This is a genomic window from Candidatus Uabimicrobium helgolandensis, assembly GCF_041508025.1.
Taxonomy (GTDB): Bacteria; Planctomycetota; Uabimicrobiia; order Uabimicrobiales; family Uabimicrobiaceae; genus Uabimicrobium; species Uabimicrobium helgolandensis.
Window position 1 is genome coordinate 3,512,790 of sequence record NZ_CP165719.1, and the last position, 57,671, is coordinate 3,570,460.

Below are 57,671 nucleotides of genomic sequence, written 5' to 3' on the forward strand. Positions count from 1 at the left end.
CAACTCAATGATCGCAAAATTTGAAGCATCGCAGTTCTTAAAAAACAAAGTAATTATCATTGCAAAAGAACTAAACAATCGAAAAGATCAAATTGAACTAGAGAAAAAAGCTTTTTCGCAAATTCAAGTTCAATTGTCTTTACCACAAGCGACAACCTTACAAGAATATAGTAACACTCTACAAAAACTGAAAACTGCTATCGCTAATTATCAAATGGAATTAAAGGCCCAAAAAATTAGTGACTATCACAGAGCAGAAGTTGCTGCCCTTGCAACAAAAAATGAAGCACAGATAAAAAAACTCAACAATGTTGTTAAAAGTTTTAAAACTGTAAAAGCGAGTTATAATAGCTGGAAAATAAAATCGCGATGGCAAAGTTGGGAACAAGAAAATAAAAAACTACAAGAAATCAAAGATGCTGCACAAAAATACAAAACAAGTCTTGGTGATATACAAGATTCAAATGCTGGCGATGTAAAAACTTGGTTAGTTGCTGTTGCAAGTGAACAGAATAAATTAAATGCCGAGAAAAAACTTTTTGATAACCTCAAAGCTCTTTCGGATACAGTAATCGAAGGTGGATACTCATCTGGTGAAGATGAACTTGCTGAAATTGAAAAACTCCTAGAACTTTGTGATAATTATGTAAAACAAACTCGTGCTAAAGCAATTACTAATCATTACCAAAGAGTTGTTCGTCAACGTAAACGCAAGGCACAAGATGCAAGCAAAAAAATTAAAAGAGAAATCTATGTATTTGGTCAAATAGAATCTTCTTATAATTTTTGGAAAAACAACTCGCCTTGGCAAAACAAAGCTGACGAGGAACGTGCACTTACCAAAACACTTGCAAAAGTTCAAGAATATAATGACGAGCTGCAATTCCGAAAAATCACCACTTACAGAAAAAGCGATGTCTCTGATTGGAAAAATGAATTGCAAAAACGTCAAGACACTCTTCGTAGCGGCGGTTAGTAAAGAAACGTTGTTGGCTCAAGAACTAAAATAGTGCAGGTGCATATCCTCCACATTTAGATTTCTCAAATCAACAATATTCAGATCGGAACAGGATCGTTTTTCTATCCTAAATATCAACACAAGCTCAATAATTCAAATGTTTTTGACTTGTATAAAAATTTAAGCACGGTAATATCAATATTTGGTTATAATGTACCTAAGTCAAAATATTGATATTACCGTGCTTTATTTTTTATGAAGGGAAAAAAATGAATTACCAAGAAACAATTGACGACCATCTCAAAATTTTAAGTCTTTGTCGCACACAAATAGTTGAATTTTGCCAACAAGCTGTAGATATGTGCACAGAGGTATATCGCAATCAAAAACATCTCTATCTTTGCGGAAATGGTGGTAGTGCTGCTGATGCTACGCATATTGTAGGCGAACTTGTAGGAAGACTCCGTCAAGATCGCATTCCTTTTCCTGCAACATGCATGGGAGCTGATTTTGCAACAATGACAGCTATTTCGAATGACTATGGCTATGATAAAATTTTTGCACGAGAAGTAACAGCAAAGATGCGACCTAAAGATGTACTGTGGTGTTTGAGTACATCAGGAAATTCGGCAAATATTATTGCTGCAATCAATGAAGCCCGTAAAATCAATGAAGTAAAAATAATTGGGATGTCCGGGCAAAACGGTGGCAAGATGAAAGATTTATGTGATATTTGCTTATGCGTTCCCAATACATTTTCTGACCGCATACAAGAAATTCATCAACTATCTTACCACTTGATTTGCCAAGGAGTAGAAGAGTATTTGTTGAAGAAAGATTGTTAAATGAAGACTGTAGTATTTTGTATACTGTTCCTTGTGATAGCATGTGACTCGTCAACAACACCCGTTGCTAAAAAAAAGACTCCTGCATCATCGCCCATTTCACTGCAAGAAATTATTATCAAACCACGTAAAATCATAAAAAAATACGAAACAACAGGAGAGTTGGTATCTGTTAATGAAGTGACCTTAAGTTCAGAGATAAACGCTCGTATAATTTCGCGACCAGTCTATGTTGGAGACGAAGTAAAAAAAGGGCAAATTCTTTTTCATTTAGATAGTGAGTTACTTGCAATAGAAGAAGAGAGACTAAAACAAAATATTCTTTTAGAACAAGCGCGCGCTTTTGAAGCCAAGAATAACCTAATTCGCCAACAAAAGTTAGGAACCGCAACAACTCCGCAGCAACGAGAAAGAGCTTCAACAAATTACACAATTATCCAACAAAATTTAGCAATATTACAGCAAAATTTGCGCAAAATAAAAGTCAACATTTCTAAAACAATTATTAGAGCTCCTTTCTCAGGAGAGATAAGTAAATTATTTCTAAATAGTAATGAATTTGCACAAATCTCTCACCCTTTAGTTACAATCACCGATCGCTCTAAATTAAAAGTAGTTACAGGAATACCAGAGCACATCATTGTCAAATTATCGAAAAAAAACAAAGTATTAATTCACGTTTCTTCCATAAATAAACGATACCACAGTAATATTTTTTGCACTTACCCATCTATGAACAATAATACAAAAAAAATCCCGATAGAAGTGCGTATCCATAACAAAAATAAACTTTTATTCAGTGGAATGTTTTGTCGTTTGTCTCTAACATTAGCAATAAAAAAAGGTATTATAGTACCCTTTGAGTTTATTAAAGTTGCCTACGACATGCACTTTGTCAAAGTTGCAGATAAAAAACGTTTTATCGAAAAAAGAGTATCTGTGGCTTTACATAAAGACGGTTGGCTTGTGACTAGTGGACTCAAAGCTGGACAAAAACTTCAGGAGTATTAAAACATGATACGCTTTTTTGCTGAACGTTCTGTTCCCGCAAACTTACTATTTATTATTTTGCTTGTTGCAGGAATATTTTTTTCTCTTGCTCTTCCTGTCGAATCTATACCAAATATTTCATTAGGAGTAGTGGCAGTATATACTCCGTGGCCAGGCGCATCCGCAGAAGATGTAGAAAAACTCTTAACCACAAAAATAGAAGAACAACTCGAAAACCTTGATCATGTTTTATGGATAAAGTCCTTTTCGACACAAGGGCTATCGCGTATTCACATAAAATTTAGTGAAGACTTACACGAAAGTGTGTACGATGAATTATATTTAAAAACACAAAGCGAAGTGGAAAAGATAACTTCTGAATTACCAGAAGACGCAGAAACATCTGTTGTTGAGCTAGTCGATTTTAGTATGATCCGTCCCACCATCGTAATTGCCCTAGGCGGAAATATGCCTGAAAAATCGCGCAATGAAATTGCAAACGAGCTCAAAGAAAATCTTCTACAAATACCAGGCATGAGCAAAGTACGAATTCGCGGGGAACGCGAGCAAAGAATTATCGTGAAAGTCAATAGAGAGCAAACGGAAAAATACAAACTATCTATTCTAGATATTATGGATAGTATTCGGAAAGAAAGTAGTACATTCCCTGGAGGAATTCTACGCCTAGAAAATAGCGAAATAGTTATCCGTACATTATCTGATCGACGAAACCTACAAGAGCTACGTACAACGGTAATTCGTTCTTACGCAGACGGTTCGTTACTAAGACTTGAAGATGTGGCAGATTTATCATGGGCGTATGAAAAATGGAAAACTATTTATCGCGTACAAGGTACACCTGCAACCTTTTTATATTGCGTAAAAGAAGATACTGAAAATGCACTAACAATTATACCTATTATAAAAGAAGAGGTAGCTAAATTCCGTTCAAAGTTACCGATTGAAATATATTGTGAATTTTTCAAAGACAATGTACTTTATGTGAATCGCGTATTGTCTGTTTTAAAAAGCAACTTATCTCTTGGTTTAGTCTTAGTATTTCTTCTGCTGTGGATTTGTATTGGAACAAGTAACGCTATTCTCGCAGTAATTGGCATTCCATTTGCTTTTTTATGCGCCATGATTTTTCTATCGTGGACAGGAAATACCTTGAATGAAATGGTTCTTGTTTCATTAGTTCTTGTTTCAGGTATGGTTGTTGATGACGCGATTATTATTTTAGAAAACATGTATAGACACTATCAAGAAACAGGACAACTTTTATCTTCTGCAATTTGCGGAGCCAGTGAAGTTTTTTGGCCTGTAATTTCAGCGACAGCAACTACAATTGCAGCCTTCTTACCCATGTTACTCATGACAGGTCTCCTGGGAAAAATAATGTCTATTGTTCCCAAAACAGTGTCCATTACTCTCGCAGCATCTCTCATCGAAGCTTTTCTAATTCTACCTAATCACTTCACTGACCTAGGAAAAGTTTTTTCTTTAGCAAACAAACCACAGGTAACTTATCAACCAGGTTTTTTTGTGAAATTTTATCTATCGAGTTTACGTGTATTCCTTAACCATCGCTACATAATGACTTTGTCTTTTTTGATCACTTTTGTTTGTGGATTTGTAGTTCTTATATATATGTTTCCAATATCAATAATTTTATTCCCTTCAGATCACCACGATTTTTGGGTTACAGCAAAAGTCCATGAAGGTGCCCACATTGAATATACAGAGAAAAAAATTAAAGATATCGAAAAAATTCTCGAAACAATCCCCAAAGATGAAATAATGAATTACGTTGTGCAAGTAGGTCGCTCTATGGATGAAAACTACCAACTGGTTCTTGACAAAAGCGTCGCCCAGTTTACTGTTACTTTAAATCCAGACCGTAAAACGCAACGAACCACGAATGAAATTATCCGTAGTGTACGTACAAAAATGCAAAAAGCCCAACTCCAAGGATTTACATCTATAGACGTAAATCATACTCCCAATGGGCCTCAACAGGGCAAACCTGTTGCCGTTATTATTCGCGGAAACAGTTTAAAGGTAATAGGTGAGATACGAGATATCATTAAAAGTAAGCTATCTCAAATATCAGGTGTCACTGACATAAAAGACGACATGCAAGCATTAAAATATCAATTATCTATTCACTTCAAAGACGAAGAGTTAAAACGCTACAAAATAGACCGTTCATTTATAGCTCAAACCATCACTGCTGCTGTCGAAGGCAGCGAAATATCAGAAATGAACTATCACGGAAAACAATATAAAATATATGTTCAATATAATGAAAAAGACATACACAGTATTCGCAGTATTCGAGAAATTCGCTTGCGTATTCCGTCAGGACAACTAATACGTGTTGATGATGTAGCTTATTTATCTTATAAAAAAACTTTGGCTCAAATTCCCCACCACAATAGCAAACGCGCGGTTACAGTTACAGCAAATATAGAAAAACCAAATACCTCTCTTAGCGTAAATAACGAACTACAACAGTACCTAACTTCAAAACTAAAGAAATATCCTGGTTATATTTGTGAATTTGGTGGAGAATATGAAGAAACAAATCGTTCTTTTCGCGCTTTAAAAATATCATTTATTATAGCAATGCTTCTGGTATACATGATCCTTGGAACGCAGTTTAATTCATTTGCGCAACCGTTAATCATCATGAGTATTATTCCTTTTACAATGATTGGTGTAGGCTACGGATTAGCTCTTTTTAACCTTCCGTTTACCATGCTAACATTTATGAGTACAATAGGTATGATTGGAATAGTGGTAAACGACTCGTTGGTATTAATTGACTTTATTAATCGCGAAGTAAAACACAATCAAGATACAATGTCCGCTGTTTTAGTCGCATGCCGAAAAAGACTACGCCCAATTATTCTCACAACATTAACAACAGTACTAGGTTTACTTCCTCTAGCTTTAGGAATTGGAGGTTCTTCTATCACCTGGTCACCTATGGCAACCGCTTTTTCTTGGGGACTTACTTTAGCAACAATTTTAACTTTATATGTAATACCTGCTCTTTACCTAATACTTGTTGATATGAAAATTTTTTTCCGTTTCAATCCACAACTTAGTAACAAGTAAAGCACATCATCATTATAGAAAAAAAAGTAACCAAAACAACCTTGATAAACATACTGAAAAGCTAATTATATTGAAAGGTTAAACTCTATTCTCCGACAAAGAGTTAGTTGTATAGTTTGTAAAATTCTTTCTTTTCTAAAAAACTAGCTCATCATACTGGACTATTCTGTATTTTGTAAACAATTACAACAAAATCTTCCTTACATAGGACTACTAAATAAGTTACTAAAAATATATTTATTTGGAATATAAAAACTTTTGCAACTCACTTAAAAAATAGATTGTATATATTTTCTCATATCTTTAAGATATATAATATCGTCTCTTGTTACGCATCAAATTGCTAAAAATAAGTGACCAACTAGCCATTTAGCGATGTGACCTTTTTACAGCGGAAAAAAACTATGACAAATGACAAATCGAATAACGAAAATAGTCCCGAAGAAAAAAGCCCTAAAAAGAAAAAAACCACTGATATCTTTGGTACATTACGCAATGTTCCTGTACCAATATCACAATCTGTTGAAGAAAAAAAACTACAAGACACTGTTATTGTCTCAAAAAAAGAGAAAAAAGAAGAACCGAAAAAGGTGGATAAGCAATTAGAACTAAATACTGACAGATATCTCATTGTCGATGAAATTGGTAGCGGTGGATTTGGGACAGTTTATAAAGCTTTCGACAATTTGCTGCGTAGAGAAGTAGCCATCAAAACAATTCATTTTGACAAAGAGTATTCACAAACCATAGAATACTTTGAAAAAGAAACGCACATGTTGGCTCAATGCAATCATCCAAATATAGTACAAATATACGATGTTGGTAAAGATGGAGAGAACCCCTGTATTGTAATGGAATTTGTTAATGGATTAAATATTTGTGATTATATAAAACTTCAAAGAACACTCCAAGATCCAAAGCAAATTCAAAGAACTATTTGTTCTTACATGATAGATTTTATTGATGCGTTAAACTATATGCACAAACGCGATATCTACCATCAAGATATAAAACCGGAGAATATGCTCGTCTCACTCGGAAATGGCTGTGCAAAACTAGTAGATTTTGGCCTAGCAGATAGACCACGGCGCGAGAACTCAGAAAGTTTTTATGGTACATACGGATATACTCCTCCGGAAAAGTTTGAAGGAAAAGGTATACCAAGACTACACGACATATATGCCTTAGGTGCTGTTTTTTATGAAATATTGACGGATCGTCCTCTGCACATTGGTAGAAAAGCAGAAGAAATTATGTTTAGTGTTTTCCACGGAAAAGTACAGTTTTTTCCAGAAGACATGATAGATAGAAGATTGGAAGAGATTTGTATAAAGTGCTTAAAAAAGAAACCGCAAGAACGCTATCGTAACTTAAATGATCTTTATAATGATTTAATAAACTACTCAGGTAATACCGCAAATGTAAATGATTATCCTTACCTATCACTAATAATGGGGACTAAAAAGCTCATTTTTCCTCTCACTCACAATAAAAACTTTATTGGTCGCACGTTTAGTAATCATATTGTCATTCCCGACCCATCTATTTCGCGCTCACAGGCCATTATAGAAGTAGACAAAGGTGTGCAAATCAAAAATCTAAGTGAAGTAAATAAAATTAAAATCGGAGAAATAGAACTAGACTACGAAGAAGAAACCAAGCTTACCGGTCACGAAAAAATCACTATTTGCGATTATACTTTTCATTATGTTCCGCAGTCAGAAACACCTGACTTAAGACAAATAGTTGTAGATGTGGGAGCAAATACCCCTATTATTGGACATGCTATTAGTCCTATATCAAAAAACAAACAAGAAGCCCAAGAGTTAGGAATTACTCAAGCACAAATTAATGACAGTATGTGGGAATCTACTCTTGTCCAAAACAGCACTGATAAAAATAGTAAAAAAATTGAAATTCAACAAATAGGAAAAAATAAACTCTTTCATTCTGATGACGATGTAAAAGAAATAAAATCATCTATTCAGCAAATTAAAGAAGCGCTAGCTGCTGTCGAACAAAAATTTTCAAGCCAAAAGCAAGATAAAATTGATCCGCCTCTTTCTTGAAAAGAGAATATATGTCGATTCAAAGCCTTATTTATTTGAAAGTGCATAGCAACATAATGTGCTTTCAAACAGCCTCACTATTCTAAAATAATTGCAAAGTCTAACATCAAGAATCCTCGTAACTATGACAAACATCTATAAATCGCATCATTTGGTTGAATATTTTTTTGAGAATTAAAACAGTACCAGGCTATTGCAACCAGATATGACAAAAGAACTATCAATTTTTTAGGCACTATTTTTCTAGCTTCTTGCGTTATTTTGTAAGACAAAATCAAAAACTTTAAATGTTGACATGCCTACTTACCAATATGCTTTTATTGTTGATATCTAGATGTTTAAAACTCGTAGAAAAGATATTCTGGCCAACGAACGCGAACTTCTTTACAAGTTGTGGTAATGCTTATTCGTTTGATCACTCCGACTCGAAAAACAGACAATACTTTAAACAATCGCAAGTCTAATTTACAAACTTCTAATTATTTTATTTGAAACTCATCGCTAAACATATTAACATCTTACCTCATTTAAACCACATCAAGTTTTGATAAACGATTATTTACTGCTAAATGTGGTCTTACTTTTAACAAAAGACTTAAGGAATTCATATGTTAAACGCTATATGGTTAATTACACTAGGTGTACTAGGTGCTTCTAATTTAATTATTGCTAAAAAACCAAATGCAAAAGAAGTTATTGAGAAAATACAACCTATCCAAGGATGGTTAGGCGTTGTTTCAGCATTTTATGGCGCTTGGGCATTAGTTCAAGTTATTTTAAATATCTCGCTATATTCTGGAATATCACTCATTCTAGCACTTGCCTCAACAGGCTCCCTACTGGTACTAGGTTTTCTTTTAGGTCTTGGCATTTTAAAGACTTTTGTAAAAGACTCTACAAAACTAGACGAATTAGCTATTAAATTAAGCCCTTATCAAGGGACTTTAGGGCTTGTTTCTATTGGTTTAGGTGTATGGGTTCTTCTTCAAGTGCTAAAGGTACTCTAGTAAACGTGTCATCATTCAAAGAATAAAAAATGTCGTTAAAATATCATTGTCTTTATGCATAACTTGCGACTTGTAGCAAACGCTTCTTTATTTGATGAAAAAATTTGAAATCGAGCTCGGCTCAGAAATGGGTTCGGGCTCGAAAAAACATTTTGTTTGTATTTCCACCATCAATTTATAATGTCATACTTAAAATTCGAAAATAGAATAATTATCGAGGGCCTATCTTCATTCAATGAAGTAAGATAACACAAGAAGCCAGGTAAATAGCTCCTAAAAAGTTCTGATTTAAAAGATAGAAAGTATTTTCTTTCACAACTCTATTCATTTTATTTGTAAGTTTCGAGTAATCAAACTATCAACAGAGTACTCGCGCTCATCAGGCCAGAAATTCAAATATTCTGGTGTACACTCTACCTTTTTAGCAATATGTGTTACATCTTCAATACGGAGAATCCATTTTCTAGCATAATTGCGCAACGTTTCACCTTCTAAACCAAGTTGAATTGCTTTTCGCGAAATCTTGTCTAATCTACCATTGCGATCAGGATCCCACTGATAGCGAACATCAGATTGCTGTAATTTCTTACGCCATTCTTTTCCAGAAGAAAACAGATTATTATTTTGTGTTGTAGGAATGGCTTGCGCCAACATTTGATAAAAATGTGTGTGGGAAATAAAAATGCGTAATATTCGTTCTTGTCCAGGTTTACTAGCATAAGCTGAACGATATAACATCCATGCAAAAGAAGGCTTAATCCAACTAAGACGATCTAGAAAAAATCGCTCTCCTAAAAATTGTTTTTTCATCGCTTCTTCAGCAATTTCTTTACCAAAAGCTTGATAAACACAAACGCTACTTTTATCATAAAGCGCTATTATTTTTTGCGATACCGGCATAAAATTCCCATTTCTGTATAGTGATTTTTATCTCAATGAAATGTCATGATATCCTAATTACTTAGCATATGATATTACAATAATAGTACTTTGCTGTATTACTAAATGAACCTATTTACATTTACTAAATTCTCTAAAGGTTGACTTTGTTACTATTTTGGTAACAGAAGGATATATCAAATGCCAAAAAATCATAAAAAAAAATCCATAAAAATTGCATACTATTTATTGACAATAATAATGACATTAATAATCATTATTCTCAACTTCCGATTATACTCAACTACTTCAAATAATAATACGACGAAACAAGTATTACGGCAGTTAAATTTTATCAAAAAAAAATTGCAAAACAAAACACCAGAAAAAATGCAAACTCTGTTTCCAGAAGGATATTTTTTTTCTTATCTTCTTTATAGTTTAACATGGGTAGAAGTTGGCTTAAATGAAAGTGCCCATTTACGAAAACAAGCAGAACAAGAAGTATCTTGGGGATTATCTTTTTTAGATTCTGAGAAAGGCCGCAAACCTTTTACTGAAGGTCAGAAACCTTCTTGGGGGATTTTTTACAGAGGATGGCTCAATTGGCTACGAGGCGGTTTACTAAAACTTAATTTACAGAGCCGTCACCGCAGAAAATTTATAGACGAATGTCATGAAATAGCTACTGCATTTAAAAATAGTGAAACACCGTTTTTAACTTCTTATCCTAATTCTTCGTGGCCAGTAGACAGTGTTGTTGGTATTGCAGTTTTATGTTTACACGATCATCTGTTTTCTCCAAAGTTTCAAAATATTATTAATAATTGGCTAAAAAAAGTTAAACAAAAACTAGATACAAACACCAGTCTATTACCTCATTACGTCAATGATGTATCGGGAGAAATGCTCATTGGTGCACGTGGTACTTCACAAAGTATAATAAATCGTTTTTTACCAGAAATATCAGTAGAATGGAGCAAACAGCAATATAGTTTATTTCGTAAACAATATATAAAAACTATTTTAGGATTACCTGCAGTAAAAGAATATCCTCAAGGAAAATATGGAAGCGGCGATGTAGATTCAGGGCCACTTATTCTAGGTTTTAGCGCTTCTTCATCTGCAGTAACAATAGGAGCCGCTAAAGTTCACAAAGATCCGCTATACATCAAACTTTCAAATACAGCAGAGATGGTCGGTTTGCCGTTCACTTTTGGTAACGAAAAATTTTACCTTGGCGGCATATTACCAATCGCAGATGCTTTTATTGTTTGGAGTAGAACAGCAACATTATGGACAACAAGAATAGGTAAAGTCAAACATTCGCCTATATTAAGTGATTATTGGCGATTTCCATTTCATATTTTGTCGTTCACATTTCTACTGCTTATATTTTTACCTATCTATTTCAAATACAAAATACAAAAAAGGATACATGATGAAAGCTAAATTTTCAGACTACACAGTTGTGTTAATTCTGTTTATTTTCACCGCCTTAGGTATAATAATTTTTATTGTTGATAAGCAAAAAGATTCCCCAGCCTTAGCAATCACCACAATATTTGGTTTAGGGCACACTGCAGTAACGATTTAACTTGTAAAAATCTAAAGTAAGCAGCCATGCAAAAGTTTTCGGATATCATCCGAAAAAGTAATAGAATAGGTGGAAACGGTATTCTTTATCATAAGTTTTATTTTTATACCCGAAAATTTATACTGGAGTACTTAGTAATGCTGAAAACCTAACTTACGGAAAACATACTTTTTTTTATTTGAACTTTGTTTTATTATACGTTATCATAGTGTAAAACAAGTGAAATTACTGTGTCAGGAAGAAATAAAATGACATGGATAAGTATTGGGAAAGTAGCAGAGTTTTTTGGTGTAACAACACAGTCAATTCGCGATTGGACAAAACAGGGGAGATTAGAAGCAATACGGACATTAGGTGGACATAGAAGATACAACCTGGAAGGCATAGAAAAAAAGCTTGGTATTGAAAACGAAAATAAAAAAACAATACTATATTCAAGAGTAAGTGCGCATGATCAAAAAGAAGACTTAGTGAGGCAAAAACAAGAGCTAAAGAATTATAGTGAAAAACACAAAACATCAAATGTAGTAGAAATATCAGAAATAGGATCTGGATTAAATTACGAAAACGAGGTCTAAAAAAGTTACTAAGTTTAATACTAAATGATAATGTAAAGCAAGTGGTGGTATCTTATAAAGATAGGTTAATGCGCTTTGCAACACAAATATTAGAACAAGTTTGTACAGCGAAAAATGTAGAACTAGTAGTGCTAAATGAAAGACCAGAGAAAAAATTTGAAGAAGTAGTTGTAGAAGATGTTTTGTCAGTGTTAACGGTATATTGCGCAAAAATCTATGGACGGCGTTCGCATGAGCGAAGAAAAAAAAGACAAAATAAAAAACGGACAAGTACTGGCGTTTCCAATTCCAATAAAGAATAAGGAAGTAGCCGAAAAATTACGCGAAACATTGGCTTATGTACAAGAAAAAGCGAATGAGTACTTGGAGTTTGCGCACAAAAACAAGTTGTATAGTGTATTTGATGGAAATAACAGCAAGTATTCATACAAGGTGTTAGAGCCGATATTTGTAAAGTTATACAAAAAAAGTAAAATGCCAAGTCGAATCAATCGTGGGGTGCTGGAGATTGTTGGTCGAACGATGCGCCAAGTACGAGATCGCATGCGAGTATTTAATCTGCTGATGAAGGAAACAAATGATCCGAAGAAGTGGACAAACAAACTACTCATTAAAAACGAAATATTCGAAAAAGCAGATTATGTCAAAAACATCAGAGAGCAAGTAATCAATTATAAACGTAAACATCGAGATGTTCCTGAAGATTTTTACGCTTTACAGAAACCACCGAAAGTAAAGAAGAAAATACTGACTTACGCGCCTGATGATGGACAAGCGATAAAACTAACGAAAGATAAAGACAAAATAAAACTCAGTTTCAAAGTGATAGATCGCTGTGGTAAACAAATAAAATGGCGTTGGTTAGAAACAAATATAAAACTTCCCTCTTTTCTCGAAGAGAAACAAATAACATCTCCTGATCTTCGCTTTGATTGTGTTCATGGTGATTATTTGCCAATTCTTGACTTTAAAATCACTGTCGAAAAACCTAAAAAACAAAAAAGCGAAAATTTTATTACCATTGATTGGGGAGTACGTAAACTTCTTACTCTTTGTGTTTTTAATAACAAAGGCGAACAACTTTCGCAGCCATATTTTGCTAATTTTTGTGGGATACAAAGTAAATTACAACGAATTTACAAAGATATTGATCACTGGAAAAGCAAGCGCGATAAGCTTCTCCACAAAGATTCGTTATTCAAAAAATGTAATAGAGAAATTGCCAAAAGATGGAATAAAATTTCATTGATTAACAAAGAAATCTCACACACAGCCGCGAACATCATTGTCTTTTTTGCCAAACACTACAATTGCTCAAAAATCTATTATGAAAACCTAAAATCACTTAAATCTCGTGGTTACTCTCGTAATAAAAATCATCAAATAAACACCACTGTCCGCCAAAAAATTATTGCTCTGACTGATTATAAAGCCAGTCTGTGTGGTTATTCTTTACAAAAGCCTATTCATCCAGCAGGTACCAGCTCCATTTGCCCAAAATGTTCGCACAAAGGGCAACACTTTTCATCTTCTGATAACCACAAAAAACAACACAAATCTCTTCCTTGGTTTTATTGTCCAAATTGCACATTCTCCGCTGATCGTGATTATGTCGCGTGCTTGAATATTGCTCGGAAAGCCATTTTTAAAAAGAATCTCAAAAAATGTACAAAAACAGTCGTCTATAAGAAGACTCGTTTACCTGATTCACTGTTCCGTCAGGACGCCTTTGCTACAACCCATTGCAAAGGTCACATTTATTGTTTGTTGGGCTGGATACATTCTGTTTCCCTCTCTTCCAAAGTCGTACAAAAGAGTTTTAATTCTTTTAAAGGTACTATCTTTGGAATCCTTCGCGTATGAATGTTATCCACTACTTTGGATTTTTTAGTTTAAAGAGGAACGGTTTGTGTTTATGTTTATGTTAGGTAATTTAGGGCGTGCCATCATTCAATACAGATAAAAATATAACGGATTCATTTAATGATACGCCAGTAGTATTGAGCCCGAGCCCGTTTGCGAGCCCGCGCCCGAAAACTTTTTGAGAGCGACAGAAAGTGATTTATTGGTTCAATACTAGTTTTTTGCGATGGAAAAAGAAACTTTGCTTCTTTGATAAATTGTTAGTGAAAGTTTCGAAAACGGGCTCGGGCTCGAAAAAACACACAATATTTTGAATGATGACACGCCCTAATTAATAAACGTAAACAAGCAAAGTTATTTGAAAAAGAAAACGCTGCGATACTTATTCCTGTAGAAAAACCAATTAGAATAAATAAACTTAAATCGGTACTATTATCTGTAGGAATTATTGCTGTAGGAACTGCGACAATTCAACTATCTTTTTATAAAAGTACAAGCGACAAGGATATTCTATTTGCCTGCGGACTTATATTGATTTCTTTTGGTGTGCTTTTATCAACAGCAGTATTACTTGAATTCACTGCAACCAACTACTTTATTCTGCAACCACAAGGAATTTTTATTGGAAAGAAAGGTAGTGATTTTTCAATTCACTGGAATAATATTGATTCTTTTTTTTCTTCTGAATATTGCGACAATCCCATTTTCTGTATTAATGTTCTAGATATTGAAGCTGTTATAAAAACAACAAATGAGCGCAAGCAAAAAAAATTAAGAAAAGAGGCACAATGGACACTCTTTGGAAGATACACTTTATCTTAATAACAGCAATTCGTCAACAGTACCTAATCACGACATGATATGGACTACCAAAAATTTTTTTCTAGAGAAATTATCTTCAGAAGAGTTATAGCAATTGGAAGAAAAATACGATATTCTTATAGGTAACAACTTTACAAAGAAAAGTTTACCAGTAAATTGGAAAGAAAATATAAATAAAACGATTTCGGTTGTCTTCTGCTTAGCATAATGACAGATTAGTAAGAAAATATGCACAAAAGTTAACAAAAACCTGAGTTTGCTAAAGCAAAGAATTATTTGCGAGAATATTTTGATTAAAGTTACAGTTACACGCACAATAGAAATACCTGACACTGTTAAACTAGAACGCTACCGACGCAGTCCGGAATTAGGACCTAAGATTTTATTTTTTAGCGGTGGAAGTGCATTAAAAAAACTAAGCCAACAGCTAATTCGCTACACACACAACTCCATTCACTTAATCACTCCTTTCGATTCAGGTGGAAGCTCTGCGACATTGCGTCAGGCTTTTGAAATGATTGCAGTAGGAGATCTACGTAATAGGCTAATGGCTTTAGCTGACCAATCGGTACGCGGCGCACCCGAGATATATGAACTTTTCGGTACGCGATTTTCGCAAGATCCTAACGAAATTTTAATAAAAGAGTTACACTCTTTAGTGGATGGTAGCCATTATTTAGTGAAAAATATTTCTAATCCTATGCGCAAAATTATTCGCTACAATTTACAGTTCTTTGCTCAAAAAATGACAAAGAATTTTCCATTGCAGGGAGCAAATATTGGTAATCTTATTCTCGTAGGAGGTTACTTGAATTATAATCGCAATATTGATTCGGTAATCTTTTTATTTTCAAAGCTAGTTGAAGTACGTGGAGTGGTTCGCCCCATTATCGGTGGAAATTATCATCTTGCCACGGAATTAGAGAATGGACAATTTTTTGTAGGACAGCATCTTATTACTGGAAAAGAAACACCAGAAATTACATCCCCTATCAAACGAATATATTTAACAAAATCCTTAGATAGCAAAAAAGAAGTACAACCAACTATCCACGAAAAAATAAAAAACACCATAAAAAAAGCTGAGTTAATATGCTATCCTATGGGAAGTTTTTATAGTAGTCTAATAGCCCATTTTATCCCACAACATACAGCCACAGCTATTGCACAAAATAGTTGCCCCAAAATCTTGATACTTAACTATGGCAAAGATCCAGAGCAATTAGGAATGACACCTTCCTCTACAGTCAAAATGCTCCTCTCTTATCTACAACGCGATTTTTCAAAAGAAGTTCCTACGCATAAATTGCTCAACTTTGTACTATTAGATTCGAGTAGTCACCAATCTCCTGATATAAAAAAACATATACAAATAATTCAGGAAATGGGTCTACAAGTCATTGACATTTCATTAATTAGTGAAAGCAGTAAACCATTATTGGATGCAAATAAACTTATCGATATTTTGTTATCTTTTATTTAGGTTTGTCATCATTCAAAATATTGTCTATTCTTTCCAGCCCAATCTCGTATAAGAGCGTGATTCTTAAATTTCTACTTGAACTTTGATCAAACAGAAACATCATCGGTAAGAATCTGTTAATAACCAATAATCTTTCTCTTTATTATCTTGCTTTAATACTCCAAAATCAAGTGGGCAATCTAATCTAAACGAAAACTCATAATCTTTAAGCCACCGGTGCATTTCTTTTCCAATTTCATTCATCGAAAAAAAACGATTCTCTGGTTTAAAACTTAAACATTTTGATATCAAAGAACGTACCACTGAAATTGATTTCGTTGGTAAAGCGCAAGTAGTAGGATCTAAAAACACACCAGGATTTTTTAACATCGTCGTGCGCGCACTGTTTTTTCCACCTGTCGGAATAACAAAATTTACTTCTTCTCCGTAAATCACTCCTCCGAACAATTCACTGAGTATAACTCCAAAAGCATATTGATCAGTCTGAACAGAAACAGTTTCTCTCATAATTTGTTCTGGAGCAGCATATTTAATAGTTATACCTTTGGAATTTTTTCCAACAGCTGTATCCATGCTATCAATAGCAACCATTCCATTTTCAGTAATAAGAATATTATCTGGTTTTAAATCTGAATGCACGACACCTTTGTCATGAAGAATATTTAAAGAAAATGCCAAATTTGCTAAAAGACCAATTAACTCGCTTATTTCAATTTTACATTTCCATTCAAAATTCCGGTCTAATTTTCGTAATTGAAGATATTTTTTATTTAAAACATCCTCAGCAATAACATTGTCAGCTTTGTAAGCAGAATACCTCACCGTTTTCAGGTGCGTTAAATCTTCGCAAATAAAATAGCGATCCCAAAGGACACTCCGGTCTTGCCGTAAGCGTACAATTCCTAATTCTTCACCGTCCGTTTGGATAGCTAATTTGGGAGAAGAAGCATGAAGTTTTTCATTAATTTGTTTTTTCTTTTCTATACTAGTCAATTCATCAACATCATACGACCTAGAGTCATCAAATTCTGACTCCAAACGATCAGAAGAGACAATGGTATTACAATTGTTAAATGTATTGATAATTTTCCGTAATATTGTTTGGCCAAAAAGATACTTCATATCACTACTCGATATATAAAATTCGCGACATGTATTCTCTTCATGCTTTAAAGAAAAAAATTGGCGGTTATCGATAATTTCTTGGAGTGAATTTGTCACAGCATTAAATTTACTTCCCCATTTTTCGGAAGTGGTTTCATAACCTAGTGCTGCTGCAACGGGCTTTAAGTATTCTTGTGGAGAAGTTCCTCGGAACACAGCCATTGCCCACGGGATTCCATCTGGCGCTTTTATTAAAAAAACTAAACTTTTCTTTTGTGATTTTAAAGACATACGAGGTAAAAACATTTTTTATCCTTAACGAAAGAATATGTCAAGTTTCGAATCGAAACTGAATTCTATTTATTAAAATATTCGGAAGGAATCTCTTGTTCTAAGTATTGAGTTATTTTTTCAGCCGCTAACTGATAGCCTTGCACTGTAGGGTGCCAAAAGTCTAGATAATAAGTTGAAATTTGTTGCTGTAAGGTCGCTTGAAAAAAAACATGTTGTAAATCTAGATATTGAAATTCTTTTTGTAGTTTTTTTTGTGGAGAAATCGCTAGTGTATTTTTTGTTAACTGATATCTACACGGAAAAAAGACAAACAGCGTTTTAATACTGCGTTTTTTACAAAATAGATCTATTTTCTGAAGTTCTTCAAATGTTTTTTCTAAGTATTGTGCAAATTTTTGATGCTGAGGAAAATCACAAAGCTCTCTATTGACTGAAAAATAGTTTCTACGCTTTGTTTTGTTGGTATACAACATTTGCAGTAATAACTCTAGTCTACTCGATATCTTTTTTTGTGATAGCAATTCAAACCCAACAATATTATCTCCCATATTTTTGAAAAACATCTTATCGCTAACATCATTTAACACAACAGAAACTACTACTAAATTGGGGTGATATTTTATTCCTTCATTTATTAAATATTCATACTCCTGTGAAGGCGAATAACCACAAACACCTGCATTTATTGTTTCTACAGTAAGACCACGATCCCCAAGGCACTGTTCTATTTTATAAGGTAAAGTATTGGCGTCTTTCTCTATCATAAAACCAAACATTACCGAATCTCCAAGATATAATATTCTATATTTTAAATTGGGTTCATAATCAATTTCTTTCCCACGAACCCCTTTCGCATTAATAGAATATTTGGTACCTAGAATACTTCCCTTAGAATTTGCCTTTAACTTCCACCCTCTTTTTGCATCGGTAGTATATATAGGAGTAAGATCGATAAAAGGTATAAGAGCCAACTCACAAAGAGCAGCTAGAGCGAGTATGCTTAGTAAGAAGAAACAAGGGACATATATAATCTTCTTTTTCTCATTACAATATTTTTTAGCATAGAAAGACAAAAAAACAAACAATACGCACAGAGAAAAGTATGTAAACTGAATGAACAAAATACTATATTTATGTTCGGAAAGATCTATAAATGGAAAGTAACGTGCACTAAAAAACACAAGGGTAAAATAATTATAAAGCAGTGCATTAATAAAAAAAAATCCAGCGACAGTAAGTAGCATGTTGCTTGATTTCATTAAACAGCCTCAACAACAATAAGAGATAGATCATCACCATCGCAGGGAAATGTATTCAAAAAATAAGGTATTACCTGTTCAAAATCGAGTGCCGTACAATGTTTATTCATATCTTCAATATCAGCCAACGTTTGTGTTGGATTTTCAAAATCATTTCCTAAAAAGCAATCAGTCATCAATATAATACGGCGTACATTTTCTATTTCGTTATACACAAATGATCGAGGCGAATTCTTCCAAGCATTGCCATTTATCCACCCTAATTTTAAACCAAATGAATATTCCTGAGCTGGAGATTTCCAAGTAGCTAAATCTTGTTGTACAAGTAAATGAGTTCCATAGCCAAAATTGGCGAACGATAAACAATTATCACGAATAGAGCCTATAGCAATACACAATTGTGTATTACATTCTTCTTTTTTTTTGTAAAGTATTTCATTTATTGTCTGAGAAAACTCATACAATACTTCTTGTGAAAAAGGTGTATCTAAAAAATGTTGCCATTCTCTATCAAATTCATCGCGGCAACATTTCCAAAGCTCGGCAGCATAATTACCATGGCCAGTAGCATCAGCAATGTAAAAACACAAAGCTCCACTATTATTAAGTTCGATGCAAAAACGATCACCACCGGGGAATTCGTCATTGTAAGCTTTAAAAGCACTAACAACTTGCCAGCTTGCAAGTTTATCTCTTTGTATGAAATTATCGCGAAAGTTATCAGAAAGCATAAAAATTATCCTTTTCGGTTACAACCGCGTTTTCCAGCTTGTACCTGTTGAAAAACATGATAAAATTATTAAGTTGTCTCAATGAATTTTTATTATCTTTGTGTCGACACCTCTAAGCAAAAGTAATTTAGGGTGCGTCACTAGTCTAGCACAAAAAATATTTTTAATGGAGAAAAAAGTGTCAGAAGAAAAAGAAGTATGTCCGTTAGATGGACTCGCCTTTCATTCTACTTCCACTTACGAGTTAGTAAATGAAATCGGACGTGGTGGTATGGGAATTGTGTACCTTGCTGAAAAACTAAGCGAGGGGGTTTGCGATTTGATCGTACTAAAAACAATAAAAAATCTATCTCCGGCATACATTGATATGCTAAAAAAAGAAGCAAATATTTCAACGCAATTACGTCATGAAAACATAGTAAAAACTTATGGGTTAGAAGCTGTTCCTGTCGAATTGTTTCCTGAAAATTTCCAAGAGGATCTTAAAGGGTTAGAGTACAATAAACTCCGTCAACAACCCAAAAAAGTTCCCTTAGTTTTTCGTCGTTATCATGGGCGCAAAAAAGAACGGCCAGTAAAAGTACTAGAAAAGAAACATAACATTTCACAACAGAAATTGTACCTAATTGTTATGGATTATGTCGAAGGCACAGATCTAGGTAATTTATTTCGCGCACATCGCCGCCAACATATATTACTTCCACCCATTTTGACAGCATTTATCATAAGTCGTATTTGTCGCGCCTTGGAATATGCTCATAAATACATCATTCACCGGGATATTTCACCTGAAAATATACTTGTTAACAATCACGGCGTTGCAAAACTCTCAGATTTTGGTGTTGCTGTTGGTGGAAAAGACCAACTAGGAATGTTAATGGGAAAACTAGGCTACATGGCTCCGGAACAGTTATTAACTCCGGTGTATGATCATCGAGTTGATATTTTTGCTCTGGGGGTCGTTACTTATTTTTGCTTAACGGGAATTAACTTATTCGCAACTCCTTTAGGATTAAGTCTTGAAGAACAAACAGATTATATTCGCCACCGCCATCAAGAAAAAATAATTCCTCCTACAGAAGTTATGAATGATATTCCTCTAGTACTATCAAATTGCGTAATGAAAATGCTGGCAATTGACCCAAATAATCGTTACCAAAACGCTGGTGAAATTTGTGACCACTTAGAGCAACAATATATGTATGCAAAAGGATTTGGGCCTACTAACAATTCATTGCAAGCTTATATTGACATTTTCGAATCTAAATTTGAAAACTACACACAAAAACAACTACGACAGCTGCGATTCCTAGAAGGCTCGGACGGCAAACTACAATTACGCCGCTTCATTACCAAAAGCAAATACACAAATAAAGGTTTAGAGCTCATACAAAAATTCAAAGGTACACGCTTACGTAAAATACTAGACAATTAATTTATTAAAAATTTACAAACTATAAGAGGATTTTATGTTGCTAAACAATCGCTACACAATACACAAAGTCATTGGCCAAGGAGGTATGGGCAAAGTGTATTTGGCCACAGACACAAAAACACAACATAACGTCGCGATAAAAGAATGTCTAACAAATAATAATTCATCTCAAAAAGAAATTCGTCGTATCAAGCGAGAATACTACTTCATGAAAAAAATGAATCATCCTAGTATAGTCAAAGCGCTTGATTTTTTTACTCATCAAAATTACTACTTTATTGTTATGGAATATGTTACCGGCATTACTCTCAAACAGTTCATAAAAAGACACCCTCAAAGTATATCTTTGGACAAACAATTCGAAATCATGGTACAGATCTGCAATGCCATTGTTTTTTTAAATGAAAACAATATTATTCATCGCGATTTAAAACCGGCAAATATAATGCTTACAGGAAGTGATTTTAGTCCCAAAATTCTCGATTTAGGAATAGCTAAATCAACCAATAAAGAACTAACAACACTTACAAAATCAGATGAGATTATTGGTACAATATCGTACATGAGTCCAGAGCAAGTAAATGGAAAATCAAGTAAAAACACCGATGTTTTCAGCCTAGGGGTAATCTTTTATCAATTTGTTACTTGGCAACAACACTCTCCTTTTTTTGCCGGGAGTCAAATAGCAACGATGACAAATATTATTGAAAATGATTTACCGTCTTTAGCCGCAATATCAACTATTTGCGATAAGCGTACTTTACATCTATCAAATATTATAGAAAAAGCTTTGTGTAAAAATAGTCTACTGCGCTTACGTTCTACAGCCAAAATGTTATCTCTTTTGCAAAGCAACAATTTTATATGGAGTTATTTAGAGAAACCACTCATTGTATTGCGCAAAAACTTAGTGTTAATATCTATCATTCTTCCACTGCTAGTTATCATACCTCTATCGTATGTGTTTTTATCACCAACCACTGATTCTCAAAAAAATATTACTTTTTATATGAACGAAATTGTTCGTTCTATTGGAACGAATGAATACCAAAAAATTATAACCTACGCCAGTAAAATTATTTATATAGACAAAACTTTTATAAAAGCCTACTTTCATCGCGGTTTCGCTTATACACAAACACAACAATATGATCTTGCAAAACAAGACTTTGACATAGTAATACGTTTAGACGAGAAATATGTGCAAGCGTACTCAAATCGAGGAATTGCGTACAGTAAACAAGGATTAAATAAACTTGCAGAGTTAGATTATACTAAAGCCATTTCTCTAGATCCCAAATACGCTAAAGCATACATGAACAGAGGTATTTTATATTCAAATCAAAAAAAATTTAATCTAGCACTTCCAGATTTAAACGCGGCAATTAGGTTAAACATAAATGAGTCAGACGCCTATAGTAATAGAGCAAATATACATACTCTACAACAGCGTTACCGTTTAGCAGAATTGGATTACAAAAAGGCTTTAATGCTAGCTCCTCAAGATACATTTACCCTCCAAAATCAAGGTGTTATGTACGCTAGACAAGATCTTTTTGATCAAGCAGAACGGTGTTTTCATCAAATATTAAAAATAAACTCTCGCTTTATAAAAGCTTACTACTACTTAGGACTTATCTATGAACAACAACAGAAATATACTTTAGCAGAACAACATTATCAAAGAGTAATATCTCTTGATCCACAAAATGCCAATGCTTACAATTCACTTGGTCTTGTCTATTTTAGACTAAAACAATATAGTTTAGCAGAGGCTAATCTTTCTCTAGCAATTAAAATTTCACCAAGTCACACGAAAAGTTATTTCAATCGTGCAAAACTTTATAATATTCAAAAAAAATATAAGAAAGCTCTTGATGATATTTCGCAAGTAGTAAAAAACAACCTCCAAGATGGTGAAGTTTATGCTATGAAAGGAACTCTTAACATTAAACTCGGAAATCATTCTGCCGCTAGGCAGGATATAAGTAAAGCTCTTTCTTTAAAATATGAAAGCACAGATACTTACTGTAATTACGGATATTTACATGCTTTAGAGAAAAAATACACTCTTGCCATAAAATATCTAACAAGGGCAATTGAATTAGACCCTTCAAATACAGAAGCTTATGGTAATCGAGGAGTAATGTATTCACATCAAAAAAAATACAATTTAGCGGAAAAAGATTTTAATATTGTATTAAAATTCAATCCAAAAAATGTAAAAGCTTATACTAGCCGTTCAATTTTATTCATAACCCAAAAAAAGTTTAAACTCGCAGAGAAAGACTTAAGTACTGCAATAAAGTTACAACCCAATAATTTTTTACTTTATGGAAATATAGCACTGCTATACTCTGATATGCAACAATACACAAAAGCAGAACAAAACTTCAAAAAGGCAATATCTTTAGAGCCAAAGAGTAGTCTTCTTTACTTACAAAAAGGTATCATGTACAAAAATAGAAACAACACTTCACTTGCGATGGCAAACTTCCAAAAAGCTCTAGCTCTTGGCGCAACCAAAAGCGAAATACAACAATATATAGATGAATTACGCCAAGAAAAACGATAACATAATTATCAACAATTATTCCCATCAGTTTGCCAATATTTTTCAGAAATCCGAGCACAATACTCTCTTAAATTTACAAAAGATTTTGTATAATCTTGTAATGGTCCTGTAACTGGCGACTGAAGAATAGTAATTAAAAAGCTATAGAAACTACAATCTATACTACGTGGTTTATCGCCAAAAAAATACGGCTTATTTTCCAAAAATTTTGCTAACGCTTCAATATTTGACTTTCCTATGCTATATATCTCTTCGCGTGTATGCCTCCCCATTCCCTGAGCATAAGCTTGGCGTAAGAGATTCTTACGAATTATATGGATAATAGCTTTTCCTATTAGTGGTGGCAGCATGGGAGTAATTTCTTTTTTGATTTCTTGCCAACCTTGCGTATCTCCCCATCTTGAATACAATAAAACCCAATACAAACTTTCTTCTATTAAACGTTGAAAGGCAAGCATTATCACTTTTTGCGTTTCATCCATATTTAAATCAAGATTTGGCTCGTAGTTGCTCTGTAGATACTCTAGTATAAAAGAGGAATCAGCAATTACTTTTTTTTGATCTTTAATAAAGGGCATTTTGCCTTTTGGACCTCGCCCTGGATTGTTTTCCCATACTGTTTTATAAGGTATTTGTGTTATAAGTAAGTACGTTTCTACTTTTATACAAAAAGGACTAGAACTAGGTAATCCCCAAGAACCTGGGTATTGGTGTAATTCAATCACGGCTTTTCCTCAAAGAAAGAAGTATTTTCGGATTGGCAAGAGAATACATTGGTTCCGTCATGTGTAAAATTTTTAGAAAAGACTTGTGGATATTTGGTTGTAGTGTAGCACTATAAAGAACTCGATCGAGAAAGGAATGAATTAGTTTGTAAGAGAAAGACATTTTTTGTCCAGAAGAGGACAGTATTCGACTATCTTCACTATTGGCAATTAACCATGGCATAGAATTAACTTTACTCAATTTTTTGTAGAATGTTCTACTAAATTGACTGCGCGAAATAGATGTTTTATTTAGGCAAGAATCTAGTATTTGCGCTGATATAGCACTTACCGTCATTCCCTGCCCATAAACAGGATTAAACGCGCACACACTATCTCCTATACAAACTAGTCCTATTGGAATTTTTGCCATTTTGTGGAAGTGGCGTAATCTACTTTCGGTATTTCGATAACAATACACTTTACTCAGCGGCTCAGCATTGCGAATAGCTTCATAAAAATTTGGGCTGCGTAAACTTTTAGCAAAACTTAGAAATGCTTCCTCATCAGCAGGAGGATAATCCTTATTCGCTCCAATAAGTGTAGCAATCCATCTATTTCCTTCTATTGGTTGTAATACGCCACCGCGAAAGGACTGTGGTGGTTTCATTTGAATATAAAGTTGCTTCCAGTCTCTATTTCCATCAGGTATACGGTAGTGGCGGCTACCATAACCTAAGTATGAATTTATACGCGACTCTGGAGGTGCGGGAAAACCGTGTTGCTCCAATGTTTTAATTGTTTTACTATTTTTTCCCGTTGTATCTATAACCAAGTCACCATGAATTTGCTGTTCTTCTTTGTTTACTTCTACAACTACACCGCAAATTTCATTTTGCGCGTCTATTATGAAATCTTTCCACTCAGTTTGTGGACAAATAGTTATATTGCGAATTGCCATAACCCTTTCGCGAACTGTGTGTTCCAACATCCATCGCGAACAAGTATAGGCAATGAGATCTGAATCAAAGCGCGGAATCCATCCAAATGGATTCATCCACAAACTATCCTTTGCCCAATCAATTTGTACAGCACCTTTAGCAACTAGGTCATTTTCAATTCCTGAAAAAAGTTCGTTTAAAATAAAAAGACCTCTTTGCAAAAGAACATGAAGATGTACCGCTTGAGGAACGCCTTTACGTGGACACACATCTGTAGGAAAAAGATCTTTGTCAATTAAAGTAACTTTTGCAAAGTGTTGAGAAGCGACTTTGGCGCTAAGTAAACCGGCCATTCCAGCACCAAGAATGATAGCGTGATCTTTTACTAAACTCATATATCACCTCGCATACTAGCATGAAGTTCATGTAGAAGTTTAATTGCTTTTACAAAACTAGGGACGCAAAACGTTTTAATTTTAACTTTATTGATTTCTTCATAAAGTCGTTGACGTTCTACATACATTTCATCAATAATTGGCTGAAAAAGTGTTTTTAATTCTATGACACTTTTGTTGCGCAAATCATCAACATTTATTTGCATTCTTTGCAAAGCCAAACTACATATCTCATTAGTAACATCTCCCTCTTTGAGCTCACGTTCAAGAGTAATGAGAACATTACTAAGTCTTCCTAACATTTGCCCGTTGTAAAGAATATGACGCATAGCACCTAGTTCTGCAAAAAAACCATTTGGTGTTGCCATCAAATCCATCATTCCAGTAATAATCATTCCCATGTTATGAGAAAGATAAGTACGATTTTCAGTTTGATTGGCCATTTCTGGGTATGCAGAAATCATTTCACTGTACAAATTGGCGTTATAGAATTGTTGAATATCAAAAGCAAAAAAATTATAAAATTTATCATAGTAAGGGAATTTTTGAATATCAGTTAAAATATCTTTCCACATACTCTGTGCAAAATTTAGAATATATTTTTCTTCGTCATTGAAGGAACTCGAATCTACTCTGTTTTCGTGGAAAGGAACCTTATACAACTCTTGTAATAACTTCGGATTTTTACGGTCTGGATGATCAGCTAAATCATCGTAAAGAGTAATAAGCATACCAATTTTAGTTTTATTGATTAGCAAATTAAAAAACACATCTGGATTTATACAAGTCACTGTCACATAGGTATAGCCTGTAGGTAAAAAATGTAGAAATAATTCTTCTTTGCGAGTGTGAAATAATGGAAAATCTGTAAGTATTGGCTTTAAAACTTTCATAACTTGTTGCCAATCGAGTTTTACACCTATTTTTTGTAAATACTCAGGGAGTTCTATATTCTCACTCATTTTTATCTATCTCCATCATAATCCCATAACGTGGTCGAGCAGTAATCGTCGTCTCGACCTCTATTTTTTGACCAGGTACTGTTGTGCATTTATGGTTTCGCAAGAACATCGCAAGAATGATTACTCCTTCTACCATTGATAAGCGTGCACCACTACATATACGGGGACCAGCGCCAAAAGGTAAAAATGCAAATCTATGTTGTTTTTTGCTATTCTCAGAAGAGAATCGTTCAGGATCGAAGGTATTTGGATCATCCCAAAAATCTGGATGACGATGAACTTCCCATATGTTAAGAAGGATATTACAATTTTTAGGAATATTTTTACCATCTATTTCATCTTTGTCAATGGGTTGGCGCGCCAGAATCCACGCAGGAGGGTATAAGCGAAGTGCTTCTTGGTATACCATTGCAATATATTTCAGTTTAGGAAGATCTGTATACTCTGGATCGCGCTCTCCAAGAACACTATCGATTTCTTCGCGCATTTTGCGCTCTATTTCGGAATGTTGGCTTATTAAATAGAAGCACCATGTCAAAGAACAAGCGGTTGTTTCGTGCCCAGCAAATAAAAAAGTCATCATATGATCACGAAGTTGCACGTCATCCATTTGCTGCTCATCTTCTTTTCCTTTTTCCATAAGTGTCCCAAGCATATCGTTATCAAAATCTTGCTGCTTTCGCCTTTCTTTTATCATCGAATAAGCAAATTCGTCTAATTTTTTTACAGCACGTTTAAATCGAAGATTATTTGGCGAAGGAATAGGAGTAGGTAGATGAACGATCGACTTGATACGTTTTCCACAACAGCGATTTGCTTCAAGAAAAGCAGTAGTAATTTTCGAAACTTGTTCTTCAGCTTCTAAACTAAAAAGCATACGCATCGCAGTTTTCAATACTAAATCAGTCATTTCATCGCACATTTCAAATTTTTTCTGCGCAGTGAGTTTATCAATAGATTTACGAGTAATTTCTACAATCAAAGGAACAAAAGATTCCATTTGTTGTGGCTTGAAACTGACATTAGTTATTTGGCGGTGTTTTTTCCACTTTTCTCCCTCCAACTGAACAAGACCTTTCGATCCAGTCAAAGGTATGAGTTTATCGAAAATTAAGCGACTATGAAGGTAATTTTTTTGTTTAGTTTGCAAAATATGTTGGATATGCCGAGGGTGGTATACAAAAAAAAATCGTAAAGGCCCCATCCATATTTGGATAAAATCACCATATTGTTTTTGCATTTTTTTCATAAGAGAAATGGGATCGAGAGCAAAATGAATAACATTGCTTAAACCTCGAAAAATATTTGGCCCGGGGGGTTTTTTCATAGATTTCTTCCTCGTTAGCAGTGGTGTTATAGAAGTTTTAGGAATGATTTTATTAAGAAATGAGTGTATTGTAAATATAATTTGCTAAGAGATATGATCAATTGTGTTTTGTTTTGTAATGGGATATAGAATGTAATCGGATTTTATTATGTTTTGGATTTGTTTGGAGGTTTTTGTGTTTGTTTTTTTGAAGAGGAGTTGCAAGGTGGGCAGGGGCGGATTTGAACCGCCGACCCACAGATTTTCAGTCTGTTGCTCTACCAACTGAGCTACCTGCCCAAGCAATGTGGAGATTATACCTTGACTATTTTGAATGTCAAGGCATAAAATTATTTTTTTTTATTTTTTTGCAAAAAACTTTTCGACTTGCTCTATTTTCCAAGTATTTATTACTCTTTCTGCATTGAACCATGCTTTGCGAGCAATGCCAATTCCGTAATATATATCGTCAAAACCTTCGGCAATATGAGAATCAGGATTGATACTTGTCAATAGATTTTTTTCAGCGGCTAATTTTCCCCAACGCCAATCTAAATCCAAACGAAAAGGATGAGCGTTTATTTCAACAACAACATTATTTTCTGCGGCAGCATGAATTACTTCTGTCATATTTATTGCATACGGTTCTCGCTTGAGTAACAAACGTCCTGTAGGATGACCTATCATCGTCAAATATGGATTCTCTATAGCGGTGATTACTCTTTTCGTCATTTCAGCTTCACTCATTTTAAAGTTTCCATGGATAGAACCGATAATAAAATCAAACTGAGCAAGCAAATCTTCATCGTAATCAAGACTTCCGTCAGCAAGAATATCTGATTCAACACCTTTAAAAATACGGAAAGAATCGAACTCTTCATTCAAAGCATCAATTTCGGCAAATTGCTTCTTTACTTCATTAGGCTTCATTCCACCTGCTACAGTTAGTGATTGACTATGATCTGTAATACCTATGTACTTATATCCCATTTCTTGAGCTTTTTCAGCCATTTCGCGAACAGTATTCTTGCCATCACTATATTCTGTGTGCATATGGAAAATACCTTTTAAATCTTGTTGCGAAATGAGCTGTGGTAACTCATTTTTTTGGGCAAGCTCTATTTCTCCTAAGTTTTCACGAAGTTCTGGTATCACATACTGCAAACCTAGAGATAAAAAAACATCTTCTTCACTACTACACGTAGAACTTTCTTCTTTGTCATTAAACAAGCCATATTCATTAAGTTTTAATCCGCGTTTTTTTGCAATACTACGCATTTGTGTGTTGTGTTCTTTACTACCAGTAAAATACATTAACGCAAATGCAAACTGATGTTCTTCAACAACACGTAGATCAACCTGTAAACCTTTACGTAACTGAATACTTGACTTCTTTTGTCCATGACCAATAATCTTCTCGACCTGTGGATATGACACAAAATGTTGCATCACTGTTTCAGAATCAGAAGCCACAACTAGCATATCGATATCTTTAGTAATTTCTTTTCTACGTCGTAAGCTACCAGCAATCTCTAATTTATCAATGCAATTACACTCACGCATATAAGCCATAATTTTTTGGCTTTCAATATGAGCAAAACTAAACAAATATTTCCCAGCATGTTTATTTAGTGTTTCAATTCCAGAAAGAATATTTTCTTGAATTTTCTTACCAAATTTAGGTAAAACCTCGATTTTACTATCAAGACAAGCTTGCTTGAGATCTTGTAAAGTTGATATTCCAAGCTCTTTATACATAGTGCGTATTTTTTTTGATCCTAGTCCTGGAATACCTAGCATTTTTACTAAGTCTTTAGGGACTTCATTTTGTAAATCTTCCAGCCATGTACTTTTGTTATCTACCACCATTTCTACAATTTTTTTGGCAATGCCTTCGCCTATTCCTTTGATATTAGTTAAACGATTTTCTTTTACAATAATATCAAGACTTTCCGTTTCTGCTTCAAGTGCGCGACAAGCGTTGTGAAAAGCACGTATTTTAAAACTATTTTCACCTTTGAGCTCCATCAAAGTTGCAATGTGTTTTAAAGTACTAATGACTTGTTCTTTTTGCATTTTTATCTCTCCTTTAGAGTCACCATAACAGAGCGTTGTTCTTCACCACGCTTAAAAACAACTTCCACTTTGTCTCCTGGCTTATACTCTTTGAGAGCATTGGCGAAACCTCGTAAACTATTTATGTTTATAGTTCCCAGTTTAGTAATAATGTCACCTGATTTCATTTCTGCACCTGCGGCAGCAGAATTGGGAACAACACCAGAAATTCGTACACCTGGACCGCGATATGTAAAATCTGGAATACTGCCCAAACTCGCCCTTCTTTGCTTATTGTTTGTTGACTTGATTTGGGTTTTCTGGCCTAAAATTGTAAGTGGTTTTTCGCGATTAGTAAGGTAATTTAGCATTTCCTGTAAAACGAGCATAACGTTAATCATTCCTGGGAAATCAAGTTTGTCAATGGTGTCTGTAGGACTGTGATAATCTACATGGGCTCCAGAAAAAAGTTGTATTGCTGGAAAACCTTTTTCCCAAAAACTAGTGTGGTCACTGCTGTCTTCACTTTGTGGTACAGAAGTTATTTTTACATTAGTTACTGCGCCGCAACCAAAACAAATAAACGGCCATTCTCTTGTATTACCAGTACCTAAAGCTAATAGCGCTTTATTTTCTAGACGACCGACACTATCTAGATTTACTACTGCAAAAGGTTTAATATTTTTTAATTGCGATACGTAATACTTAGAACCTAGGCGACCTACTTCCTCTCCAGAAAAAGCAATAAAAATTAGAGGACGTTGTCCTGGTTTGCGCACAAATAGTTTTGCCATTTCAATCATCACAGCTATACCACTGGCGTTGTCATCCGCACCAAAATGAATTTTTCCGCTATTACCTTTGCGCACATCAGGCCAGCCTAGGCCCAAGTGATCATAGTGTGCACATAAAATAACGGGCTCATCCTTTAATTTCGGATTTGTGCCAGGAACAATTCCAATAACATTATTCACACGCATTTGTTGTTGCTGTGGATGATTTACTTTCGTGGTAAAACGTTGATAATAACTACCGCTGTTTCCTGGACGTAAACCAGATTTTTTCATTTCATTCTCTATGTATTTTCCTGCTTCATCAAGTTCCGGTGTACCTAATCCACGACCTTTCATTTGTGATGACGCTAAAAAAGCAACATGTGCCCTTAGTCCTTTATCATCTAACATTATAGGAAGATTGCACAAGGCTTTTCGAGTAGGAAGCTTTCCCATTGCCGCGTTAGTCGTCGATAGATGGTAGGTCATCTGTGATTGTAATACACTCCATTGTCCTTTAAGAACGTTGTTTGCTTCTGTGCCAGAAAAAGCCAAATAACTATATTTTCCATAATGAGGTAGTTTTCTCGCAACCGCCGGAATAGCATCTAGTTTTTCACCTAAAATCCAACCAATAGCCAATTCTTCGTTTGTAGGATGCTGGGTACAGAGTACAACAATATGATCTTTCAAAGAAATAGGCTTATTATTTCCAATAGTAATTTCATTTTTGTTTAAAGTTACATTATGTTGTTCAGCAAAAATCTCTTGTAATTTTTTGCGGTGTGAATGATTTTTTCCTAAAAACCACACACAACTATTTTCAGGTATACTCGTAAAATCTTTATTATTCAGCATACGCATATCGCGACCTCGTCCCCACTTATCCAGGGTAGCGCGATATGTATTTGGGTCCTTTGAGACAAGCACTGTTTTTGCGGCACCAAACAATTGTCCAAAAGAAGTAGGGATTTCACTACGATGCACTTTACGAAACAAATCAAATTGCGGATCAATATCTATACGTACAGCGGTTTTTTTTAAATCTAATTCAAATAATTGTTGTTTCGAAACAAGCTGAACTTTGTTGTACGAAGTGCTACCATCTTCATAAGTAATAGCTACAGGAATTTGCAAATGGTACACATTTTTTTCTTGTAGTTGTTCTAATGTAAAATGTAACTTATTTTGGTGAAGATATACATTTTTTATCCCAATATCAGGCGCACCTTTTTTCTCTACACGTTGATGAAAAAACATATGTAAATCTTGTTTTGCTACGCGCGAAAAAATATTCTCAATATCTGTAAAGCTCGCTTTTTTGAATAAAAATTTGTCATAAAATTCTCGTAGGCACTCTATAAAAAGTTTATCACCTAGTTTTTGGCGTAGTTCGTGAAATAGCATTAGACACTTACCATATCCTACAGCTTCTGTTTCAGGAGAATGGCGACTACGAAATTGCGATAGTGGAAAATCGCGGTCTTGTCGAACAAAGTTACGATATCTCTGTAGGGTACTACGTCGCGACTCGACACCCTTGCCTTCTTGTTCTTTCAGCAAATGATCTGCAAGATATGCTGTTAAACCTTCGCACCAATTTCCGCTTTGGTAATCGACAAAAACGCCATTCCCCCACCAGTTATGCAAAATTTCATGTGGATACGAAGAACGTAAAATGAAGGGAAAGCGAATAATACGTGGTCCTAAAAGAGTAAAAGAAGGCATTCCATAACCTGTTTCCCAAAAATTTTCAACAAGTGCAAATTTATCATAAGGATAATTCCCTAATAAGTCGTTGTACATTTTGAGATATTGTCCTGTTGCAGTAAGATATTTATCTGCAAGACCTTCATCGCGACTGTGGATGTACACCATTGCCGTTGTTTTGCTGTAGCGTTTTTCAAATTTATGAAGTGGACCGCCTACCAAATAAATCTCTTCCATTGGAGATGTACAGTTCCATACAACACAATCTTTATCTACGAGTTTTTGCTTACCTTGGGATATTAGTTGCCACTTTTGTGGTAGGTGAGCTTTTAATAGAAATGAAACCATTTTATTTTGTTGTTGAGGGTACCACAAACTTGTACTAGTAAGATAAACACCTTCTTCACTTATAATGCCAGGTGTTTCACTAAAACTACGTACATACTCTTCTTCTGAAGAAGTCGGAGGCAACGTAATTCTACCACTATAAGAAATAGATACTTTGTTCGAGATTGGTTCCTTTATTGGGATCAGCTTGTAATTATGAATCGGAAATAATTTATCTAGCTTTTTGTAATAAGCGTTAATACCTGTTGCATCCCACGAAGTTTTACCAACAAATTCTAGTTTCCAGTGTGCACTTTTAACTTCTACAGTAAGGTTACCATGTAAACTAAACGGAAGATAATTTTTTTCACCTGCGTTTTTGAATGTCATTGTATCAGAAACATTTAAGTGATTTGTTTTTGGATCGAGTTTGAGAATTATTTCGTGGTGCGTTATGTCTAAAGCGTACAAAATATTTAGTACCAGTATTATAAAAATAAGTCTTTTACTCATGGTGGTTACCTCTTTTAAAATGTAGGAATTATAAAAATTGTCAAGTCACTGTAAACGGTTACCAAGCTACTTATCCAGACTGTCTATTATATTTGCCATATGAATGAACTCTTCTACAGAAAAGGTTTCAGGACGCCTAGATAAATCAAAATGTTCTTCAATTTTATCTAAATTATCTTTTGATATTTCTGGTAGATTAGCTCCTTTTTTAAGCGAATTAGCTATTTTTTTACGACGTAAACAGAACGTTGATTGAACAAGTCTCTTAAATAGTTCTATGTTATTGATAGTATGCAATAATTTATTGTGAGGAACAATTTCAATAATAGCAGATGTGACTTTAGGAGCAGGGAAAAAAGCTTCTGCTGGTACATATTTCAGAATTTTAACAGAGGCATAAATTTGTGTTTGAACAGTCAATGGACCATAAAATTCAGTTTTAGGTTCAGCTATAATACGTTCTGCAATTTCTTTTTGTACCATAAATATCATTTTAGAAATAGGTAGAGAAGTCGATAGAAAATTTACAATAATTGGCGCTGAAATATTGTAAGGAAGATTGGCAATTATTTTAAAGTCAAACCCATCGATAGAATCTTTTATTTTTTGCAATACAAGAGGATTCAATTTTCTTTTTTTTTGAAGAATATCTTCAGATATGATTTCTAAATTCTCAGCAGCGACAAATGAACTTTGTAACGCTTTTACCATAAGTGGGTCAATCTCAACAATATAAAGTTTATGAACGAAAGGTTGTAAAAATTGCGTTAGGTGGCCTAGGCCAGCGCCAATTTCTAGCACAACATCATTCTCGCTCAACTCAGCAGCACTTTTAATTGCGACATGATAACTCGTATCTAATAAAAAATTCTGCCCCCATTTTTTTTGGGGGGCGGCACCTAGATAGGTCAAATATTTTTCAAGCTTTTTGGGGGATGTAGGGAACATATTTAATTTTCTTTAGCAAATTTAATCAAGGATTCAATAATGTGTTTCTTGCTCTTTTTGGCCTTGCGTCCTTCTTCGTTTATAGCAACTCGATGGTGTAAAACATAGTAAGACATTTCAACAATATCTTCCACTGTCACTTCTTTACGTTTGCTTAAAAGTGCATATGTCTGGCTTGCTTTCAAAAGAGCAAGTCCTGCCTTACGACCGCAACCATATAAAAAATAACTCTTTACTTCTTCGCACTGACTTTGATAAGGACGACTATGATGAACAATAGCAGCAATAAACTTAAGTATCTCATCGCTTACAACACTACTAGCCATTAGCATTTGAAAATAACCAAAATAGCGTGCAAAATTCATTGATTTTTTCGCTCTATTTACAGTGCTAACGTTTTGCTTCAAAATATCTGTTTCTAAATTAATATCAAGATAATCAAGAGGAATATCAAACATAAAAGCGTCTTTGTACTGCATCATTTGAGAAGATGTTTGTTTGCCAGGAAGATTCCCTGCAACAATAGAATTCACTTGTTGAAAATTACTTGTTTTTCTTTCTGTTGGCATTTTTTGATTTTGCAAAAAATCAAAAATAAGCGTCATTACGTTCTCTGACACTTGAAAATTATGATCAATAAAGTTTAAGTTACTACTAAATAAAGACTCTAAATTATAATTATCACTATTAGACATGTAGTTTTCAATGCCAAGATACGAAACTCGTTGTAACGAAAGTCCCAATAATTCGCCAATCGTACGTACTGTATATAACTTCCCGGCTCCTGGAGGACCTGTAAGTAGGCAATGCTCATTATTGATAAGAGCAATAAAAAGTAATTTTGCTATGTGGTCATACCCTACTATTTGTTGTGAAAACTGTGTGCTATAGGTTTGGTATAATTCAAATACTTGTTTTGCCGCAGTTGCGCTACGGCGACCACGCACCTCTGAAGAACGATTATCGTTCTTAGGAATATTCGGCTGCGACACAGAGTTATTACTTGACTGCGGAACAGAATCACTACTTGGCTTCGACGCAGAATTATTACTTGACTGCGGCGTAGAGCTATTACTTGACTGCGGAACAGAATCACTACTTGGTAGCGGTGTAAAACTATTATTTGGTAATGGTGTAAAACTATTGTTTGGTGGTGTGCCATTATTTAGTGGTGTAGAACTGTTCTGCAAATCACTTTTTTGAGAAGAATCTACTTCTTGCTTTTCCGATTTAGCAACATCTTTTTCAACATGTATTTTTTTTGGGCGCGTTTCAGAAGGTTGAGGCGACTCATTTATTTTTGGATCTGGATTTTTTTCCTCAGATGTTTTTTCGTCGATATCATCATCTTGTAAAGGATGTTTTTTTACCGGAGAAGACACGACCATGCTTTCTTCTGTTTGGAGAGGTTTTTCCTGGGCAATCATAAATATCATCTCTGCCGCTCCAACAGAAATTTTATCCCCATCTTCTAATTCTTGTTTTTTGATTGGTTTTTGGTTTACCAGTGTCCCATTTTGACTATCACAGTCCACAGCAAACCACGAATCTCCTACTTTTATAATATTACAATGTCTACGAGAAGCATTTCTATCTTTTATTGGTATATCATTTTTGCTACTTCTGCCTATAGTTACTACGCGACTTTCGATATTAAAAACGATCTCTTCACCGTTTTCGATAATGATCAAACGTTCCATTATGTTTTCCTTGACCAATAAATATGTTAATAATCAATTTAGATGAGTGGAAACATAACGGTATCACTTGTCTCCATTCTCCTTAGGCTTGTTTTCTTAAGCGTATTATCAATTATCTCTTCTTCAAAAATAAATCGGTCATGGTCGCAGTAACGGCGATGATCACGACAACGATTATAAAATTTTACGCGAAAATGCACTTTAAAACAATAAGCCTTAACCATTATATTCTTGATATACAAGTATAATTGTGTATTTTTCGGAATCTGCATTTTGCGGCACTACAGATAAATGTAGAACTTCTTCTGGAGAAATAAACTCTAAAAGTTCATCGAGTTTGTTACCTAACTTTTCCCTTGTCGTGTCTTCAACATTGGTAATGATACGAGGTATTCCTTGATGTCCACCACTACTTATTTGATCCTGAAGGGTAATAATAAGTGTATTCAAGTTTGCCATACGAATAGCAAATTTATCTTCAATTTCTTGTAAACTAAATGAACATGGATCATCATCTTGGTGTGTTACTAACTCATCCACCATTGTCTCTAAAAGGTTGTCTTTTACGCGTATAAGAACATTTAAAGCTGTATGAAGTGAATTATCTTCCATGTGTTATACTTTCTTCGTCATTAATTGGGGCGCACCAACATTTATCTTCCTTATCGTTTGGTTCTTTTAAAGACCAGTACGATATTACAAAGCACAACTTGTGCGCTCTCAAAGTGCCTTGCTACCTAATATAAAAACCTACATGCCGACACGCTCTGGTAAGTGCACCCTAAATTTTAACGTTATTTTATCTAGGAATCTATTGCTAAAAGTCAAAATCTTTTTTATCTAAGTATTTGTCTGTATAAAAATTTACATTATTTAATTTAATTGACTTGATAATTAGCGGATAAGGTGAAGATTTAACATTAATAACTCCTATATAAAAATCTTTTTTCATTTCAAAATCTTTGTGTTCAACTCTAATATTTTTTTGACGTACTTCTATTAGTAGAGGCTTTGTTCGAGCAGTAACAAAAATAGTTTGTGGATTAAGGTCAGATCTTGGGAATTCATCTCTTGATCGTTTTAGTGGAACAAAGCGTTTTTTCGCAATACCAATTTCTGTCTTATCGCGATTTAATAAAAACATAAGAGAAGGTTCCTCTCTACTGTAGCCTATTATTCCAAATGAATTAGGCCAACGCTTAGAGGATAAGCCTTTACGTCGCGTGCGTTTGTTAATAGGATTCCAAAATTCTACTTCCACCTGAAATTCATCTTTGACAGGAAATTTCCAAAATAAAGAATACCCTCCTCCAATGGCGGGAAATTTTGTTGAAATCTTGTTAGACGTTTTTCGTTTATCTTTAAGCCTTACTAGCTGCCAATCTTCTATAGACTCTGAGTTTTGGTCAAAACGGTAATGAAAATTGTTATTGTTACTCTTTAAAAATAATAAATCGCGTATACGCGCTTCGTTTCGTTGAGTTTGATAATATTTTTCTTCTTCTTTGAAAACTTGCGAAGCTTGCTTGCTTAGTTGTTGTACCTCTTCGTATTCTTGCTTTCTCATAAGATTCTTCAGAGTTCTTGTTTTAAGATGATCACTCAAGACTTGTTCGTTTTGTTTACGCATTTCTTCTATTTTTTCGCTAGGTACATGAATAGAGAATACCTGAGTGTGTGCCGTTAAGAGAGCTGCCATGTGATTACGAAAATGCTTTCGGGTGTATTCTGTAAATTTTTTAAACACTTGTGCAATATCGTTTTCCCAAACATTGCTTAACTCCAGTAGATCTTTTTGGTAATTACGTAAAAACTCTAGAAGCCTAACATATACAGTTAAATCGTTGTTTGCAGGATCTTCCTCAAATGATTGTTTAACAACCTCATCTACTATTTTTTTTACTTCGTCGCTAAGATACGACTGTTTTTCAAGTATATCTCTTTTTATAAACGGAATCATACTTCTATGAAAAATCAAAGCTTGTTCTACTTTTTCGATATTACTTACAGTTAAATTATCATCTTCGAATACAAAAGACTCTACTAAATATTGCTCAATCACTTCATCTATTTTTACTATCTCTAAACGAAAAAGAGCTTGCGATGAAAATAGGTCTAAATCTAAAACACTCAATTTTTCTATTGCTTGTTCCATTTCAGCCGATGATATCAATTCTCTTATTGTTCCAAGCTCTTTAACCATTTCTTGCAAAGCAGGATCAGGTTCAGGTATTTCTTCTTTTTCTTTTTTGACAGCTTTTTGTATTTGTTCTGGATTCGAAACTTGTTTTTGTTCAGAGTACTCCTTTTGAACAATCTGGTTTTCAAAGTAATCAATTTTGTTTGTTATTTTTCGCAGTATTTCTCTTTGCCTTGTTGTTTGATTACTAGATACCAATATCTCTTTTGTCTTTTGTAATAATTCTTGGAATTCTATCAATTGTTTTGCAGTAGTAAATTGCCTTTCTAATTTATCTATAACACCTTTTTCTTTCGTACTAGTTTCTGCCCCAATACCTTCAACATATGTGTTTAATACTGGTGTACTTATTTCTTCCTTAAGCTGAGCAACCAGAGCGTGCGCTTCGTTAAAATTGCCTTGGAAAGCCTTCTGTTCAATAGACAGTTCAAATTGCTTAAACAGCGACATTTGTCTCTCTAAACGCTTTAGTTTTTCATAAGAAAAATAATCATTGTACTGTTTTATTTTTCCAAAAGCGTCGTCCCATTTTTTTTGTTCAAGAAGAGTCACTACATCTTGGTGCATTGTTTCATAATCTATCTCGTTACCACTACCAAAGAAAATAACAAAAACAGTGGCTCCAAGTATGATTCCAACAATAACCATTATATATGTGTTATTGTTGTTGTTTTTTTGAGAACGCTGGTTACTTAAACGACTGGTTGATAAATTTGAAGAACTCTTATTTCGTTCTTTGGCAGTCTCTCTTGTCGATGACAAGCTATTCTTTTTTAAACGCCGTGTTTGTACTTTTTTTACGCGTTTTTTACTTATATTCACTTTGGGTACAATAATTTTACCACTAAGAATATCTTGAATACTTACAATCAGTTCTTGAGGATTTTGAAATCGATCTTTTACATCTTTTGCAGCCATTTTTTTTATTAATTCGAGTGTTGTATTAGAAATATTTTTTGTTTCGCGAGGGTCTGGAATTTCATTTGAAATATGCATCATGCATACAGCGGCGGCATGGGGTGCATCAAAAGGAACACTACCAACGAGCATATGAAAAAGAGTAATCCCTAAGTTATATATGTCACTACGCGTATCGATATCTGATTCTCCGCGGCACTGCTCAGGGGACATATAATGTGGTGTTCCCATCATACTACCACTTAACGTGGTATCATTCGAAACACTTTTTGCTAACCCTAAATCACATAAAAGTACTCGGTTATCTGGCGTAATCATTATATTATCTGGCTTTATATCCCGATGAATAATGCCATTTTTATACGCGTGATTTAGCGCTTGAGAAACTTGTAGTATTATTTCCAGTGATTTTTTTTCGTTGAGGCTATGTTTTTCTAATTTTTGTTGTAGGCTTGTTCCTTCAATAAACTCCATAACAAAATAACAGACCTCTTCGTTCCTTCCATGATCAATACCCCTAACAATATTAGGGTGATTTAGTTTTGCCACAGATTTTGCTTCTTTTTCGAATCTTTTTATATAGGAGTCGTTTTCTGTTGTGTTAGGAATTACTTTTATTGCGACATAGCGATCCATTGAAATTTGTTTAGCTTTAAATACTTGTCCCATTCCTCCTGCGCCAAGAACGCTATCAATAAAATATCCATCTATTTTGGGGTATTTAGTCACGCGATTCGCCTTTCTACTGAGTTCTAGAACATGTTCTTATCTAAATTTTTACAAAATTTCATACTTTAAAGGGACACATTGTACGTATTCTGAAAAAGAAATAGGAACATCTCCTTGTAAAAATTGGATTAAAAGCCGAAAATCTTACACCATTTAAGACATGTCCACATCCATCTTTTTTAAGTCTGCTACACAAAGTATCTAGCTTTTCAATTACAGAGCAGTACTATTACTTTCAAAGTACTTCGCTATTGACCAATATATCTTATATCGTATAAAAATTTGAATACGAACACGCCCCAGCGTATGGACAAATAAACAATTATTTGTTTGCGCATTTTGTAAATGCAACGTAAAATGCCTGCATATTTAAGAAGTAGTCTGAACAAAGTTACAAATAGGAAAAACCATGTCTTATTCTAGCAATAAATGGAAAAAATTACAAAAAATATTGCGAAGATTAATACTTTCTGTGTCTATAATTAGTATCATGTATTTGCAAAATCGTTTTTCTGTTTTACCTATCGATACAACTATAAATTTTCAAGATAAAATTCTTCCTGCAAGCTACACTCTTGTCGATTGGCATTACAATTCAGGAAGAGAACTTGATTCTCAGGACATCGTTGTTACAACAAAAAATATTTGCTATATCATAGCAACAAAAAATAATATTCTTAATCAAGAAAATGGTATGTTATCTGTTGATAATATGTCCACGAATTTTTCTGTACCAACAGATTTTGTTATTCCCAAACTTACAAATAGTGAATATTTAGTGTATACTTGGGATACAAAGAATACAAAAAAAATCTGCATTATCCGTTCTCAAGATATAAATGCAAGAATTTTGATGACGTTATTTCAAAGATAAACAAGGATAAAAATGATTCACAATAAAAAGTTTCTCATGCGGCTATTATACGCAACACTATGTCTTTCTATAGCAGCAGCTGTATTTGCGTTGGTCGAGTTCACAATCACTAATCTGACTTTAGTTTGTTATAGTCTCTCTGTTCCTTGTGTGTGGAAAATTTCTTCTATTCTAAGTTGGCAGCTCGGTTACTTAGTAGAGAAAGAACTGAAGCAACGCAAAAAATTTGCTTTTTTTCTATTTCTTTCAGCAAGTATGTATCTTTTCATCTCTATATTAAGTTTATATTCTTGTGTTATGCTATTTCCACATCCATACATACATAAATATCTTATTGGAATTATTTACAGCGTGGGAATAATAAACGTGTTTTATATCTACTACGCCGCTCTAGGTATAAGGCAAAAAAATATTTCAAGACTATTTGCAACACGCTTTAAAGTACAAAAAATATTTGATAATATTAGTAATGCTCGTCGCGATCACTATCAAAAAAATACCAAGAATTTTTTACAAGATAAATTTGAAAAGCATTGTGACCAAGATTGTTTTGAATATAATGCTAAAAAATATTTTGCAAAACGTTTTTTGAGTACGTGTGGTTATGTCGCTATATTTATGTGGATATTTGTAGTTATTCCATGGACGAGTTTACCTGAAATTTATTTTTTTTACAAAATTATATTTGCAATCGTCATTTCAGTTAGTAGCATAAATATTTTTATATCTATTGTTAGTAGCTATAAAAAATGTTTTGTGTATAATCACGGAATAAAGATAGCTGGCTTATTTTCAAAAAGCACTATTTTCTGGGAACAAATACAGCATATTGTATTGAAAGATGTTGAAATTGAAATCTTTTGCTTCGACAAGAAAAAAATAATTATTCCTTTTCAAAATGCCAAAAGAGACCACAATTTTTTAGAATATCTTTTTAAACCAGGAGAACTTCTTTTTGAAAAGAAAATATCGGACTCTTCATCTTGGACAGAGATACAAAACATTCAAAAACTATTCAAGCAAAATAATCGAAAGATTCATTCTGATGCACAATTAATCAATATAAGTGCTAACAAATTGCTTGTGATAAACAAAGACCAATTATTTTATTTAAAAAAATCGGATGCCAAGGTTAAAATATTTTTAGGAAAACTTCCTTTTGAACTTTTCTTTATCTGCGAACCAATGTGGAAACAATTGCTGAAAATTGAAAAAGCATATATAAAGAATTTTGTTCACGAATACAAAAACAAGATTGCCGCGTCTAGTTAAAATAAACACTAACGAAAAAATTTATTTTTTCTATTTTTAACTAAAGTAAGTAATCAATTTAGAAAAAAAGCCCACTTTCATTTGTACTCTATAATTAGTAATACAACATTTCGTAATTGTTGTCATGATTGTCACCGTTACCACGACTATAACCGTTTTTGCTTTCCTAAAGAGAAGCTATAAAATTTTCTCCTTAAACATAATTCGGCTACAACTACGATTACGACTAAGGTCACGCTTACAATCTAATTGATCACAGCCTCGACTTAATAAGTCGAAACATAAATACGCTTTACAGTGCAAAAAAAGTTCGTTATAATAAAATTACAAAAAATTTTACAATTCAAAACGTTTGTGTGTTGTTGATTAGCATTAGGGATTTGTAAGGAAAAATGTTCCTTACTATGACCTTTACTTCAACTTCAGTAGAGGAAATGTAATGTCTGGTGTGTATACATTTGGTGAAGTGAAAGAAAAACTTGGGATTTCGTCAAAAGAGTTAAACGACTTAATGGCGAGTAATCAATTAAATCCTGTTAGACACGAAGGTAGTTTAAAATTTCAACAAGCTGATGTTGAAAAAGTACAAAAAGAAAGAGACCACGCGCACCTGTTATGCCACAGTCAATCATCTCAAGAAAAAAAGTTTTATACGTGGGATGAAGCTTTAACAAAATTGCAAATAGAAAACGAAGAATTGCAACGTTTTATTGAAGATGGCGACATCCAGGCATACCAAGAAGGAGGGGAAGTGCAGTTCTCCTGTGTTGAGATTGATGGGTTTATTAGTAATATTATGGATGATAAAACCATTGTCATGCCAGGAAGTACTAGTGATATTGTGGTTGAAGACGACGAGGCAATGAGCCTTAGTTTACCACAAAATCTTAGTCCATCTATTTCGGTGCCGATCAAAGAAACTTATTCGCTAGATCAAACTTTACGCGAACTTCAGCTAGAGGAAGAAACTCTGCAAAAAATGGTTGAAAATGGCGAAATTGAAACGCTTAATGTTGCTGGAGACGTGTGCTATGTCAAAGACGATATAGATATGTATCGTCTGCAAAAACAAGCAGATCGAACAATTGTTATGCCATCAAACCACGAAATTGAAGTAGAAGACGACGATGATATAGCGCCAATTGTTATCCCTTCTCCTTCAGCAAATACAGGAACAAACATAAAGATAGATTTTTCAGCTACGCCGGAAATACCAGAAATACCAGAAATACCGGAAATACCAAAACAAGAAACTCCTCCCAGTTTGTATGCAGAGTCTCAACCGGCAATGGTTATTTTTCCAGAAGAAGACACTAAAAGCAATATAACTCCTATTTCAAAACCTGTAAAAGAAACAATTTCTCGTGGAAAAGAATTTACGAAATCTTTTTATACACTTGCTGAAGTGGCACAAGAATTACAAGTAGACCCTGATGAATTAATGGAAATAATTAAGTCACATGAAATAAAAACCTATCGCATGAACAAATTAAAAAATATAAAGCGTAGTGACTTACTAAAATTATGCTCTATGCAGTTTGTTCAAAATTCAATGCAGGTTTCTACTAACAATAAGCCTACCGTTCCTCGTCCTATTGCAAAACAAGTAACACCTGTAGTCGAGGTTGAAGAAGAAGATATCGATTTAGACGACGATGACGATGATTGTGCTGATGCAATTCCAATTGAAGATCTAACGTTATCTATTGAGCAAGAAAAAAAGGTAACTTCTCCGCCGCCAAAATACGATAACACTATTGTTTTGCCTCTTGTGGATGACTTTGACGAAGAAGAGCAAGCAGAAAAAATATCTAGACCAGGAGTGGAACCACAACCTCAACAAGGAGATGCTTCCCTCTACTATTCCTTCGCTGAAGCTCTCAATGTACTTCAAATGGAAAAAGAGGATCTTCATAGTCTACTCAACCAGGGTACTCTTTGTTACTCCCTAATAAAAGGTGTAAAAAGCTTACTAAAAAAAGAGGTTGCGGACTATAAAACAAATAAAATGATTGAACCCACTATCATGATGGATGATTCAGGGGATGATGTTCTCGAAGAAGAGAATGATGACGATATATTTTTTATTAGTTAGAGCCTACCACATTTGTCTTCCTTGTAATATAAACGTTCTAACAAATATATATTTCCCTAAGTTATTCTAAAGCTAAGGCAGTTTAAAGCCGCCTTAGCTTTATCACATTACTTTTTCCACTTCTCTGCAAAAATATTGTATTCATCGATTTTTTCTGCATCAATTTTTATTTTTTTACACAGTTCCCAAATACCTCTTTGTAGCATAGGGTCTTCCAAATAATCACAGGCATATTGCTTACCGCGATCATCAGAAACACGCGCACGGGTTTTTAGACGTAACCAGTAACGAGTATCATTTTTACTTGCTTTTGTTTTTAAAGATTTATGCCACTCATTAAAACCAGGATATAGATCATGATTCAATTGGTCGTTATCTGCTAACTTATGAAATAATTTTTTATTATTTTTGTAATGTTTATCAAGATAGTTTTCGAAAGCTTTGCTTTCTTCTAAGCGCGTAAACTCTTCATTCTTCCAGCTCTCAAAATCATTGTAATTTACTTCAATATCAGGAACAACTCCTTTACGTTCAACAATCTTACCTTCCGTATCCATTATATTGTGAATACAACTTCCATCAGGTAAGTAGTATAAAGCTATTGTTAATTTAAGTCTAGCTCCTGATCTTGTATCAAGAGGGATAGGCTCTTGTACGGATCCTTTGCCAAAAGTTCTTTGACCAATAATTTGTGCTCTTTTATAGTGTTTTAAAGCTCCAGAAACAACTTCAGATGCGCTTGCTGAAGACTCATCAACAAGAACAACCATTGGAAAATTAGGATGTGTATTGTTAGTACTATAGTAGTTATAACGTTTGCCTTTTTCTGGGTGCCGCCCCTCACTATAAACAACAAGCTTCTTACCAGCAACAAATTTATCAATAATATCAACAGCAACTTGTAACCACCCTCCTCCGTTGCCTCGTAAATCAAGAATAAAGGCTTCCATATTTTGCTTTTCTAGTTGTAACAAAGCTTTTTCCATGTCAGCAGTGCCTTTTCTTCCAAACTGTGTCAATTTAACGTACCCAATATTTCCAGGAAGCATTTGTGAAAACAGACTTGGTACACGTATTTTTTCTCGATTTACTTCAATATCACGTGCTTTACTCCAACCTTTACGATATACTTTCAGTTCAACCGATGTACCTTGATCACCTTTAATTTTTTTAATGATATCATCCATCGTTTTATCGCGCGTTGACCAACCATTTACTTCAAGAATCTTATCCATAGAACGAATACCAGCTTTGTATGCTGGCCCACTATAAACAGGAGAAATGATAGTAAATTGTCCATCTTGTTCGCCAACATACACACCAATACCAACATATTCTTCGTTAATCGCTGTTCTTACAAAATCATCCCATTCCTTCTTTGTCCAAAATGCAGAATGAACATCTGTTCCAGAAACAATACCATCTACAGCAGAGTTAACTAATTTTTCTTTAGAAAATTTATCTCCCTCTACATGGTATTCATTGATTTTTTTTATTACTTCGTCCACTAATGGATACTTCAATTTATCGTTTTTTACTTCTGTTTTTGGTTTTGTTGCTTGCGATGATAATAAAGTTTCGTAATGGTTTATTTGCGCATCGTGATCAAGCAAGATTTGCGCCATTCGTCCTTGTGATGTAGGTTGCTCCTTTAATTTATTCAATATAGGAAGCGCTACATTTATATTACCAACTTCTCCAAGAGCAATTGCCGCAGCTGCTTGTATTCGAAAATTATCTACTTTCAAAAAACCTTTTAAAGATTTTATTGCGTCTGGAGCACGCGAAATTTGCCAAGTTAGCTTCGCAATAGCTATTTTCACGTATGGATCAAAAGTTTTATCTAATATTTCTAGGAGATCCTCTTCTAATTCAAAATCCCCAATAACTTCAAGCATTCCTGTCGCCATTGTTTTTATATCGCGCGGGTTTCTCTCTTTGAGTATAACTAATAATTTTTGTTGTGCGTAATCTAATTCTCCAAGACTAACCAACGCTTTTAAACAGCCTAACTGCGCAACGACAGGTAATGTTCTATATTTGCGTTTGATTACAGGAGAGGCATTTGTTCCTAATGCATACAATTTTGCTGACGCTCCCCAAATATTGGGATTTTTTTTACGCGTCATCCATTTTATATATTTATCTACTTTTGTTTGAATATTGTCTGTTTGTGCGTAACCGATATTTACGCAAAATATAATTACTAATAATATACAAGCTTTGTTTTTCATATCCGAAACCCTTTCGCAATTAAGTCGGTCACAAAAAGCTCTTGAGCATTTCAAGTTAACATAAAATTTGAGTGTCAGAGCAAGGACAGACGGAGAGGCATATAACTTTAGCTATAACCGAAGATTGACACCGCTATGATACTCAAAGGTATGTATCCCAATAAACTTTTTATAACTTGCTTTTTAAATTAATCATCCCAACTCCAGGTATACCCTAGTTGTTCTAATAACTTTCTTTCTATTGCATGCATTTCTGCATATTCTTCATCGCTATGATCATCGTAACCTAGCAAGTGTAAAATACCATGAAATGTATACAATAGAATTTCACCTTGAACGTCAATATTTCTTTCTTTAGCTTCCCGCAACGCAGTTTCTGCAGAAACAATAATTTCCCCTTCTTTAGATGAAATAGGAAAACTAAGCACGTCAGTAGCACCACTATGTTTCAGATACCGTTCATTAAAAGTGCTAATTTCAGCATCATCAACATAAACAATAGACAATCGAAAGTTATTCAGCTCCGGTATTAATTCTAGTGCTTTCTTTATTTCGGAGGATTTTATTTCAACATGCGATTGCTCATTGGTTATGACTATTTTGCGATTTTTTTTCATATGCCTCTACAATTCTTTGAACTAAACGATGCCTCACAATGTCATTTTGTGTTAAATGTGCAAATTCAATTCCTCGAACACCACGTAAAATTTTTCCAGCTTCAACTAACCCAGAAATTTGGCCTGGGGGTAAATCTACTTGTGTTTGGTCTCCTGTAACAACCGTTTTAGAGTGAAGCCCCATACGCGTTAAAAACATCCGCATTTGCCCACCAGTAGTATTTTGAGCTTCATCAAGTATAATAAATGCGTTTTCTAATGTGCGACCACGCATATAAGCCAAAGGAGCAACCTCAATAATACTTTTTTCCATGTATTTCTTCACTCGATCGTAGCCTCCTAAATCGTAAAGTGAATCGTATAATGGTCGTAAATAAGGGTTTACTTTAGCTTGAAAATCTCCTGGTAGAAATCCAAGTTTTTCTCCCGCTTCTACAGCAGGACGAACTAGAATTAATTTACGTACAGTGTTTTTATGTAAAGCATCAAGTGCCATGGCTACTGCCAAATGAGTTTTTCCTGTCCCTGCTGGTCCGATAGCAAAAACAATGTCATTCTTTTTCATTGCTAAAAGATAATTTTTTTGCCCCAAAGTCCTTGGAGAAATAGGAAAATATTCCTTTTCTTCTTGGCTCTCTGTTTCTGTTTTCGTTTCTGTTTCTTTCGATAGATGCTTTTCAATGATCATATTTACTTCTTTTTGGCTAATATTTCCTTTTTTTAAGATTTTAGCCTTTACTTGTTCGACAACTCTAGTTATACACTCTATAGAGTGAGCGTCGCCCAATATTTTTAAATGATCCCGAGCTAAAATATCAACATTAAATTTTTTTTTCATTAGTTTAATGTTGCAATTTTGTGCTCCAAAAAGCAATGATATATCGGGAAAATCGTTAAGAGATATAGTGTGTTCCATGATAAATATACCACGTCTTTCTATATTATGATTTAGCATTTGATCATAATGTATTGTGTAATAATTGTAAATATTTTTATTTCCTTTAGGACGTCCTTAATATCTGTAGCAGGTTCTTATACCTGCTTAATAGTTTGGCGTTTCTGAATACTTTTCTATTACAAGTACTAGCAACATCCTAATAGTATATAACCACTTAATATTCGTTGGGTTGATAAAAAAGGATTTTTTTTATGATTACCAATATTGATATTTCAAAAACCATGAGAATAAAACTAGATGAACACTTGCCTGAATATCCAAACTTTGTAGAAAATATACGTAGAGCGCCTGATCGAGGATTTTCTTTGCGAGAAGATCAAACGCAAATAGCCCTTAAAAATGCTCTACGTTATATTCCACAGAACCTACATAAAGATCTTGCTAGCGAATTTATGGAAGAGTTAACGCAGTTAGGTCGAATTTATGCTTATCGTTATCGTCCTCAAGGGAATATAAAAGCAAAGAGTATCAATGAATATCAAGGAAAATGTCTAGAAGGTAAAGCCTTTCAATTAATGATGGATAACAATCTTGATTTTGATGTAGCACTTTATCCTTACGAACTAGTAACATACGGTGAGACTGGGCAAGTTTGCCAAAATTGGATGCAATATCGTTTAATACAAAAATATTTGCAAAATCTAACAGAAAAACAAACTTTAGTAATAGAGTCAGGACACCCTTTGGGACTGTTTGCTTCTTCTGCAGAGAACCCTCGTGTTATCATCACAAATGGTCTAATGATTGGTTCATTCAATAATTCTAAAAGTTGGCACACTGCCACGCAAATGGGTGTCGCAAACTATGGACAAATGACCGCAGGTGGTTGGATGTATATAGGTCCTCAAGGAATTGTGCACGGAACTTATAACACACTCTTGCACGCTGGTAGATTAAAACTAGGCACAGAAGATGACCTGCGTGGTCGACTTTTTGTATCTTCAGGATTGGGAGGAATGAGTGGAGCGCAAGCAAAATCTATCGAAATAGCTCAAGGCGTCGGTATTATTGCTGAAACAGATAAATCGCGAATAACAACTCGTCATGAACAAGGATGGGTTGGAAAAATTGCAAATACCATGGAAGAAACCTTTGCAATAGCAAAAGAATATCAACAAAAATGCGAATCTATTTCGATTGCATATCACGGAAACATTGTTGATTTGTTAAAATTCGCTGTAGAAAACGACATAGCAATAGATCTTCTTTCGGACCAAACATCTTGCCATGCAGTTTACGATGGAGGTTATACACCTCAAGGAATTTCGTTCGCAGAAAGAACAGAACTATTAAAAAACGATCGCCAAAAATTCAAATCATTGGTAGATGAATCCTTATGCACCCATTACAAATATATAAAGGCTCTTGTAGCAAAAGGTACTTACTTTTTCGACTACGGAAATAGTTTTATGAAAGCGATTTTTGATGCCGGAGTAAAAGAAATTGCAAAGAATGGTATTGACGAGAGTAATGGCTTTATTTTTCCCTCCTACGTTGAAGACATTTTAGGTCCAGAGCTTTTTGATTATGGATATGGACCATTTCGTTGGGTGTGTTTAACTGGTGATAAAAAAGATTTAGAAAAAACAGACCAAGCAGCAATGGAGTGTATAGACCCTAATCGACGTATTCAAGACAAAGACAACTATATATGGGTACGTGATGCTGCCAAAAACCAAATGGTCGTCGGATCTCAAGCACGTATTCTATATCAAGATGCTGCTGGCCGTGTAAAAATAGCTTTAAAATTCAACGAGATGGTAAGAAAAGGAGAAGTAGGGCCAATTATGTTAGGACGCGATCACCATGATACAGGAGGAACCGATTCGCCTTTCAGGGAAACAGCAAACATTAAAGACGGTAGTAATGTTATGGCAGATATGGCAATACAGTGTTTCGCTGGAAATGCTGCTCGCGGCATGAGCTTGGTTGTTCTCCATAATGGAGGAGGTGTAGGTATTGGTAAATCTATAAACGGTGGTTTTGGCTTAGTTCTTGATGGAAGTGAGCGTATTGATAATACTATTAAATCTGCTATTAGTTGGGATGTAATGGGTGGTGTTGCTCGAAGAGCATGGGCTCGAAATATCAACTCAGTAGAAACATGTATGAATTACAATGAAAATGGAGAAGTAAATCATATTACTCTTCCTTATTTAACAGACAATGATCTTATAAAAAGCACTGTGGAAAAAGCGTTAAGAGATAATAAAAAATAATTTAGGGCGTGTCCTCATTCAAATAAAAAGACGTGACCTTGACCGTAGTCATAGTCGTTATCGTAGCCAAATAATTATAACATTTTGGAGAGCATAGAAACAATACGAGTTAACAAAAGTTTTCCATCTTGCCATTGTTGAGAATCAAGGGCTATTTACCTAGCTTCTTGTGTTATCTTACTTCATTGAATGAGGACAGGTCCTAATTAGAGTTAAAATAAACAACCTGAATACTTTTGTTAACAGGATAGAGGGTATTGTAGTATATCCAGAGAGGTTCCTAGGTACCTAAAATATTATTTTTTTTCGTCTTATCTATATTTCATGAATGGCAACATGCCTTAACAAATAAATTTAGTATATAAAAAATCATTACGTATCCACCTGTTATACATAAAGATAAAGCAAAATGCCTTTTGGATCTTAATTTTTTTTTAAAAAAAAAGACAAATAAGTATTGACATTGTTTGAAAACGCCTTATAATTACGACGAAAAATCACTACCCCGTGGTGTAATTGGTAGCACTGCAGATTTTGGTTCTGTAAGTTAAGGTTCGAGTCCTTACGGGGTAGCCAAAAAAAAGAATCGGCGCAAACCGATTCTTTTTCTTTTTATAGTGATTTTTTTGTTGACAAAGTACTCTATTCTATACGTTAATAGAGTGATTTTTTATAAAACACTGCACCTTATATAGGATAGTTTGGTAGATTATAGATATTTTATCCGCAATTTAGCAAACCAACCAAATCTTTTCAAATGAGACGAGATCGCCTACTAATTTTTTCAGGAACAGCACATCCTCAACTAACCAACAAAATCTGTGAATACCTAAATATTTCACAAGGGAAAGTATTTATTGATCGTTTTCCTGACAAAGAGGTTGATGTGAAGGTTGAAAGCGATGTGAGAGGCGCTGATGTTTTCATTGTACAGCCAACTTGCTGTCCTGCAAATGAAAATCTAATGGAATTACTAATCCTAATAGACTGCCTTCGCCGAGCATCCGCAGATAGAATCACCGCGGTGATTCCCTACTATGGTTATGCACGTAAAGATCGTAAAGATGAGGGACGTGTTCCAATAACAGCAAAACTAGTTGCCAATCTTTTGGTAAATTCAGGTGTTAACAGAGTTTTAACTGTGGATTTACACGCAGCTCAAATTCAAGGATTTTTTGACATACCTGTAGACCATCTCTTAGCGGGCTCCGTTTTTGTACCGTATTTTGAAAGCCTAAAAATACCAGATCTTGTTGTTGTGAGTCCTGATGTAGGAAGCCTAAAACAAGCTCGCTCGTACGCAAAACGCCTAAACGGCGATTTAGCTATAGTTGACAAAAGGCGGGAGTCTGCAGAAAAAGTAAGCTCTCTAAACATAATTGGAGATGTCAACCAAAAAAACGCTTTGCTGGTAGATGACATGATAAGCACCGGAGGCTCCATTGCTGAAGCATGTCGATTTGTAAAAAAACAAGGTGCAAAGAAAATATACATATGTGCTACTCACCCCGTTTTATGTGGTGATGCGACTGAAAAATTAAGAACACTACCTGTAGAAGAAATTGTCGTTAGCGACAGCATTCCGATTACAGGATCGAAGCAATTAGATAATTTGAAAGTAATTTCGCTTGCTCCTATGTTAGGAGAATGCATCAGGCGAATCAACAACAGCGAGTCTGTGAGTTACTTATTTCAATATTTTGGAAAAAGTTAGTTGGAAAGGAAATCGTTGTGAGTGTGCCCCTTTCTGTAAAGCAAAGAAGCCTTATTGGAAGCAATGCTTGTAAAAGAATACGTCAGAGTGGTGATATCCCGGGCGTATTGTACGGAGAAAAAAAAGGATCATTACATATTCAATTTTCTAACGAAGAATTTGTAATATATCAACGGCAAAAAGATCGTATCTTAGATCTCAAAATGGACGACAAAAATCAATCTGCAATTGTACAGAAGGTACAGTACGATTCTTTTGGTGATGAAGTTATTCATGTAGACTTTCTGAGAATTTCGGCTGAAAAAGAAGTTACTGTTCCTGTAGAGATTATTTTTAGAGGAACTCCTAAAGGTGTGCAATTTGGTGGTATGACAAATATACGCCTAAAGAAACTCCAAGTAACTTGTTTGCCTGATAATGTTCCAAGTGCAATTGCTATTGATATTTCAGATCTTGATGTGTCGGAACAATTTCGCATAAAAGACCTACCTGCAGCAGAGAAGTACAAAATAAGCAATCATCCTGAAACTATGGTTGTAATTGTTAGACCTCCTCGTAAGTCTAAAGGAAAAGCAGCAGAAGAAACAGAGGAGAAATAATTTTAATTGTTTGACAAAATTTTTTCATTTTTTAGTTGTCAACCTATCCAGAGTATAGATAGAATTATACTTGGTATTGGAAATCCAGGAAAAAAATATGCTGGTACACGGCATAATCTAGGATTTGCAGTAGTTGACAGTTTGGCTAAAGACTGGAACATCTCTTTTAATCAAGAAAAATTTAAATCATTAATCGCATTTTACCAATTTGAAAATAAAAATGTTTTGTTAGTGAAACCTCTGACATATGTAAATTTATCAGGGGAAGCAGCTAAAAAAATGTTGGATTATTTTCATTTAGATAATCAGTCGCTACTTATTGTTGTAGATGATATAAGTTTGCCTGTAGGTAAAAATCGTTTGCGTTTAAAAGGAAGTAGTGGTGGACACAATGGATTAAAATCCATTATAAAACACCTTGATTCCGAATGCTTTACTAGACTGAAAATGGGGATAGGAAAAAATAAAGACCAAGATCTTATTTCTTATGTTCTATCTCGATTTTCTGAAGAAGAGGTTCCAATCGTTAACAACGCGATCATGTCTGCCAAAGAAATGTGCCAACACTGGCTTTGTCAAGAATAATACAATAAATCAAGTTATCGATTAGTAGGAAAATAGTATGGTATCTAGAACCTATGAAGGACTATTTTTGCTAGACCCCACACTGGCCAACCAAGACTGGGATGGTTTAAAAAGTAAAGTAGTAGCACTTATTGAGCGTAGAGAAGGTCAAATTGTTAGTGCTAAAAAGTGGGGTGAAAGAAGACTGGCGTACGAAATAAAAGGACGTAAAAGAGGCACGTACCTTTTAATCTATTTTCAAATGCCAGCAGAGCATATAGCTACCTTAAAACGAGATATACAACTCTCTGAAGTTGTGCTTCGCAATATGATTGTAAAACATGATCGAGCCATTGATCAAGAAACGGAAGAAACGCAAGAAGAAGTGAAAGAAGAAGTGAAAGAAGAAGCGAAAGAGGAAGTGAAAGAGGAAGCAAAAGAGGGAGCAAAAGAGGGAGCTGAGGCTTAGTTCCAAATAAACTTGCTATGGTAGGGGAATGTATGTTTTAATAGCTCCTAACTTAAACAAAGTAAATATTAAACAAAATATCATTTTGGTATCTTGCGCGAAAACATTGTCACAGAACATAACTCCTATAGGAAGGTAATAATGGCTAGTTTAAACAAGGTTTTTCTCATAGGAAATCTCACAAGAAAACCTGATTTACGTTACACTCCAAGTGGTACCCCTGTAGCTGAATTTGGTTTGGCAGTAAATCGCAACTACACTACAAGTAGTGGCGAGAAAAGACGAGACACATGTTTTGTTGAAATTACTGTGTGGAGACGTAAAGCAGAAATTTGTCATGAGCATCTCACAAAAGGTAGCCCAGTATTTATCGAAGGAAGATTAGAGTTAGATACATGGGAAACTCGTACAGGCGAAAGACGTAGCAAGCTAAGAGTAGTTGCAGACACCTTACAATTTCTGAGCCGTTCAAAGAGTAAAGACAAGGAGTTTGACGGAAAAGTCGATTCACAAAGTTACAATGAATCTAGTGGTAATGAATCAGAATAAATACTTTACAAACCCCTAACAGAGTTTCTTCAGCGCCTCCATAAGGAACTTCTAAAAACATTCATGTTGTAAGAGGAACCTACTCAATTCTCACTATTCTCTCAAAACAGGGAATTGAAAAAAAATAAGATACCAAGTTTTATGAAGAAATTTTATTTATCAGCTAGGCATTTTGGATGCATGTTATTAAAAATAATGATGCTAATAAATAAAAAATTAAATAAAATGGTACATTGCTTTTTTTCTAAACCCTAAGAACTTTCAATCGTAATAATAATGAAAGTTCTAGGGCGTGTCCCTATTTAGATTTTTGAAAAATTCGAGTTATTTTAAGAGTAGCGAGGCACTTTGAAAAGTGCATAATATTGTTGCTTAAAAGTAACAAGGCTAGTGTTTTAAAGCACCGAATTATGGGAAATATGAATAGGGATAAACCCTATAATAAAGACAAATCATAACGATGTATGGAGATAATCACCATGATAGAACTTTTACTGAAAAAAGATGTCCCTAAATTGGGAAAAACAGGTAGTTATGTAAAAGTTAAGCCTGGATATGCAAGAAATTACTTGATTCCACAAGGACTAGGTGCTATTGCTACAACTGAAAATATACGACTTGTTGAAATAGCCAAAAAACGTATATTACAACAAGAAGCACTTGAAAAAGAACAACTAGTGGAAGTATCAAAAGGTTTAGAAAAAGCTGCATGTAATATTGAAGTTAAAGCCAATGAAGATGATACATTATTTGGCTCTGTGACATATGACATGATTGCTGCCGAATACCAAAAACAAGGTTTTAACTGTGTTAAAGCAGATACATTAAAGTTAGAAGATCCCGATGCATACCCTATAAAATCTTTAGGTATTTTTCCTATTGAAATTACTCTACACGAAGATATTGTTGCAAAAAGTAAAGTATGGGTAGTTAAAGAACAGGAATCTGGTGAGTAAAACGATAAACGATCCAAATTCACCTCATAGTGTTGCTGCCGAATTTGGCGTACTTGGCTCTATGCTCATTGAAGAAGAAATTGCAGGAGAGATAATTCAACTTCTCAATAAAAGCTGTTTTTTAGTACCAGCCAATCAAGTTATATTCGAAGTAATGATTCATTTATATGATAACAATAAACCCCTAGATGTAATAGTTCTTCAAGAAGAATTGAGATCTAGGGGTTTACTTGATCAAATAGGTGGAAGTGAATATTTATTCTCACTTGTAGAAGGTGTACCTTCTGCAGGAAATGTAGAACATTACGCACATGTTGTACGCGATAAGTCTATTTTACGACAGTTAATGGCTGCTGCTGATGAGATAGGCACGTTGACACGTAGTGGTAATGTAGATACAGATGATTTACTTGATCGAGCAGAACAACTAATCTATGAAGTTACGCAAAAAAAAGCAGTAAATGAACCTGAGCACATATACAATTTACTACTAAATATTTTTGCTGATATTGAAAATAGCAATCATGAGCCCGGCTTGTCTTCTGGTTTTCCTGATTTAGACAATTTACTTTCAGGTTTAAAAGGTTCTACTTTAAATATTCTCGCGGCTCGTCCAAGTATGGGAAAAACAAGTTTTGCACTTAATATTGCAGATAACGTAGGAGTTCGTCAAAGCGAAGGTGTACTCATTTTCAGTGTTGAGATGTCAAAAGATCAATTGGCACGAAATATGGTTTGTGCACGTGCGCGTATTAGTCCTCATAAACTTAGTTATGGAGTTGACGAAAAAGAATATAAAATTCTAACAACAGATGCAAGTGTATTTGCTCAAGCTCCTATTTATATAGATGATACTCCTGCTATCTCGATTCGAGAAATTCAAGCAAAAGCTCGTCGATTTAAAAACAAAAAAGACATTAAATTAATTATTATTGATTATCTACAACTTCTTGAAGGTCCAAAAGACAAAAAAGAAAATCGTCAGCAAGAGATATCTTTTATTTCGCGAAAATTAAAAGAAGTTGCTCGCGAATTAGATGTACCAATAATAGCACTTTCTCAGCTAAATCGCGCTGTAGACGCTAGAGATGATCATCGTCCAAGAATGTCCGATCTTCGTGAATCTGGTGCACTAGAGCAAGATGCTGACAGTATACTCTTTTTATATCGAGACGAATATTACAACAAAGAAACAACAGAACCAGGTATTTCGGAAGTAATTGTAGCGAAAAACCGAACTGGTCCAACAGGAAGTGTAAAACTGAGATTTATTAAAGAGTATATGAAGTTTATGGGAATTAGTTATCAAAAACCTACATAGTTAAACATTTCTCTGCCTTACCTTCCTTTTATACAAAACGGCTCGATGTTATTTTTTGCAAACTCTTTCTTTTGATAATTGCCTAAAGGAATCAGTTTACTTTCCTATCAAAATAAATTATAATCATAATCCTATAAATATTTTGTATCAAAACGTTTAACATCGATATTTGTCATAAAATAGTGGTTGATAAATGAAGCTAAGAGACCAACAAACTACTGGTCGCTTCTTTGCCATAAAATTTTCATTAAAGAGGGTTCATATGACTCGTCTACTTTTATTCACATTGATATTTTCGACATTTTTAATTGCGCAGAACAATAAGGTAAGCGAAGTAGAAGTAAAGGGATTACTTACTGTTGGTGAAGATTTTATAAAGGCTAAATTAGAAACACAACCAGGAAAAAACTATTCGCCACAATCATTACGCAATGACATATTAAAACTACACAAACTCAAACTATTTTCAAATATAGATGTGCAATTAGATCAAGTAACTGATGGACTAAAGGTTACTTTCCTTGTAATTGAAAATCAACTGCTTGGTAGGGTTAGAATTGTTGGTAATGTCAATATCACAAAAGAGCAAATTTTTGAAACAATAGAAATCGACAATGAACGCTATTTAGCGCCATACACTTTATCTATAGATAAGATCAAGTTAAAAGAATTTTATCATAAAGAAAGTTTTCTCTTTGTTAAAATTGAAACCAAAGTCATACCTCGTAATGGTTGGGTAGATGTTGAATTTCGTATAGATGAAGGTCCCGCTGTTTATATTTCAGAAATTAATTTTTTTGGAAATAAAAACTACGGAAAAGGACAGATAATCAAGCTACTCAAGACCCAAGAAACAGGTGCTATTACTTCTGTCATTTATGATGAAGCTACTTTAAATGAAGATTTAATATTGATACGTAATTTTTACCGCTCAGAGGGTTACCTTGATGCACGTGTAGAACTACGAGACGTAATATTTTCAGACACAAGAGAAGGAATGCGTATTAATATTAGTATCACCGAAGGAACTTTATATAAAGTAAACTCTGTGAATCTTGTGGGAAATACGCTTTTCAGTGAAGATGAGATTTTTGCACGATTAAAACTCAAAAAAGACACTCCTTTTAAACAAGCAGATATGTTTCAAGATAAATCACGTATTGAACGTATCTACGGCGAAAATGGTTTTATGAATGCGAAAGCTCGACCGCGATTTACTCTTCCGAAACTAAACGCTCGAGTTGTAGATATTACATACGACGTTACTGAAGGCCAAGAAGTTTATGTACAAAGAATAAGTGTTTCTGGAAACACACTGACTAAAGATCGTGTAATTCGCGATAATATTATTATTCACCCTGGAGAACGATTTTCTCTAGGTAAAATTGAAGTTAGTCAGCAAAAATTACGTCGCCTCAACTTTTTCGAATCGCTAAA

At 34.3% G+C, this 57,671-nt stretch carries 42 protein-coding genes, 2 tRNA genes and 1 pseudogene (2 of these 45 cut by a window edge); 27 read left to right on the forward strand and 18 right to left on the reverse strand.

Annotated elements, in window-relative coordinates; translation table 11 throughout:
• The 6 genes from UABHE_RS12865 to UABHE_RS12890 all read left to right on the forward strand — a co-directional run.
• Nucleotides 1-976 carry the final stretch of a hypothetical protein gene (locus tag UABHE_RS12865; protein ID WP_372370733.1) on the forward strand. It extends 1,868 nt beyond the left edge of the window, so only the last 976 of its 2,844 coding nucleotides appear in the window; its start codon lies beyond the left edge, outside the window; it ends in the stop codon at nucleotides 974-976.
• A gap of 251 nt (nucleotides 977-1,227) precedes the next feature.
• Nucleotides 1,228-1,803 carry an SIS domain-containing protein gene (locus tag UABHE_RS12870; RefSeq protein ID WP_372370735.1) on the forward strand — a complete coding sequence of 192 codons (576 nt, stop codon included), beginning with the start codon at nucleotides 1,228-1,230 and terminating at the stop codon, nucleotides 1,801-1,803.
• On the forward strand, nucleotides 1,804-2,814 hold the full coding sequence (locus tag UABHE_RS12875) for an efflux RND transporter periplasmic adaptor subunit (protein ID WP_372370737.1): 1,011 nt from the start codon (nucleotides 1,804-1,806) through the stop codon (nucleotides 2,812-2,814).
• A 3-nt stretch (nucleotides 2,815-2,817) separates the two neighbouring features.
• Nucleotides 2,818-5,916 (forward strand): efflux RND transporter permease subunit, encoded by a 3,099-nt coding sequence (locus tag UABHE_RS12880; protein WP_372370739.1) that lies wholly within the window; start codon nucleotides 2,818-2,820, stop codon nucleotides 5,914-5,916.
• Nucleotides 5,917-6,320: 404 nt separating this feature from the next.
• A complete protein-coding gene (locus UABHE_RS12885) occupies nucleotides 6,321-7,985 on the forward strand; it encodes an FHA domain-containing serine/threonine-protein kinase (RefSeq protein WP_372370741.1) in 1,665 nt (554 codons plus the stop codon).
• 608 nt (nucleotides 7,986-8,593) lie between these two features.
• Nucleotides 8,594-8,992 carry a hypothetical protein gene (locus UABHE_RS12890; RefSeq protein WP_372370742.1) on the forward strand — a complete coding sequence of 133 codons (399 nt, stop codon included), beginning with the start codon at nucleotides 8,594-8,596 and terminating at the stop codon, nucleotides 8,990-8,992.
• Between the two features lie 324 nt (nucleotides 8,993-9,316).
• On the opposite strand, the gene UABHE_RS12895 is transcribed toward UABHE_RS12890, so the two are convergent.
• Nucleotides 9,317-9,892, reverse strand: a complete 576-nt coding sequence (locus UABHE_RS12895; RefSeq protein WP_372370743.1) for a DUF4291 family protein — start codon at nucleotides 9,890-9,892, stop codon at nucleotides 9,317-9,319.
• A gap of 180 nt (nucleotides 9,893-10,072) precedes the next feature.
• On the opposite strand from UABHE_RS12895, the gene UABHE_RS12900 reads away from it, so the two are divergent.
• The 6 genes and pseudogenes from UABHE_RS12900 to UABHE_RS12925 all read left to right on the forward strand — a co-directional run bounded on the left by UABHE_RS12900 (nucleotide 10,073) and on the right by UABHE_RS12925 (nucleotide 16,214).
• Nucleotides 10,073-11,323: a hypothetical protein gene (locus UABHE_RS12900; RefSeq protein ID WP_372370745.1), complete on the forward strand. Its 1,251-nt coding sequence runs from the start codon at nucleotides 10,073-10,075 to the stop codon at nucleotides 11,321-11,323.
• Nucleotides 11,310-11,468, forward strand: a complete 159-nt coding sequence (locus UABHE_RS12905) for a hypothetical protein (protein ID WP_372370746.1) — start codon at nucleotides 11,310-11,312, stop codon at nucleotides 11,466-11,468. The genes UABHE_RS12900 and UABHE_RS12905 overlap by 14 nt, the downstream gene beginning before the upstream one ends.
• A gap of 248 nt (nucleotides 11,469-11,716) precedes the next feature.
• Nucleotides 11,717-12,348: pseudogene (locus UABHE_RS12910) on the forward strand (IS607 family transposase).
• Nucleotides 12,278-13,909, forward strand: a complete 1,632-nt coding sequence (locus tag UABHE_RS12915; protein ID WP_372370747.1) for a zinc ribbon domain-containing protein — start codon at nucleotides 12,278-12,280, stop codon at nucleotides 13,907-13,909. The pseudogene UABHE_RS12910 and the gene UABHE_RS12915 overlap by 71 nt, the downstream one beginning before the upstream one ends.
• A gap of 531 nt (nucleotides 13,910-14,440) precedes the next feature.
• Nucleotides 14,441-14,731, forward strand: coding sequence for a hypothetical protein (locus UABHE_RS12920; protein ID WP_372370748.1), 291 nt, complete (start codon nucleotides 14,441-14,443; stop codon nucleotides 14,729-14,731).
• Nucleotides 14,732-15,020: 289 nt separating this feature from the next.
• A complete protein-coding gene (locus UABHE_RS12925; RefSeq protein WP_372370749.1) occupies nucleotides 15,021-16,214 on the forward strand; it encodes a GAK system CofD-like protein in 1,194 nt (397 codons plus the stop codon).
• A 99-nt stretch (nucleotides 16,215-16,313) separates the two neighbouring features.
• Here the strand turns inward: UABHE_RS12925 and UABHE_RS12930 are convergent, their stop codons facing one another.
• Genes UABHE_RS12930 through UABHE_RS12940 form a run of 3 tightly spaced genes read right to left on the reverse strand, consistent with a single transcriptional unit; the run spans nucleotide 16,314 to nucleotide 19,602 of the window.
• A complete protein-coding gene (locus UABHE_RS12930) occupies nucleotides 16,314-17,624 on the reverse strand; it encodes a protein kinase (RefSeq protein ID WP_372370752.1) in 1,311 nt (436 codons plus the stop codon).
• Nucleotides 17,625-17,674: 50 nt separating this feature from the next.
• Nucleotides 17,675-18,871, reverse strand: a complete 1,197-nt coding sequence (locus UABHE_RS12935) for a hypothetical protein (protein ID WP_372370755.1) — start codon at nucleotides 18,869-18,871, stop codon at nucleotides 17,675-17,677.
• On the reverse strand, nucleotides 18,871-19,602 hold the full coding sequence (locus UABHE_RS12940) for a SpoIIE family protein phosphatase (protein ID WP_372370757.1): 732 nt from the start codon (nucleotides 19,600-19,602) through the stop codon (nucleotides 18,871-18,873). The genes UABHE_RS12935 and UABHE_RS12940 overlap by 1 nt, the downstream gene beginning before the upstream one ends.
• 178 nt (nucleotides 19,603-19,780) lie before the next feature.
• On the opposite strand from UABHE_RS12940, the gene UABHE_RS12945 reads away from it, so the two are divergent.
• Nucleotides 19,781-21,037, forward strand: coding sequence for a serine/threonine protein kinase (locus UABHE_RS12945; RefSeq protein ID WP_372370758.1), 1,257 nt, complete (start codon nucleotides 19,781-19,783; stop codon nucleotides 21,035-21,037).
• Between the two features lie 34 nt (nucleotides 21,038-21,071).
• Nucleotides 21,072-23,612 (forward strand): tetratricopeptide repeat protein, encoded by a 2,541-nt coding sequence (locus UABHE_RS12950; protein WP_372370760.1) that lies wholly within the window; start codon nucleotides 21,072-21,074, stop codon nucleotides 23,610-23,612.
• A gap of 8 nt (nucleotides 23,613-23,620) precedes the next feature.
• On the opposite strand, the gene UABHE_RS12955 is transcribed toward UABHE_RS12950, so the two are convergent.
• The 11 genes from UABHE_RS12955 to UABHE_RS13005 form a co-directional block, all read right to left on the reverse strand.
• Nucleotides 23,621-24,337: a glutathione S-transferase family protein gene (locus UABHE_RS12955; protein ID WP_372370761.1), complete on the reverse strand. Its 717-nt coding sequence runs from the start codon at nucleotides 24,335-24,337 to the stop codon at nucleotides 23,621-23,623.
• Complete coding sequence (locus UABHE_RS12960) at nucleotides 24,330-25,652, reverse strand: FAD-dependent oxidoreductase (protein WP_372370763.1); 1,323 nt, start codon at nucleotides 25,650-25,652, stop codon at nucleotides 24,330-24,332. The genes UABHE_RS12955 and UABHE_RS12960 overlap by 8 nt, the downstream gene beginning before the upstream one ends.
• A complete protein-coding gene (locus UABHE_RS12965) occupies nucleotides 25,649-26,614 on the reverse strand; it encodes a hypothetical protein (protein WP_372370765.1) in 966 nt (321 codons plus the stop codon). The genes UABHE_RS12960 and UABHE_RS12965 overlap by 4 nt, the downstream gene beginning before the upstream one ends.
• Nucleotides 26,607-27,941: a cytochrome P450 gene (locus tag UABHE_RS12970; protein WP_372370766.1), complete on the reverse strand. Its 1,335-nt coding sequence runs from the start codon at nucleotides 27,939-27,941 to the stop codon at nucleotides 26,607-26,609. The genes UABHE_RS12965 and UABHE_RS12970 overlap by 8 nt, the downstream gene beginning before the upstream one ends.
• Before the next feature lie 206 nt (nucleotides 27,942-28,147).
• Nucleotides 28,148-28,220, reverse strand: a tRNA-Phe gene (locus tag UABHE_RS12975).
• Between the two features lie 60 nt (nucleotides 28,221-28,280).
• Nucleotides 28,281-29,996 (reverse strand): DNA polymerase/3'-5' exonuclease PolX, encoded by a 1,716-nt coding sequence (gene polX, locus UABHE_RS12980; protein WP_372370767.1) that lies wholly within the window; start codon nucleotides 29,994-29,996, stop codon nucleotides 28,281-28,283.
• Between the two features lie 2 nt (nucleotides 29,997-29,998).
• Entirely contained in the window at nucleotides 29,999-33,298 is a 3,300-nt protein-coding gene (locus UABHE_RS12985) for a M20/M25/M40 family metallo-hydrolase (RefSeq protein ID WP_372370769.1), read from the reverse strand.
• Between the two features lie 66 nt (nucleotides 33,299-33,364).
• Entirely contained in the window at nucleotides 33,365-34,246 is an 882-nt protein-coding gene (rsmA, locus tag UABHE_RS12990) for a 16S rRNA (adenine(1518)-N(6)/adenine(1519)-N(6))-dimethyltransferase RsmA (RefSeq protein WP_372370770.1), read from the reverse strand.
• Nucleotides 34,247-34,248: 2 nt separating this feature from the next.
• Nucleotides 34,249-35,946 (reverse strand): FHA domain-containing protein, encoded by a 1,698-nt coding sequence (locus UABHE_RS12995; protein ID WP_372370771.1) that lies wholly within the window; start codon nucleotides 35,944-35,946, stop codon nucleotides 34,249-34,251.
• Between the two features lie 216 nt (nucleotides 35,947-36,162).
• Entirely contained in the window at nucleotides 36,163-36,558 is a 396-nt protein-coding gene (locus UABHE_RS13000) for a hypothetical protein (RefSeq protein WP_372370772.1), read from the reverse strand.
• 205 nt (nucleotides 36,559-36,763) lie between these two features.
• On the reverse strand, nucleotides 36,764-39,793 hold the full coding sequence (locus tag UABHE_RS13005) for a protein kinase (protein WP_372370773.1): 3,030 nt from the start codon (nucleotides 39,791-39,793) through the stop codon (nucleotides 36,764-36,766).
• 409 nt (nucleotides 39,794-40,202) lie between these two features.
• Here UABHE_RS13005 and UABHE_RS13010 point away from each other — a divergent pair, with 409 nt between their 5' ends.
• The 3 genes from UABHE_RS13010 (at nucleotide 40,203) to UABHE_RS13020 (ending at nucleotide 44,034) form a co-directional block, all read left to right on the forward strand.
• The gene (locus UABHE_RS13010) at nucleotides 40,203-40,667 is read left to right on the forward strand and encodes a hypothetical protein (protein WP_372370774.1); all 465 of its coding nucleotides are present in this window, start codon (nucleotides 40,203-40,205) and stop codon (nucleotides 40,665-40,667) included.
• 12 nt (nucleotides 40,668-40,679) lie between these two features.
• Complete coding sequence (locus UABHE_RS13015) at nucleotides 40,680-41,939, forward strand: hypothetical protein (protein ID WP_372370775.1); 1,260 nt, start codon at nucleotides 40,680-40,682, stop codon at nucleotides 41,937-41,939.
• 439 nt (nucleotides 41,940-42,378) lie between these two features.
• Nucleotides 42,379-44,034 carry a helix-turn-helix domain-containing protein gene (locus UABHE_RS13020; protein WP_372370776.1) on the forward strand — a complete coding sequence of 552 codons (1,656 nt, stop codon included), beginning with the start codon at nucleotides 42,379-42,381 and terminating at the stop codon, nucleotides 44,032-44,034.
• A gap of 107 nt (nucleotides 44,035-44,141) precedes the next feature.
• Here UABHE_RS13020 and UABHE_RS13025 read toward each other — a convergent pair whose 3' ends face one another.
• The 3 genes from UABHE_RS13025 to UABHE_RS13035 form a co-directional block, all read right to left on the reverse strand.
• Nucleotides 44,142-46,268, reverse strand: coding sequence for a S41 family peptidase (locus tag UABHE_RS13025; protein ID WP_372370777.1), 2,127 nt, complete (start codon nucleotides 46,266-46,268; stop codon nucleotides 44,142-44,144).
• Between the two features lie 188 nt (nucleotides 46,269-46,456).
• On the reverse strand, nucleotides 46,457-46,885 hold the full coding sequence (gene ybeY, locus UABHE_RS13030) for an rRNA maturation RNase YbeY (RefSeq protein ID WP_372370778.1): 429 nt from the start codon (nucleotides 46,883-46,885) through the stop codon (nucleotides 46,457-46,459).
• On the reverse strand, nucleotides 46,851-47,801 hold the full coding sequence (locus UABHE_RS13035) for a PhoH family protein (protein WP_372370779.1): 951 nt from the start codon (nucleotides 47,799-47,801) through the stop codon (nucleotides 46,851-46,853). Before UABHE_RS13035 ends, ybeY begins: the two co-directional genes overlap by 35 nt.
• A gap of 233 nt (nucleotides 47,802-48,034) precedes the next feature.
• Between UABHE_RS13035 and UABHE_RS13040 the strand changes: the two genes are divergently transcribed.
• The 10 genes from UABHE_RS13040 to bamA all read left to right on the forward strand — a co-directional run.
• Nucleotides 48,035-50,062 carry a urocanate hydratase gene (locus UABHE_RS13040; RefSeq protein WP_372370780.1) on the forward strand — a complete coding sequence of 676 codons (2,028 nt, stop codon included), beginning with the start codon at nucleotides 48,035-48,037 and terminating at the stop codon, nucleotides 50,060-50,062.
• 501 nt (nucleotides 50,063-50,563) lie between these two features.
• A tRNA-Gln gene (locus UABHE_RS13045) sits at nucleotides 50,564-50,638 on the forward strand.
• A 181-nt stretch (nucleotides 50,639-50,819) separates the two neighbouring features.
• A complete protein-coding gene (locus tag UABHE_RS13050; RefSeq protein ID WP_372370781.1) occupies nucleotides 50,820-51,776 on the forward strand; it encodes a ribose-phosphate diphosphokinase in 957 nt (318 codons plus the stop codon).
• 17 nt (nucleotides 51,777-51,793) lie between these two features.
• The gene (locus tag UABHE_RS13055; protein ID WP_372370782.1) at nucleotides 51,794-52,375 is read left to right on the forward strand and encodes a 50S ribosomal protein L25; all 582 of its coding nucleotides are present in this window, start codon (nucleotides 51,794-51,796) and stop codon (nucleotides 52,373-52,375) included.
• A gap of 6 nt (nucleotides 52,376-52,381) precedes the next feature.
• On the forward strand, nucleotides 52,382-52,960 hold the full coding sequence (gene pth, locus UABHE_RS13060; RefSeq protein ID WP_372370783.1) for an aminoacyl-tRNA hydrolase: 579 nt from the start codon (nucleotides 52,382-52,384) through the stop codon (nucleotides 52,958-52,960).
• Nucleotides 52,961-52,997: 37 nt separating this feature from the next.
• Nucleotides 52,998-53,408 carry a 30S ribosomal protein S6 gene (rpsF, locus tag UABHE_RS13065; RefSeq protein WP_372370784.1) on the forward strand — a complete coding sequence of 137 codons (411 nt, stop codon included), beginning with the start codon at nucleotides 52,998-53,000 and terminating at the stop codon, nucleotides 53,406-53,408.
• 141 nt (nucleotides 53,409-53,549) lie between these two features.
• Entirely contained in the window at nucleotides 53,550-53,957 is a 408-nt protein-coding gene (locus UABHE_RS13070; RefSeq protein ID WP_372370785.1) for a single-stranded DNA-binding protein, read from the forward strand.
• 479 nt (nucleotides 53,958-54,436) lie between these two features.
• Entirely contained in the window at nucleotides 54,437-54,913 is a 477-nt protein-coding gene (rplI, locus tag UABHE_RS13075) for a 50S ribosomal protein L9 (protein ID WP_372370786.1), read from the forward strand.
• Nucleotides 54,906-56,234, forward strand: coding sequence for a replicative DNA helicase (gene dnaB / locus UABHE_RS13080; protein WP_372370787.1), 1,329 nt, complete (start codon nucleotides 54,906-54,908; stop codon nucleotides 56,232-56,234). The genes rplI and dnaB overlap by 8 nt, the downstream gene beginning before the upstream one ends.
• Before the next feature lie 262 nt (nucleotides 56,235-56,496).
• Nucleotides 56,497-57,671, forward strand: partial view of an outer membrane protein assembly factor BamA gene (bamA, locus tag UABHE_RS13085; protein WP_372370788.1) — the 5' portion only. It continues 1,141 nt past the right edge of the window; the window shows 1,175 of its 2,316 coding nt (coding positions 1-1,175); it begins with the start codon at nucleotides 56,497-56,499; the stop codon falls past the right edge of the window.

Coding starts and splice junctions, on each gene's coding strand:
- UABHE_RS12870 (WP_372370735.1), top strand. CDS start 1,228: ATGAATTACCAAGAAACAATTGACGACCATCTCAAAATTTTAAGTCTT.
- UABHE_RS12875 (WP_372370737.1), top strand. CDS start 1,804: ATGAAGACTGTAGTATTTTGTATACTGTTCCTTGTGATAGCATGTGAC.
- UABHE_RS12880 (WP_372370739.1), top strand. CDS start 2,818: ATGATACGCTTTTTTGCTGAACGTTCTGTTCCCGCAAACTTACTATTT.
- UABHE_RS12885 (WP_372370741.1), top strand. CDS start 6,321: ATGACAAATGACAAATCGAATAACGAAAATAGTCCCGAAGAAAAAAGC.
- UABHE_RS12890 (WP_372370742.1), top strand. CDS start 8,594: ATGTTAAACGCTATATGGTTAATTACACTAGGTGTACTAGGTGCTTCT.
- UABHE_RS12895 (WP_372370743.1), bottom strand. CDS start 9,892: ATGCCGGTATCGCAAAAAATAATAGCGCTTTATGATAAAAGTAGCGTT.
- UABHE_RS12900 (WP_372370745.1), top strand. CDS start 10,073: ATGCCAAAAAATCATAAAAAAAAATCCATAAAAATTGCATACTATTTA.
- UABHE_RS12905 (WP_372370746.1), top strand. CDS start 11,310: ATGATGAAAGCTAAATTTTCAGACTACACAGTTGTGTTAATTCTGTTT.
- UABHE_RS12915 (WP_372370747.1), top strand. CDS start 12,278: ATGAGCGAAGAAAAAAAAGACAAAATAAAAAACGGACAAGTACTGGCG.
- UABHE_RS12930 (WP_372370752.1), bottom strand. CDS start 17,624: ATGTTTTTACCTCGTATGTCTTTAAAATCACAAAAGAAAAGTTTAGTT.
- UABHE_RS12935 (WP_372370755.1), bottom strand. CDS start 18,871: ATGAAATCAAGCAACATGCTACTTACTGTCGCTGGATTTTTTTTTATT.
- UABHE_RS12940 (WP_372370757.1), bottom strand. CDS start 19,602: ATGCTTTCTGATAACTTTCGCGATAATTTCATACAAAGAGATAAACTT.
- UABHE_RS12950 (WP_372370760.1), top strand. CDS start 21,072: ATGTTGCTAAACAATCGCTACACAATACACAAAGTCATTGGCCAAGGA.
- UABHE_RS12960 (WP_372370763.1), bottom strand. CDS start 25,652: ATGAGTTTAGTAAAAGATCACGCTATCATTCTTGGTGCTGGAATGGCC.
- UABHE_RS12965 (WP_372370765.1), bottom strand. CDS start 26,614: ATGAGTGAGAATATAGAACTCCCTGAGTATTTACAAAAAATAGGTGTA.
- UABHE_RS12970 (WP_372370766.1), bottom strand. CDS start 27,941: ATGAAAAAACCCCCCGGGCCAAATATTTTTCGAGGTTTAAGCAATGTT.
- polX (WP_372370767.1), bottom strand. CDS start 29,996: ATGCAAAAAGAACAAGTCATTAGTACTTTAAAACACATTGCAACTTTG.
- UABHE_RS12985 (WP_372370769.1), bottom strand. CDS start 33,298: ATGAGTAAAAGACTTATTTTTATAATACTGGTACTAAATATTTTGTAC.
- rsmA (WP_372370770.1), bottom strand. CDS start 34,246: ATGTTCCCTACATCCCCCAAAAAGCTTGAAAAATATTTGACCTATCTA.
- UABHE_RS12995 (WP_372370771.1), bottom strand. CDS start 35,946: ATGGAACGTTTGATCATTATCGAAAACGGTGAAGAGATCGTTTTTAAT.
- UABHE_RS13000 (WP_372370772.1), bottom strand. CDS start 36,558: ATGGAAGATAATTCACTTCATACAGCTTTAAATGTTCTTATACGCGTA.
- UABHE_RS13010 (WP_372370774.1), top strand. CDS start 40,203: ATGTCTTATTCTAGCAATAAATGGAAAAAATTACAAAAAATATTGCGA.
- UABHE_RS13015 (WP_372370775.1), top strand. CDS start 40,680: ATGATTCACAATAAAAAGTTTCTCATGCGGCTATTATACGCAACACTA.
- UABHE_RS13020 (WP_372370776.1), top strand. CDS start 42,379: ATGTCTGGTGTGTATACATTTGGTGAAGTGAAAGAAAAACTTGGGATT.
- UABHE_RS13025 (WP_372370777.1), bottom strand. CDS start 46,268: ATGAAAAACAAAGCTTGTATATTATTAGTAATTATATTTTGCGTAAAT.
- ybeY (WP_372370778.1), bottom strand. CDS start 46,885: ATGAAAAAAAATCGCAAAATAGTCATAACCAATGAGCAATCGCATGTT.
- UABHE_RS13035 (WP_372370779.1), bottom strand. CDS start 47,801: ATGGAACACACTATATCTCTTAACGATTTTCCCGATATATCATTGCTT.
- UABHE_RS13040 (WP_372370780.1), top strand. CDS start 48,035: ATGATTACCAATATTGATATTTCAAAAACCATGAGAATAAAACTAGAT.
- UABHE_RS13050 (WP_372370781.1), top strand. CDS start 50,820: ATGAGACGAGATCGCCTACTAATTTTTTCAGGAACAGCACATCCTCAA.
- rpsF (WP_372370784.1), top strand. CDS start 52,998: ATGGTATCTAGAACCTATGAAGGACTATTTTTGCTAGACCCCACACTG.
- UABHE_RS13070 (WP_372370785.1), top strand. CDS start 53,550: ATGGCTAGTTTAAACAAGGTTTTTCTCATAGGAAATCTCACAAGAAAA.
- rplI (WP_372370786.1), top strand. CDS start 54,437: ATGATAGAACTTTTACTGAAAAAAGATGTCCCTAAATTGGGAAAAACA.